The sequence below is a fragment of the Marivita sp. NO-S04 genome (genome assembly GCF_059070475.1).
On record NZ_CM180980.1, the window covers coordinates 1,667,786 to 1,724,732 of the forward strand.

At 59.6% G+C, this 56,947-nt stretch carries 55 protein-coding genes (2 of these 55 cut by a window edge); 36 read left to right on the forward strand and 19 right to left on the reverse strand.

Going from position 1 to position 56,947, the window contains the following annotated elements; genetic code table 11:
- The 7 genes from gmk to tsf all read left to right on the forward strand — a co-directional run.
- Window positions 1–606, forward strand: the 3' portion of a protein-coding gene (gmk, locus tag ACK3EW_RS08775; protein ID WP_493809260.1) for a guanylate kinase. 36 nt of this gene lie to the left of the window's left edge; the window shows 606 of its 642 coding nt (coding positions 37–642); its start codon lies off the left edge, out of view; the stop codon is at window positions 604–606.
- Entirely contained in the window at window positions 603–1,124 is a 522-nt protein-coding gene (locus ACK3EW_RS08780; RefSeq protein WP_493809261.1) for a gamma carbonic anhydrase family protein, read from the forward strand. Before gmk ends, ACK3EW_RS08780 begins: the two co-directional genes overlap by 4 nt.
- 89 nt (window positions 1,125–1,213) lie before the next feature.
- On the forward strand, window positions 1,214–2,515 hold the full coding sequence (locus ACK3EW_RS08785) for a HupE/UreJ family protein (RefSeq protein WP_493809262.1): 1,302 nt from the start codon (window positions 1,214–1,216) through the stop codon (window positions 2,513–2,515).
- 130 nt (window positions 2,516–2,645) lie between these two features.
- On the forward strand, window positions 2,646–2,927 hold the full coding sequence (locus ACK3EW_RS08790; protein WP_493809263.1) for a glycosyltransferase family 2 protein: 282 nt from the start codon (window positions 2,646–2,648) through the stop codon (window positions 2,925–2,927).
- A gap of 33 nt (window positions 2,928–2,960) precedes the next feature.
- The gene (locus ACK3EW_RS08795; protein ID WP_493809264.1) at window positions 2,961–3,638 is read left to right on the forward strand and encodes a hypothetical protein; all 678 of its coding nucleotides are present in this window, start codon (window positions 2,961–2,963) and stop codon (window positions 3,636–3,638) included.
- A gap of 170 nt (window positions 3,639–3,808) precedes the next feature.
- On the forward strand, window positions 3,809–4,588 hold the full coding sequence (gene rpsB / locus ACK3EW_RS08800) for a 30S ribosomal protein S2 (protein WP_493809265.1): 780 nt from the start codon (window positions 3,809–3,811) through the stop codon (window positions 4,586–4,588).
- A gap of 93 nt (window positions 4,589–4,681) precedes the next feature.
- A complete protein-coding gene (tsf, locus tag ACK3EW_RS08805; RefSeq protein ID WP_493809266.1) occupies window positions 4,682–5,557 on the forward strand; it encodes a translation elongation factor Ts in 876 nt (291 codons plus the stop codon).
- Between the two features lie 318 nt (window positions 5,558–5,875).
- Here tsf and ACK3EW_RS08810 read toward each other — a convergent pair whose 3' ends face one another.
- Window positions 5,876–6,658, reverse strand: a complete 783-nt coding sequence (locus ACK3EW_RS08810; RefSeq protein WP_439121484.1) for a LuxR family transcriptional regulator — start codon at window positions 6,656–6,658, stop codon at window positions 5,876–5,878.
- A gap of 168 nt (window positions 6,659–6,826) precedes the next feature.
- Here ACK3EW_RS08810 and ACK3EW_RS08815 point away from each other — a divergent pair, with 168 nt between their 5' ends.
- The 8 genes from ACK3EW_RS08815 (at window position 6,827) to phoB (ending at window position 15,193) form a co-directional block, all read left to right on the forward strand.
- Window positions 6,827–8,176, forward strand: a complete 1,350-nt coding sequence (locus ACK3EW_RS08815; protein ID WP_493809267.1) for an ISNCY family transposase — start codon at window positions 6,827–6,829, stop codon at window positions 8,174–8,176.
- A 13-nt stretch (window positions 8,177–8,189) separates the two neighbouring features.
- Complete coding sequence (locus tag ACK3EW_RS08820; RefSeq protein ID WP_493807331.1) at window positions 8,190–8,459, forward strand: hypothetical protein; 270 nt, start codon at window positions 8,190–8,192, stop codon at window positions 8,457–8,459.
- Between the two features lie 566 nt (window positions 8,460–9,025).
- Entirely contained in the window at window positions 9,026–10,066 is a 1,041-nt protein-coding gene (locus ACK3EW_RS08825) for a substrate-binding domain-containing protein (RefSeq protein WP_493809712.1), read from the forward strand.
- Between the two features lie 87 nt (window positions 10,067–10,153).
- Window positions 10,154–11,626 (forward strand): phosphate ABC transporter permease subunit PstC, encoded by a 1,473-nt coding sequence (gene pstC, locus ACK3EW_RS08830; RefSeq protein WP_493809268.1) that lies wholly within the window; start codon window positions 10,154–10,156, stop codon window positions 11,624–11,626.
- On the forward strand, window positions 11,623–12,945 hold the full coding sequence (gene pstA / locus ACK3EW_RS08835) for a phosphate ABC transporter permease PstA (RefSeq protein WP_493809269.1): 1,323 nt from the start codon (window positions 11,623–11,625) through the stop codon (window positions 12,943–12,945). Before pstC ends, pstA begins: the two co-directional genes overlap by 4 nt.
- Window positions 12,946–12,960: 15 nt before the next feature.
- On the forward strand, window positions 12,961–13,758 hold the full coding sequence (pstB, locus tag ACK3EW_RS08840) for a phosphate ABC transporter ATP-binding protein PstB (protein WP_439120706.1): 798 nt from the start codon (window positions 12,961–12,963) through the stop codon (window positions 13,756–13,758).
- A 4-nt stretch (window positions 13,759–13,762) separates the two neighbouring features.
- The gene (phoU, locus tag ACK3EW_RS08845) at window positions 13,763–14,500 is read left to right on the forward strand and encodes a phosphate signaling complex protein PhoU (RefSeq protein ID WP_244897914.1); all 738 of its coding nucleotides are present in this window, start codon (window positions 13,763–13,765) and stop codon (window positions 14,498–14,500) included.
- A gap of 3 nt (window positions 14,501–14,503) precedes the next feature.
- The gene (gene phoB, locus ACK3EW_RS08850; protein WP_493809270.1) at window positions 14,504–15,193 is read left to right on the forward strand and encodes a phosphate regulon transcriptional regulator PhoB; all 690 of its coding nucleotides are present in this window, start codon (window positions 14,504–14,506) and stop codon (window positions 15,191–15,193) included.
- A gap of 74 nt (window positions 15,194–15,267) precedes the next feature.
- Here the strand turns inward: phoB and ACK3EW_RS08855 are convergent, their stop codons facing one another.
- Both ACK3EW_RS08855 and ACK3EW_RS08860 read right to left on the reverse strand, forming a co-directional pair.
- Window positions 15,268–16,317, reverse strand: coding sequence for an ATP-binding protein (locus tag ACK3EW_RS08855; RefSeq protein ID WP_493809271.1), 1,050 nt, complete (start codon window positions 16,315–16,317; stop codon window positions 15,268–15,270).
- Complete coding sequence (locus ACK3EW_RS08860; RefSeq protein ID WP_493809713.1) at window positions 16,314–17,495, reverse strand: trans-sulfuration enzyme family protein; 1,182 nt, start codon at window positions 17,493–17,495, stop codon at window positions 16,314–16,316. The genes ACK3EW_RS08855 and ACK3EW_RS08860 overlap by 4 nt, the downstream gene beginning before the upstream one ends.
- A 134-nt stretch (window positions 17,496–17,629) precedes the next feature.
- Here ACK3EW_RS08860 and ACK3EW_RS08865 point away from each other — a divergent pair, with 134 nt between their 5' ends.
- The 4 genes from ACK3EW_RS08865 (at window position 17,630) to ACK3EW_RS08880 (ending at window position 21,213) form a co-directional block, all read left to right on the forward strand.
- Window positions 17,630–18,517, forward strand: a complete 888-nt coding sequence (locus ACK3EW_RS08865; protein WP_493809272.1) for a PfkB family carbohydrate kinase — start codon at window positions 17,630–17,632, stop codon at window positions 18,515–18,517.
- A 1-nt stretch (window position 18,518) separates the two neighbouring features.
- Window positions 18,519–19,436 (forward strand): pseudouridine-5'-phosphate glycosidase, encoded by a 918-nt coding sequence (locus ACK3EW_RS08870; protein ID WP_493809273.1) that lies wholly within the window; start codon window positions 18,519–18,521, stop codon window positions 19,434–19,436.
- Between the two features lie 82 nt (window positions 19,437–19,518).
- Window positions 19,519–20,199: a DUF502 domain-containing protein gene (locus ACK3EW_RS08875; protein WP_493809274.1), complete on the forward strand. Its 681-nt coding sequence runs from the start codon at window positions 19,519–19,521 to the stop codon at window positions 20,197–20,199.
- Between the two features lie 96 nt (window positions 20,200–20,295).
- The gene (locus tag ACK3EW_RS08880; protein WP_493809275.1) at window positions 20,296–21,213 is read left to right on the forward strand and encodes a calcium/sodium antiporter; all 918 of its coding nucleotides are present in this window, start codon (window positions 20,296–20,298) and stop codon (window positions 21,211–21,213) included.
- On the opposite strand, the gene ACK3EW_RS08885 is transcribed toward ACK3EW_RS08880, so the two are convergent.
- The 3 genes from ACK3EW_RS08885 to ACK3EW_RS08895 all read right to left on the reverse strand — a co-directional run bounded on the left by ACK3EW_RS08885 (window position 21,197) and on the right by ACK3EW_RS08895 (window position 23,539).
- Window positions 21,197–22,228 carry a patatin-like phospholipase family protein gene (locus tag ACK3EW_RS08885; RefSeq protein WP_439120698.1) on the reverse strand — a complete coding sequence of 344 codons (1,032 nt, stop codon included), beginning with the start codon at window positions 22,226–22,228 and terminating at the stop codon, window positions 21,197–21,199. The two genes, ACK3EW_RS08880 and ACK3EW_RS08885, sit on opposite strands and share 17 nt — an antisense overlap.
- Window positions 22,229–22,318: 90 nt before the next feature.
- Window positions 22,319–23,092, reverse strand: coding sequence for a 3-hydroxybutyrate dehydrogenase (locus ACK3EW_RS08890; protein ID WP_493809276.1), 774 nt, complete (start codon window positions 23,090–23,092; stop codon window positions 22,319–22,321).
- 78 nt (window positions 23,093–23,170) lie between these two features.
- Window positions 23,171–23,539 (reverse strand): nuclear transport factor 2 family protein, encoded by a 369-nt coding sequence (locus ACK3EW_RS08895; protein ID WP_493809277.1) that lies wholly within the window; start codon window positions 23,537–23,539, stop codon window positions 23,171–23,173.
- A 242-nt stretch (window positions 23,540–23,781) separates the two neighbouring features.
- Here ACK3EW_RS08895 and ACK3EW_RS08900 point away from each other — a divergent pair, with 242 nt between their 5' ends.
- The 3 genes from ACK3EW_RS08900 (at window position 23,782) to ACK3EW_RS08910 (ending at window position 26,069) form a co-directional block, all read left to right on the forward strand.
- Complete coding sequence (locus ACK3EW_RS08900; protein WP_493809278.1) at window positions 23,782–25,599, forward strand: extracellular solute-binding protein; 1,818 nt, start codon at window positions 23,782–23,784, stop codon at window positions 25,597–25,599.
- A 3-nt stretch (window positions 25,600–25,602) separates the two neighbouring features.
- On the forward strand, window positions 25,603–25,719 hold the full coding sequence (locus ACK3EW_RS08905; protein ID WP_085630777.1) for an entericidin EcnA/B family protein: 117 nt from the start codon (window positions 25,603–25,605) through the stop codon (window positions 25,717–25,719).
- 116 nt (window positions 25,720–25,835) lie between these two features.
- Window positions 25,836–26,069, forward strand: a complete 234-nt coding sequence (locus tag ACK3EW_RS08910; protein ID WP_493809279.1) for a hypothetical protein — start codon at window positions 25,836–25,838, stop codon at window positions 26,067–26,069.
- 3 nt (window positions 26,070–26,072) lie between these two features.
- Here the strand turns inward: ACK3EW_RS08910 and ACK3EW_RS08915 are convergent, their stop codons facing one another.
- Window positions 26,073–26,699 (reverse strand): helix-turn-helix domain-containing protein, encoded by a 627-nt coding sequence (locus ACK3EW_RS08915; protein ID WP_493809280.1) that lies wholly within the window; start codon window positions 26,697–26,699, stop codon window positions 26,073–26,075.
- 78 nt (window positions 26,700–26,777) lie between these two features.
- Here ACK3EW_RS08915 and ACK3EW_RS08920 point away from each other — a divergent pair, with 78 nt between their 5' ends.
- The 9 genes from ACK3EW_RS08920 (at window position 26,778) to ACK3EW_RS08960 (ending at window position 35,554) form a co-directional block, all read left to right on the forward strand.
- The gene (locus ACK3EW_RS08920) at window positions 26,778–28,271 is read left to right on the forward strand and encodes a class I adenylate-forming enzyme family protein (protein ID WP_493809281.1); all 1,494 of its coding nucleotides are present in this window, start codon (window positions 26,778–26,780) and stop codon (window positions 28,269–28,271) included.
- 64 nt (window positions 28,272–28,335) lie between these two features.
- Complete coding sequence (locus ACK3EW_RS08925; protein ID WP_493809282.1) at window positions 28,336–28,980, forward strand: DsbA family oxidoreductase; 645 nt, start codon at window positions 28,336–28,338, stop codon at window positions 28,978–28,980.
- Window positions 28,981–28,988: 8 nt separating this feature from the next.
- Window positions 28,989–29,348 carry a potassium channel family protein gene (locus ACK3EW_RS08930; protein ID WP_493809283.1) on the forward strand — a complete coding sequence of 120 codons (360 nt, stop codon included), beginning with the start codon at window positions 28,989–28,991 and terminating at the stop codon, window positions 29,346–29,348.
- A gap of 66 nt (window positions 29,349–29,414) precedes the next feature.
- Window positions 29,415–30,635 (forward strand): multidrug effflux MFS transporter, encoded by a 1,221-nt coding sequence (locus ACK3EW_RS08935; protein WP_493809284.1) that lies wholly within the window; start codon window positions 29,415–29,417, stop codon window positions 30,633–30,635.
- A gap of 38 nt (window positions 30,636–30,673) precedes the next feature.
- Window positions 30,674–31,888, forward strand: a complete 1,215-nt coding sequence (locus ACK3EW_RS08940; protein WP_439120688.1) for an NADP-dependent isocitrate dehydrogenase — start codon at window positions 30,674–30,676, stop codon at window positions 31,886–31,888.
- A gap of 5 nt (window positions 31,889–31,893) precedes the next feature.
- Window positions 31,894–32,715, forward strand: coding sequence for a TPM domain-containing protein (locus ACK3EW_RS08945; RefSeq protein ID WP_493809285.1), 822 nt, complete (start codon window positions 31,894–31,896; stop codon window positions 32,713–32,715).
- 39 nt (window positions 32,716–32,754) lie between these two features.
- On the forward strand, window positions 32,755–33,375 hold the full coding sequence (locus tag ACK3EW_RS08950; RefSeq protein WP_439121302.1) for a YitT family protein: 621 nt from the start codon (window positions 32,755–32,757) through the stop codon (window positions 33,373–33,375).
- A 237-nt stretch (window positions 33,376–33,612) separates the two neighbouring features.
- Window positions 33,613–35,148 carry a trimethylamine methyltransferase family protein gene (locus ACK3EW_RS08955; protein ID WP_493809286.1) on the forward strand — a complete coding sequence of 512 codons (1,536 nt, stop codon included), beginning with the start codon at window positions 33,613–33,615 and terminating at the stop codon, window positions 35,146–35,148.
- A 76-nt stretch (window positions 35,149–35,224) separates the two neighbouring features.
- Window positions 35,225–35,554 (forward strand): DMT family transporter, encoded by a 330-nt coding sequence (locus tag ACK3EW_RS08960; protein WP_439121304.1) that lies wholly within the window; start codon window positions 35,225–35,227, stop codon window positions 35,552–35,554.
- 66 nt (window positions 35,555–35,620) lie between these two features.
- Here ACK3EW_RS08960 and ACK3EW_RS08965 read toward each other — a convergent pair whose 3' ends face one another.
- On the reverse strand, window positions 35,621–36,205 hold the full coding sequence (locus tag ACK3EW_RS08965) for an outer membrane protein (protein ID WP_493809287.1): 585 nt from the start codon (window positions 36,203–36,205) through the stop codon (window positions 35,621–35,623).
- Between the two features lie 322 nt (window positions 36,206–36,527).
- On the opposite strand from ACK3EW_RS08965, the gene typA reads away from it, so the two are divergent.
- The gene (gene typA, locus ACK3EW_RS08970; RefSeq protein ID WP_439121306.1) at window positions 36,528–38,348 is read left to right on the forward strand and encodes a translational GTPase TypA; all 1,821 of its coding nucleotides are present in this window, start codon (window positions 36,528–36,530) and stop codon (window positions 38,346–38,348) included.
- A 50-nt stretch (window positions 38,349–38,398) separates the two neighbouring features.
- On the opposite strand, the gene ACK3EW_RS08975 is transcribed toward typA, so the two are convergent.
- The 3 genes from ACK3EW_RS08975 to recA form a co-directional block, all read right to left on the reverse strand.
- On the reverse strand, window positions 38,399–38,686 hold the full coding sequence (locus tag ACK3EW_RS08975) for a DUF1330 domain-containing protein (protein ID WP_493809288.1): 288 nt from the start codon (window positions 38,684–38,686) through the stop codon (window positions 38,399–38,401).
- Between the two features lie 3 nt (window positions 38,687–38,689).
- A complete protein-coding gene (gene alaS, locus ACK3EW_RS08980) occupies window positions 38,690–41,365 on the reverse strand; it encodes an alanine--tRNA ligase (protein ID WP_493809289.1) in 2,676 nt (891 codons plus the stop codon).
- Window positions 41,366–41,560: 195 nt separating this feature from the next.
- Entirely contained in the window at window positions 41,561–42,643 is a 1,083-nt protein-coding gene (gene recA / locus ACK3EW_RS08985) for a recombinase RecA (RefSeq protein ID WP_493809290.1), read from the reverse strand.
- Window positions 42,644–42,824: 181 nt separating this feature from the next.
- Between recA and ACK3EW_RS08990 the strand changes: the two genes are divergently transcribed.
- Entirely contained in the window at window positions 42,825–43,430 is a 606-nt protein-coding gene (locus ACK3EW_RS08990; RefSeq protein WP_493809291.1) for a gamma-glutamyl kinase, read from the forward strand.
- A gap of 9 nt (window positions 43,431–43,439) precedes the next feature.
- On the opposite strand, the gene ACK3EW_RS08995 is transcribed toward ACK3EW_RS08990, so the two are convergent.
- The 3 genes from ACK3EW_RS08995 to guaB all read right to left on the reverse strand — a co-directional run bounded on the left by ACK3EW_RS08995 (window position 43,440) and on the right by guaB (window position 48,480).
- The gene (locus ACK3EW_RS08995) at window positions 43,440–45,503 is read right to left on the reverse strand and encodes a hybrid sensor histidine kinase/response regulator (protein WP_493809292.1); all 2,064 of its coding nucleotides are present in this window, start codon (window positions 45,501–45,503) and stop codon (window positions 43,440–43,442) included.
- Window positions 45,504–45,861: 358 nt separating this feature from the next.
- Entirely contained in the window at window positions 45,862–47,013 is a 1,152-nt protein-coding gene (locus ACK3EW_RS09000) for an RsmB/NOP family class I SAM-dependent RNA methyltransferase (protein ID WP_493809293.1), read from the reverse strand.
- An 18-nt stretch (window positions 47,014–47,031) separates the two neighbouring features.
- Window positions 47,032–48,480 carry an IMP dehydrogenase gene (gene guaB, locus ACK3EW_RS09005; RefSeq protein WP_493809294.1) on the reverse strand — a complete coding sequence of 483 codons (1,449 nt, stop codon included), beginning with the start codon at window positions 48,478–48,480 and terminating at the stop codon, window positions 47,032–47,034.
- 137 nt (window positions 48,481–48,617) lie between these two features.
- On the opposite strand from guaB, the gene ACK3EW_RS09010 reads away from it, so the two are divergent.
- Window positions 48,618–49,577 carry an agmatinase gene (locus tag ACK3EW_RS09010; protein ID WP_493809295.1) on the forward strand — a complete coding sequence of 320 codons (960 nt, stop codon included), beginning with the start codon at window positions 48,618–48,620 and terminating at the stop codon, window positions 49,575–49,577.
- A 99-nt stretch (window positions 49,578–49,676) separates the two neighbouring features.
- Window positions 49,677–50,828, forward strand: coding sequence for a CaiB/BaiF CoA transferase family protein (locus ACK3EW_RS09015; RefSeq protein WP_493809296.1), 1,152 nt, complete (start codon window positions 49,677–49,679; stop codon window positions 50,826–50,828).
- A 352-nt stretch (window positions 50,829–51,180) separates the two neighbouring features.
- Here the strand turns inward: ACK3EW_RS09015 and ACK3EW_RS09020 are convergent, their stop codons facing one another.
- On the reverse strand, window positions 51,181–51,648 hold the full coding sequence (locus ACK3EW_RS09020) for a DM13 domain-containing protein (RefSeq protein WP_493809297.1): 468 nt from the start codon (window positions 51,646–51,648) through the stop codon (window positions 51,181–51,183).
- Window positions 51,649–51,808: 160 nt separating this feature from the next.
- Here ACK3EW_RS09020 and ACK3EW_RS09025 point away from each other — a divergent pair, with 160 nt between their 5' ends.
- Window positions 51,809–53,857: an ASKHA domain-containing protein gene (locus ACK3EW_RS09025; RefSeq protein ID WP_493809298.1), complete on the forward strand. Its 2,049-nt coding sequence runs from the start codon at window positions 51,809–51,811 to the stop codon at window positions 53,855–53,857.
- A 43-nt stretch (window positions 53,858–53,900) separates the two neighbouring features.
- Here the strand turns inward: ACK3EW_RS09025 and ACK3EW_RS09030 are convergent, their stop codons facing one another.
- The 4 genes from ACK3EW_RS09030 to ACK3EW_RS09045 form a co-directional block, all read right to left on the reverse strand.
- The gene (locus tag ACK3EW_RS09030; protein WP_493809299.1) at window positions 53,901–54,485 is read right to left on the reverse strand and encodes a hypothetical protein; all 585 of its coding nucleotides are present in this window, start codon (window positions 54,483–54,485) and stop codon (window positions 53,901–53,903) included.
- Window positions 54,485–54,937 carry a hypothetical protein gene (locus tag ACK3EW_RS09035; RefSeq protein WP_493809300.1) on the reverse strand — a complete coding sequence of 151 codons (453 nt, stop codon included), beginning with the start codon at window positions 54,935–54,937 and terminating at the stop codon, window positions 54,485–54,487. Before ACK3EW_RS09035 ends, ACK3EW_RS09030 begins: the two co-directional genes overlap by 1 nt.
- Window positions 54,938–55,221: 284 nt before the next feature.
- Entirely contained in the window at window positions 55,222–55,818 is a 597-nt protein-coding gene (locus ACK3EW_RS09040; protein WP_493809301.1) for an SDR family oxidoreductase, read from the reverse strand.
- Between the two features lie 30 nt (window positions 55,819–55,848).
- On the reverse strand, window positions 55,849–56,947 hold the 3' portion of the coding sequence (locus tag ACK3EW_RS09045) for an NAD-dependent succinate-semialdehyde dehydrogenase (RefSeq protein ID WP_493809302.1). It continues 278 nt past the right edge of the window; the window shows 1,099 of its 1,377 coding nt (coding positions 279–1,377); its start codon lies off the right edge, out of view — the gene reads right to left on this strand; its stop codon occupies window positions 55,849–55,851.

The window sequence follows — 56,947 nt, forward strand, 5'->3', positions numbered from 1 at the left end:
TCGCCTTCGGGCGCAGGAAAATCGACCCTGTCGCGGCGTCTGCTGGATTGGGACGAAAGCCTCAGTTTTTCGGTCTCGGTCACCACCCGCGCACCGCGTCCCGGCGAAGTGGACGGTGAGCATTACCATTTCCTGAGCGAAGACGCCTTCAAACGCGACGTGAACAACGGTGACATGCTTGAACATGCACATGTGTTCGGCAATTTCTACGGCAGCCCGCGCAAACCCGTTCAGACCGCGATCGACGCGGGCAACGACGTGTTATTCGACATCGACTGGCAAGGCGCGCAGCAGATCGTGAATTCGTCCCTTGGCCCACATACCCTGTCGATCTTCATTCTCCCGCCGTCGATCGAGGAACTGCGCCGCCGTCTGGAAAGCCGTGGGCAGGACAGTGCCGAGACTATCGGCAAACGGATGCTCAAAAGCTGGGACGAAATCAGCCACTGGGGCAGCTACGACTATGTGCTGATCAATGATGATCTGGACCAGACCTTCGAGCGCCTAAAGACCATTGTCACAGCCACTCGCTTGCGGCGCTTGCAGCAGCCGGGCTTGGTGGATCACGTTCGCAAGCTCCAACAGGAATTCGAGGACCTGACATGACGCTCTACGTTTTGGACGGCATCGCGCCGAAAATCGCTGAAGACACTTGGGTCGCACCGGATGCAAACCTGATCGGGCGCATTGTCGTCGAAAGCGCAGCCAGCGTCTGGTTCTGTGCAACGTTGCGCGGCGACAACGAGGTGATCACCGTGGGCGAAGGCAGCAACATTCAGGAAAACTGCGTGCTTCACACCGATTTAGGCTATCCGCTGACCATCGGCAAAGGCTGCACTATCGGTCACAAGGTCATGCTGCATGGCTGCACGATTGGCGACAATTCCCTGATTGGGATGGGGGCCACGGTGCTCAATGGTGCCAAGATCGGCAACAACTGCCTGATCGGGGCAGGGGCCTTGATCACCGAAGGCAAAGAAATTCCCGATGGGTCTTTGGTTATGGGGGTCCCCGGCAAGGTGGTGCGCGCGCTTGATGCAGCGGCCATCGAAGGCCTGCGTAAAAGCGCAACTGGTTATCAGGCCAATATGCGCCGCTTCCGCGATGGGATGACTGCGCTTTAAGCGCCGATTTTTGTTCGGTTTCTTGAAACTTTTCTTGAAGCCACGCGTGGATGCATCAACTTCATCGGTTGGTCAAAAGGATGTGTGTCATGAAAGCGATTTGGGTCAGTCTGTGTTTGATGATGGCGGCCGCCATGGTGTCCGCCCACGAGGTGCGCCCGGCGATTGGTGATCTTGAAGTGGCCGAAGGTCAGGTGGACATCACTCTCACCCTGAACGGCGAAGCCTTGGTCGCTGATGTCAGCCTTGAAGGGATCGACAACACCGACGCATTGGACGCATCCGAAGAGGTGGATCGCCTCCGCGCGCTCGAGCCTGAAGCCTTGAGAGGCGAACTCGAGCCGCGCATGTCGGACTTCATCCAAAGCCTCAGCGTGACCGCTGGAGGCGTGCCGGTGGATCTGACCACAACTCAGATCGACGTGGATGTTGTGGGCAACACGGAACTGCCACGTGACACCGTTTTGTCCTTGAGCGGCCCACTGCCGGATGGGGCAAACGCCATCAGCCTCACTTGGCCCGCGGCCTATGGCGCGCTGGTGCTGCGCCAGCAAGGGGTCGAAGAACCCTACACCGGCTATCTCGAAGGCGGTCAAAGCAGCGGTGACATCCAGTTGAGCGGCGGTGACGAAGCAAGCGGTTGGGCCACGTTCGCAACCTATATCCCGGTCGGGTTCGACCACATCCTCCCCAAAGGCTTGGATCACATTCTGTTTGTTCTGGGCCTTTTCTTCCTGTCCACACGCTTTGCGCCGCTCTTGTGGCAGGTGACCTCCTTCACACTGGCGCACACGGTGACCCTGGCGATGGCAGTCCTTGGTATCGTATCGGTGCCTGGCAGTATCGTAGAGCCCCTGATTGCGGCCTCTATCGTCTATGTCGCGGTTGAAAACATCGTGTCCGACAAACTGAACCGCTGGCGACCGTTCATCATTTTTGGCTTTGGCTTGCTGCACGGTTTGGGCTTTGCCAGTGTCCTTGGGGAATTTGGGTTGCCTGAAGGGCAGGTTGTTCCGGCGCTGATCGGCTTCAACGTCGGTGTCGAACTGGGCCAACTGACGGTGATCGCCATCGCGTTCATCCTTGTCTGGTATGCGATCCGGGTAGATCGCGGCGAGGCCGATGTCGCCCCGGCCCAAGGTTTGTACGGTGTGCTCGCTGTGATCTTTGTGGGGCTGGGCTTTGCGATGAACACGCCCGGTTTCCAAGAAATCATGGGCGCATCTGCGATGGTGTTCTTCTGGCCGCTTGCTGCACTTTCCGTGCTTTGCGCGGTATCGGCCACTCTGGTCGATCAGCTTGACGCCTACCGCCGCTACGTCGCTGTGCCGGCGTCGGCGGCCATTGCGCTGGTGGGTGCATATTGGTTTGTGGAACGGGTGTTTCTCTAAGTCCGATCATCGCTTGACGGGTCGGCCCAAAGGTCACAGGCCGACCCGTGGCGGTGAACGCCCGTTGTGTCACGTGGGCGACCTGCGCTAGCGTTGACGCAACGAGCAGTCGAATAACGGCAGTCACACCATGACAGGCGGTTCCACCATGCCCACCTCTGGGCTTGTCAGTTGTATGCGCAACGAAGCGCCGTTCATTCTGGAATGGGTGGCGTATCACAGTGTGCTGGGGTTCGACCGTATCTTTGTCTACACCAATGCGTGCACGGACGGCACCGATATGATGCTGGAACGGTTACAGCAGATGGGCGTCCTGACCCATGTGCACAATCCCATGTCCGAGGGGCTTGGTCCGCAGGAATCGGCGATGCAGCACTTCCTGTCGCTGGACGATGTGCAGAAGCTTGACTAGGTTCTGCATATTGACGCGGACGAGTTTCTGAACGTGCAGGCCGGGCAGGGCAGGGTTGCCGACCTGCTGTCCGTAGCGGGAACTGCGGATGTGATGGCGCTCATGTGGCGGCCTTTTGGGAACAACGGGTTGACGCGCTGGACCGGGGGCAGCGTACTTGAGACATTTACCGCGACACAAGCCCGACCTCGCGCGCCGAACGCGCAGCACAAAAGCCTGTTTCGGCCGCGCAGTTTTGGTGCCGCAATCGACCATATGCCGAAAGAACCGCTGTCCGGGTACGTGTGCCTTGTCAACAGTGCGGGCGTCACGTGTGACCCGCGCGCCTTGTTCGTTCGCCATCAGGCGCGCTACCGGATGCCGGTCGAGAACCTGAGCTGGGACAACGCCTATATCAACCACTATGCCATCCGCTCTGACGACGTCTTTCTGATGAAGAACGTTCGAGGTGATGGCATGGGGCGCGTCAGTGAAAAGTATTTCCTCAATTCCAAATTCTATCGCCGCCAGAACAAGAATGGCGGACAGGACACCTCGATCCTACGGCACCGAGATGCCCTGAACGCGCGGTTGGCCGAGTTCAGGGCTGATCCTGTCCTCGACTTCCTGCAGACACAGGCACTCAGCGCGTTCATCCGAATGCGTGACAGGGTGCTGACGCCGGAACGCATCGCCGAATGGACGGCACCGGAACCCGTCGCCCAAGGCTGATCCCGAGTCCGGTCCCTGAGGGCTTGCGCACCGCGGAAACCCCCGCTATACGCGCGCCACTGACACCACAGGCGGGGTCGGGCCTTTGGGGGAGACATCCTCAAACGTCCACCGGTTGGCCAACAGGCTGATACCCCCGCTGAGGACTGAAACCGGAAAGGATAACGACAATGGCTCTTCCAGAGTTCACATTGCGCCAACTGCTTGAAGCAGGCGTACACTTCGGCCACCAGACGCAGCGTTGGAACCCCCGCATGGGCGAGTTCATCTATGGCGCGCGCAACGGCATCCACATCATGGACCTCACGCAGACCGTTCCGATGCTCGACGCAGCACTGAACGTGATCCGTGAAACCGTCGCGAAGAACGGTCGTATTCTCTTCGTCGGCACCAAGCGTCAGGCACAGATGCCGATCGCGGAAGCCGCTGAAAAGTGCGCACAATACTATATGAACCACCGCTGGCTGGGCGGCACGCTCACCAACTGGCAGACCGTTTCCAAGTCGATTCAGCGTCTCAAGCAGATTGACGAGCAAATGGCGAATGGCGCTGAAGGCCTGACCAAGAAAGAGCGTTTGGGCATGGAGCGCGAGCAAGGCAAACTGCAAGCGTCGCTCGGCGGTATCCGCGAAATGGGCGGTGTGCCGGATCTGCTGTTCGTCATCGACGTCAAGAAAGAAGCACTGGCCGTGGCCGAAGCCAACAAGCTGGGTATCCCGGTTGTGGCAATCGTCGACACCAACTGCTCGCCTGCTGGCGTAGACTACATCATCCCGGGCAACGACGACGCCGCCCGCGCGATCAGCCTCTACTGTGACCTCGTGTCCCGTGCAGCGCTTGACGGCATGACCGCCCAGATGGGTGCTGCCGGTGTTGACCTTGGCGCGCTCGAAGAGGCACCGGTCGAAGAAACGCTGGCCGAAGCCGCAGCAGAAGACGCGACCGCGTAAACGCGCGTTACCGCGCCGTTACATCGATATGACAGGGCAGGGCCGTTGAACAAACGGCCCACCACGCCTGAATTTGAAATGAGGAGAGCCAAGATGGCGATCACAGCAGCACTCGTGAAGGAACTGCGCGAACTGACCAGCGCAGGCATGATGGACGCCAAGAAGGCGCTTGTCGAAACCAACGGTGACATGGAAGCCGCAGCAGACTGGCTGCGCACCAAGGGTCTGGCCAAAGCCGCCAAGAAATCCGACCGCACTGCGGCCGAAGGTCTTGTCGCGGTCAAGGTTGACGGCGGCAAAGGCGTTGCCGTCGAAGTGAACTCGGAAACCGATTTCGTCGGCAAGAACGCGGAATTCCAGGCGATGGTCGATGCCATTTCCGGCGCCGCGCTGACTGCAAGCGATATTGAAGACCTCAAAACCACAACCGTTGGTGGCAAAACCGTTCAGGACATGATCACCGACAAGATCGCCACAATCGGCGAGAACATGTCGCTGCGTCGCATGTCCACGCTCGAAGGTGGTCAGGTCGTGTCTTACGTGCACAACGCTGCGGCGGACGGCATGGGCAAGATCGGCGTTCTGGTTGCGCTGTCGGCTGAAAACGAAGCGTTCGGCAAGCAGGTTGCGATGCACATCGCGGCTGTGAACCCGGCGTCGCTGTCCTCGGCTGACCTTGATCCGTCGGTTATCGAGAAAGAGCGTCAGATCCAGATCGACATCGCGCGCGAGTCAGGCAAGCCCGAGCAGGTTATCGAAAAGATGATCGAAGGCCGCATGAAGAAGTTCCTCAGCGAAGTCACGCTGCTGGGTCAGGCTTTTGTGGTTAACCCGGATCTGACCGTCGAAGATGCGGCCAAAGAAGCTGGTGTTGAAATCACTGGTTTTGTTCGCCTCGAAGTTGGTGAAGGCATCGAGAAAAAGGTCGAAGACTTCGCAGCCGAGGTTGCAAAGGCCGCTCAGGGCTAAGTCTCTGATCTAAGACTGAAATAAGTAAGCGGCGCTGTTGAAATGAACAGCGCCGCTTTTTTGCGGGAGCAATGGACACACATCATTTTGGGGATGATGTGGCCCCTCGGTGGGTGAAAGCAATCAACCGGGACAGGTCTTTGCCACAACACACCAAGTGACTTTCGAATGAGACCCGCAGAGCCAAAGCAATATCATGGGTGCGGGTCCCGCGTTCCTTGGCTAAAATTGCCACCACTCACGGAACATCACCACTGTGCCAATTTACGCTGGGTCAAGGAAGTCAGGATTTCCTGACCTCACAGTTTTTTCACGCCTCTAGCGATCGGTGATAAACATCTGATTTTGCAGCGCTGCTTTCAGAACCGCCTGTGCCGTGGTGTCAACGTTCAACGCTTCACGCGCAAGGCGCAGATGCTTTTCCACGGTCGCTGGCGTTAGCCCCATGATGGTCGCGATGTCCTGCGTGGTCTTTCCGCCGCCGACCCATTCCAGCGCTTCACGCTGCCGCTTTGTGAGCGATTGATTCGGCGGAGTATAGGGCAGGGTGAGGATCTTCAGATGCACGATGTTGTTCATCAGTTGGATCAGTTCACCGGATTGATCCCACAGCGCGTCCACATCCTTTTGCGACAGACCGTCCCGCGCAATCAGCGCAATAGCACCTTTGGCGCGATCCGACAGGCTGCGAAAACTGATCGAATAGCCTGCCGTGATCTTGTGCTGTGCATTGAAGTTCAGAATACGCTTTTCGTCCTCGGTGACGGTTCCGCTCTGCATCATCATCTGCAGCACCGACCAGCTTGCTGCGCCGTCATTGTCCAAAGCCCAGCGCACCATTGGCGCCGAGCGGTACATGCCTTCGTTGACAAACGCATTCACATAGGCTGTGTCGATATTCGACAAGACGATGAAATCATCCGGGTCGCCAAGCGAAGTTGCGGTGCGAAACCGTGTGAAGCCATAGAGCAAGCGATCAAAGCCACATTCGGCCATGCGACGGCAGTGAAGGTCCCACAGCTCTTCGATGCTGTTGGAATGCGTCAGATCCAAAAGGGCTGCGTTTTGTTCCGGTGTCATGAGGTTTTGCCGAAGGTTCATCCGTATGCTCTAAGTTGCAAAACTGGGGTTTGTCCAGAAACAGATTTATATCTTTATTACATAATACTGATTATACGAATTTTAGATGTACGCGCAAAGCGATAATGTCACCCATGAGCAATTCAGGAATGTCACTCTCCTCGCAAACTGATGAGAGGATGAGCGGACATGGGATGGGTATTGATGAGCGAGCGCGAGTTGAACCGGGTTGAGGTTTTGGCGCAGGTCGATGACGGTCGGCTGAGCGTCGACAATGCGGCGAACATGTTGGACCTGACGCGTCGGCAGATATTCCGACTGTTGAAGCGGTATCGTCAGGACGGAGCTTCAGCGCTCCGGCACAAGTCGCGGGGGCGTTCGCCAAACAATCAAATCCACGCGGCTAAACGCGACTATGCTTTGAGCGTCATCAAAGAACAGTATCCTGACTTCGGACCGACGCTTGCGGCTGAGATGCTGTCCGAACATCACGGGCTCACAGTCTCGCGCGAGACTGTGCGCAAGTGGATGGTTGAGGATGGCCTTTGGCTGTCCCGCAAACAGCGCCGCCAGTTTCATCGACCGCGCCTGCGCCGGGAATGCTATGGCGAGTTGATTCAGATCGATGGCTCGGATCATCGTTGGTTTGAAGACCGCGCGCCGCCTTGCACTCTACTGGTTTTTATTGACGACGCGACCAGCACCTTGATGGAGCTGCGGTTCGTGAAGTCGGAAAGTACATTCAGCTATTTCGAGGCTTTGGAGCGCTATCTGCAAACCCATGGGCGCCCTGTTGCATTCTATTCCGACAAGCACACGGTATTTCGCGTGGCCAAGGAAGACGCTAAGGGCGGCGCGCGAATGACCCAGTTTGGGCGCGCCTTGAGCGAGTTGAACATTGAGATTCTGTGCGCCAATTCGAGCCAAGCCAAAGGTCGTGTCGAGCGCGCGAACCGAACATTGCAGGACAGGTTGGTCAAGGAGCTCCGCCTGGCGGATATTTCTGACATGGAGGCTGGAAACGCCTATCTGCAGGGGTTCAAAGAGCGTCACAACGCCAAATTCGCCAAAGCTCCGGCCAAATCAGACAATCTGCACCGTGCTCTTAACGTAGAACCGGATCGTCTTGCGGACGTTTTGTGCTGGCGTGAGAACCGCTATGTCGGCAAGCAGTTGACGTTTTCCTATGAGCGCAAGCGCATCATGCTCGAAGAGAACGACCTCACGCGCGGTCTGGTCGGCAAATATGTGGACACCTATGCCTTTGTGGACGGTCGGTTTGAGGTCCGCTGGAAAGGCTATTCCCTACCCTACAGGTTTTTTGACATGGACCAACGCGTTACTCATGCGGCGATCACCAGCAACAAGAACCTGAGCGCCGTGCTTGAGCATATCAAAGAGATGCAGGATGCGGCGCCCCCAAAGCCCAAGGTCCGTACGAACTCTGAGAAGATGGGATATAAGTCAAACGGCCGACGGCCAGGACGTCCATCAGATGCGCGAGTGAAGAAGACAACTGCGCAAGCGGCGCAACGGTAAGAAGGATGTGACCATGGATACCGATGACGATGTCGACGTGATCTTCTCTGAACTATGCGCCGACGTGGAGATCGATGGACGATTTTTGACGGTTGAGATCTACAAAACGACCATTGATCCAAGCTGGTATTTGGAGGTCATCAACGAGTTCGGCACGACGACGTTGTATGATGAGCCTTTCCTTGCAGATGGTCTTGCCTGGCAGCAATTCGAAAAGACCGTGAAGGAGGAAGGGCTAGCCGCCTTCTTCACAAAGGTAGAGAAACAGAATCTCTTTCACTGATCGCCGCAAGGCTTTTCAGCCCTGCGATAGTTGAAGTCTCCGGGCTCAAAAGCCTTGCTCCCCTCAGCGCATTTGGTGACATTTCTACTTTGCAAAACCGGTGACATTTCTACTTGGTTGCAACATGAGATGCGGATATTGCGCTCCATATTTTCATGTTAACAGAGCGTTAAATGGCAAACTTAATGTTCAAAGCGCTGCTCTGGTTTTGACCAACCTCCTGATAAGTCCTGCGTTCAGCCCCCTCCGATCAAACACATGTGTTTTGGGAATCGCCCCGGAACCGAGTCGCACCGGATGTTACACAAACGGCGGTTATCCTGCGTTCGCCAACCTCCGATTGACCTTATTTCAGTCCCAGGCTTCGCCTTCCGCTGCGTAAGGGTGAGAATTTTAAACGCTTTAAAACAATGTGTTGCGATGCACATCTGCCATTTATGCTGATGCAGTGACCTGTGTCATAAAACCGTTACGTAACTGTCACAAAAGCATGGCCGAACATGAATAGACCCACCGCCAACGGTCATCAGGGGGATGGCCGAGAGATATCCAACCAAGGAGCTGACATCATGTCCGTGAAACTCTCTGTATCGGCGCTTGCTATCGCTGCCGTTTCCGCAACTGCAGCCGCAGCGCGTGACAACGTGCAGGTCGCAGGGTCGTCCACCGTCCTGCCCTACGCGTCCATCGTGGCCGAGGCATTTGGCGACAATACCGACTTCCCAACACCTGTTGTTGAATCCGGCGGTTCGTCCTCGGGCCTCAAGCGCTTCTGCGAAGGCGTTGGCGAAAACACCATCGACGTTGCAAACGCATCCCGCGCGATCCGCGAAAGCGAAGTCGCTGTGTGTGCCGAGAACGGCGTGACCGACATCATCGAAGTGCGCATCGGCTATGACGGCATCGTGTTTGCCTCGCAGCAGTCCGGTCCTGCCTTCACCGCGTTCGAACCCTCCGACATCTTCAACGCTATCGGCGCGAAGGTTCTGAAAGACGGCGCGATCGTAGACAACACGCACACCTCATGGTCCGAATTCAACGCCGACCTGCCGGATGCGGAAATCGCGATGTTCATTCCGGGCACCAAGCACGGCACACGCGAAGTGTTCGAAGAAAAAGTTCTGCTGATCGGCTGTGAAGCAACTGGTGCAATGGAAGCCATGATCGCTGGTGGCATGTCCGAAGACGACGCTGAAGACGCCTGCCTTGACGTGCGTCAGGACGGCAAGTCGGTCGACATCGATGGCGACTACACCGAAACCCTCGCCCGTATCGACGCCAACACAAACGGCATCGGTGTGTTTGGCCTCGCTTTCTACGAGAACAACACAGACAAGCTGAAAGTGGCCACCATGTCCGGCATCGAGCCGACAACCGCCACCATCGCATCCGGTGAATACCCTGTGTCCCGCCCGCTGTTCTTCTACGTGAAGAAAGCCCATATCGGCGTGATCCCGGGCCTCAAGGAATACGCACAGTTCTTCATCTCCGACGATCTGGCAGGCCCGTCCGGCCCGCTCGCCAACTACGGCCTCGTGTCCGACCCCGAGCTGGCAAAGACCCAGCAGATGGTTGCTGACGAAAAGGTCATGGGCGCAGACATGTGATCGTTTGACGATCTGAAACGACGGGAGGCGGCACATAACGCCGCCTCCCTTTTCTTATGACGACCGACTGACGACACTGGGGGCTCCATGCCATTACTTTGGCTTTTCCTGCTCGTACTCGCAATTGCAGCCGGGGCGTTTGTCCTTGCCCGCGCGCGCGTTATGGCACTGGCCGGACAGGACCGGCGCACCCTGCATTCTCTTCCAATCTATTACGGCAGCAATGCCGCGATGAAATCCGCAATCCCTGCCCTGTTGGTGCTGGTTCTGTGGCTTCTCGCGCAGCCGTTTTACGTGAACAACGCGGTCTCGGACATGATCCCCGAAAGCGCCATCGCTGACAGCTCATCGCGCGGACTTATCCTTGCCGAAGTGCGTCGCGCGGCGGACGGGCTGGATCTTGCAGTGTCCACCGGCGGCATGACCGAGGACGAAGCGCGCAACGCACGGGCGGATATCTCGGACGTCACAGCGCGTCTGTCCGACGCTGGTGCCATTGTCACATCGCAGATCACACAGCCAGTGCTGCGTGCCGCACAGCAGTTCCGCGTGCTCAACAGTGCCGGATATCAGATTATGTCTGCCGTGGTGTTGCTGATTGCCGCCGCTGGCGCGCTCTGGGGCTTTCGGGAAACCAAACCTGATTTCCGCGCGCGCAACGTGGTCGAACAGGGTGTCCGCGCCCTGCTCATCGCCGCGGCTTCCATCGCCATTCTGACCACGTTGGGCATCGTTCTGTCGCTGGTGTTCAACACCATCGAATTCTTCCGCCTCTACCCTGCCTCTGACTTTTTCTTCGGCACCAGTTGGGCACCCAGTTTTTCGGGGCGTGGCGGTGCATCTGATCTCGGCATTCTGCCGCTGCTTTGGGGTACATTCTACATCTCTATTGTGGCCTTGGTCGTGGCAGTTCCAATTGGTCTCTTCGCGGCGATCTACCTGTCTGAATACGCAAGCCCGAGAGTCCGCGCGTTTGCCAAGCCCATGCTCGAAGTGCTGGCCGGTATTCCGACCATCGTATACGGCCTCTTCGCCCTGCTTACCGTTGGTCCGCTTCTGGTGCAGGTTTTCGGTGATGACGGTCTGGGTTGGATGCAGGCAGGCACTGCCGTTATGACCGCCGGTCTGGTCATGGGGATTATGCTGATCCCATTCGTGTCGTCCCTTTCGGACGACATCATCAACGCTGTGCCCCAGTCGATGCGCGACGGGTCGTATGGGTTGGGCGCCACACAATCGGAAACCATCCGCCAGGTCGTCATTCCAGCCGCCCTGCCCGGCATCGTCGGCGCGATCCTGCTGGCCGCCAGCCGCGCCATTGGGGAAACCATGATCGTCGTTCTGGGCGCAGGTGCCGCCGCGCGTCTGTCGCTCAACCCGTTCGATGCGATGACCACCGTGACCGCCAAGATCGTGTCGCAGTTGACGGGTGACTCTGATTTCGCATCGCCCGAAGCACTGGTGGCCTTCGCCCTCGGGATGACGCTCTTTGTCATCACCCTCGGGCTCAATGTCTTCGCGCTCTACATCGTGCGCAAATATCGGGAGCAGTACGAATGACCGACGCAAGCATGGACAGCGCTCCCGTCAAGGGCCGCCTCACAACTGTCGACGCCCGCACCAAAAAGCGAAATGCAGCCGAAAAGCGGTTCAAGGCATATGGCTTGGTCGCGATCATGATCGGCCTGTTCTTTCTGGTCGTGCTGGCCGTGTCTATCCTGCGCTCCGGCCTGCCGGCCTTCACACAGGCGGAAGTGCGCGTCGAATTCACGCTGACCCAAGCGCAGTTCGACGAAGCCGAAAGTCAGATGCTCAAGACCAAGGCGTATGAGAACCTCTTTATCGCCGCGCTGCAAAGCCAGCTTGAAGAGCGCGGTCTGGACGTGAGCTTTGATCCTGCCGCGATCGAACGTCTGCTCGGAAAGAGCGGCAGCACGATCCGCGAGTATTTCCGCGAGAACCCGGACCAGATCGGCACTCCCGTCACGTTCAACCTCGCTGCGTCCTCGCGCGTGGACGGCTATTTCAAAGGCCGCGTCACCCGCGACACCGTGGTTGACAGCCGCTTTCTCGAAGTGACGGACCTTGATCTGGTGGATGCCTTGGCCGACGCCGGGATCATTATCACTGCGTTCAACTGGAACTTCATCACCGGATCGGATTCCGGTGTGGACAACCCCGGTGGCGCAGGCATCGGCGTTTCGGTGATCGGTTCGTTCTTCATGATGCTTGTGGTGCTGGCGCTCTCGCTGCCCATCGGGGTGGCTGCGTCGATCTACCTTGAGGAATTCGCGCCACAAAACTGGTTCACCGACTTGATCGAAGTGAACATTTCCAACCTCGCCGCGGTGCCCTCCATCGTGTTTGGCATCCTTGGCCTTGCCGTGTTCATCCAGTTCATGCACCTGCCCCAATCCGCGCCGCTGGTGGGCGGTCTGGTGCTGACACTGATGACCCTGCCAACCATCATCATCTCGACCCGGGCGTCACTGAAATCAGTGCCGCCGTCGATCCGCGAAGCCGCATTAGGCGTCGGCGCATCCAAGATGCAAACCGTGTTCCACCACGTTCTGCCGCTCGCCGCACCGGGCATCCTGACAGGCACCATCATCGGTCTGGCACAAGCGCTTGGCGAAACTGCCCCGCTCTTGCTGATCGGCATGGTCGGCTTCATCGCCCGCGCCTATCCCGAAGGCGTTGTATCCGGCTTTATCGACCCCAACTCTGCGATGCCCGCGCAGATCTACACATGGGCGGCGCGCGCCGATGCGGGCTTCTACGAAAAAGCCTGGGGCGGGATCATCATCCTGCTCATCTTCCTGCTGACGATGAACATCATCGCCATCATTCTGCGCCGTCGCTTTGAGCGTCGCTGGTAAACTGGACCCTGCCCCATGTACGATATACCACACCACACACAGGAGACCGCCGTGACGGACGTCAAAATCAAAGCCAAAGACGTACAGGTCTATTACGGTGACAACCACGCGATCAAAGACGTGTCGGTCGAGATCGAGAACAACACGGTGACCGCATTCATCGGCCCGTCGGGCTGCGGCAAGTCGACTTTCCTGCGCTGCCTCAACCGGATGAACGACACGATCGACATCTGCCGCGTCGAAGGCGATATCCTGATCGATGGCGACGACATCTACGACAAGCGTGTCGATCCGGTGCAGCTTCGCGCCAAGGTCGGAATGGTGTTCCAGAAGCCCAATCCGTTCCCCAAGTCGATCTACGACAACATCGCCTATGGTCCGCGCATCCACGGGATGGCGCGCAATAAGGCCGAACTGGACGATATCGTGGAACGCGCTCTGCGCCGGGGTGCGATCTGGGAAGAGGTCAAAGACCGTCTGCAGGCGCCGGGCACCGGCCTGTCCGGCGGTCAGCAGCAGCGCCTCTGCATCGCCCGCGCCGTGGCGACCGAACCCGAAGTGCTGTTGATGGACGAACCCTGCTCGGCGCTCGACCCAATCGCGACAGCGCAGGTCGAAGAACTGATCGACGAGTTGCGTCAGAATTACGCCGTGGTGATCGTGACCCACTCCATGCAGCAAGCCGCACGGGTCAGTCAGAAGACCGCTTTCTTTCACCTCGGCAATCTCGTGGAATATGACGACACGTCGAAGATTTTCACGAACCCCGAAGACAGCCGCACCGAAAGCTACATCACCGGACGGATTGGATAAGATCGTGACACCAACCAAAGACCATATCTCAAGCGCCTTTGATCGCGATCTTGAAGGCATTCAGGCCCGCATCATGAAAATGGGCGGTCTGGTCGAACAGGCGATCCTTGACGCTGCTCAGGCGCTGGAAACCCGCGATCAGGAGTTGGCCGAACAGGTCCGCGCCAATGACCGGGTGATCGACGAGCTGGAAGAACTGCTCAACGAAGAAGCCGCCCGCGTCATCGCCCTGCGCGCCCCGACCGCCATTGACCTGCGGGTGATCCTGTCGGTGATGCGCATGAGCGCTAACCTGGAACGGATCGGGGATCTGGCCAAGAACCTGGCCAAGCGCAATGCGGTGCTGATGAGCATGCCTGCGATCAACGGCTCGGCCGCCCAGTTGCGGCGTATGTCGCGCGACGTACAGATCATGCTGAAGGATGCGCTTGATGCCTACATCCAACGCGATGATGCGCTGGCCCGCGACGTGATCGAACGCGATGTGGACATCGACCAGATGTACAACACGCTGTTTCGCGAATTCCTTACCTTCATGCTGGAAGACCCGCGCAACATCACACCCTGCATGCACCTGCATTTCATCGCCAAGAACGTGGAACGTATGGGCGACCACGTGACCTCCATTGCCGAACAGGTCGTGTTTCTTGTGACTGGCGAGAAGCCGGAAGAACCGCGCCAGAAGGAAGACCTGACGTCTACCGATGTTGACCTGTCTCCGGCAACGAACCGAGGGGCATAAGACATGAACAGCGTCCAGCCGACAGTTCTGGTCGTCGAAGATGAACCCGCGCAGCGCGAGGTTCTGGGCTACAATCTTGAAGCTGAGGGCTTCCGCGTCGCAAAGGCCGAGAATGGTGAAGAAGCGCTGATCCTCGTTGACGAGGAACAACCCGATATCATCGTGCTGGATTGGATGCTTCCGAATGTTTCGGGCATCGAAGTCTGTCGCCAACTCAAGACCCGTGCCGACACGCGCAACGTGCCGATCATCATGCTGTCGGCTCGGTCCGAAGAGGTCGACCGCGTGCGGGGGCTTGAAACCGGGGCGGATGATTATGTGATCAAGCCTTACTCTATCGTAGAACTGATGGCTCGGGTGCGGGCGCAGCTTCGGCGCACCCGTCCGGCAGCGGCTGGCTTGCGCCTCGAATACGAAGACATCGTGCTCGATGCTGAAACCCACCGGGTGTTGCGGGACGGCACAGAGGTCAAACTGGGTCCCACGGAATTCCGCCTGTTGTCCACCTTGATGGAAAAGCCGGGGCGCGTGTGGTCTCGGGAACAGTTGCTCGACCGGGTCTGGGGGCGTGACATCTATGTCGATACGCGTACGGTGGATGTGCATATCGGGCGCCTGCGGAAATCCCTGACCGGTGCCGGTGGCGCAGACCCGCTGCGGACGGTTCGCGGTGCGGGATATTCACTGGGCTAAGCCACATGCGGGAATGATGCGTCAACGCATCACCCGTTTCCGGTGCCGGAAACGATCCGGCGCTCATCCCCACCTTAGTCTTGGTGGCCCTGCAGTGGCAGGATCACCGTAAAGGTTGTGCCCTTGCCTTGCTGGCTTTCGACCTGCAAGCGCCCGCGATGGCGGTTTACGATGTGTTTGACGATCGCCAAACCAAGACCGGTCCCTCCAAGTTCCCGCGACCGGTGGCTGTCGACTCGGTAGAACCGTTCGGTCAATCGCGGCAAATGCACCGCCTCGATGCCAGGCCCCGTGTCGCTGACCTCGATCCGAACGCCCTGCCCGCGCAGACGGCTTTCGTAATCCGGTGTGCCCAAACTGATCCGCACACACGTGCCGCGACCGGAATACTTGATCGCGTTCTCGATCAGATTGGTCAGAACCTGCCGCAATTGATCGGAATCGCCCGGCACCGTCACAGGTGTCTCCGGGAGGTGCAGCGACATCTCGATTCCCGCATCTTCTGCCAGTTGTGCAAGGCTGTGGCGCGTCTGTTGCAGCACCGTCGACAGATCAACCGGATCGACCGGGCGCACCCGTTCATCCGCCTCGACGCGGCTGAGAGACAAAAGGTCCGACACCAGCCGGTTCATCCGCTCGGCCTCGGCCCCCATGATCCCAAGAAACCGTTCCTGCGCCTTGGTGTCGTTGCGCGCCGGGCCTTGCAGCGTTTCGATAAACCCCAACAACGCGGTCAACGGCGTCCGCAACTCGTGGCTCACATTGGCCACAAAATCGCGCCGCATCTGGCCGGCCTGTTCCATCGGCGTTATGTCTTCAAAAGACACCAGAACACCCTGACGCCCCTGCATGGGCACAGCGCCACAGGTCACGCGATAGGTGATGTCATGTTGCCCGTCATTGGTCAGGTACCGGGTTTCACGCATCGTTCCTTCGCGCTGCACCTGCTCGATTGTGTCCAGCAGGGTCGGTTGGCGTAGCGCGGTGATAAAGTGCCGCCCCTCGATATTCTTGCCAAGCAGCTTTTCGGCAGCGGCGTTAACGGCGAAAATCCGGTCATCCGGCGCGATCAGAACCGCCGGAATGCCCAGAACCATCAGAATATCGCGGGGAGCGGCTGTCATTTTGCAGCAGCCACCGCAGCAAGCCCCGCATCGAAGGCGGCCGTCAGGGCGTCCGGATCTTCAAGACCGACAGACACACGGAAGAACCCCTCGGTCATGCCCTGTGCAGCGCGGGCTTCAGGTGTAAGGCCCCGATGCGATGAACTGGCCGGATGTGACAGAGTCGTGCCGACATCGCCCAAGGTCGGGGCAAAGGCGACCTGATGTGCCCCTTGGGTAAAGGCATTGGCCTCGGCCCGTCCGCCGTGCAGTTCGAAGCTGACCATATTGCAGCCACGTCCCTGCAAAAGCCCCTGTGCGCGGGCGCGGTCGGGGTGATCGGGACGCGTCGGATACAGCACGCGCTTCACCAAAGGCTGGGACGCCAGATGATCGGCCAAACGCGATGCGTTTGATTCTGCCCGGTCAAAGCGCAGATCGAACGACATCAGCCCTCTTTCTGCCAGCCAGCAATCGAACGGGCTTGGCGTCATGCCTGTGGTGACGGCGAAATCGTAGATCGCCTTGGCATCCGCCGCTTCGCGCGTGGCCACCCAACCCAGCGTCACATCGGAATGACCAGCAAGCAGCTTGGTCACCGAATGCAGCACCACATCTGCGCCCAGTTCGAACGGTTTGAGAGCGCGCGGCGTGGTGAACGTGTTGTCTACCACCAATAGCACACCCTTTTCGTGACACAGATCCGCAATCCCCTGCACATCCGCGATCCGCAGTGTCGGGTTCGACACCACCTCGATCAGCACCAACCGCGTGTTGGGGCGCAGCGCTGCCGCGACCGCCGCCGCGTCCGTCGGGTCGGCCAGCGATGTCTCGATCCCAAGCCGGGGAAGATCGTCCCGCATCATCCGCAAGCTGCGTCCATAAAGCTGGTCACCGCCCACCACATGATCGCCCGCCTTGCACAGACCAAGCAGAACCGCCGTCACCGCAGCCATCCCCGAGCCCAGCACGATGCCGGGAACCGGGGCACCTTCCATGGCGTCGATGCGGCGCGCCAAGACATCCGCATTGGGATGTCCCTCGCGCGCATAGGTGTACCCCTTGGTACGGCCCTCGTACTGATCGTCCAGCTGATCCGGGGTTGTGCTGGCGTACACCACAGACGGCATCAGCGGCGTCACTACAGGTGTGGAGGCGGTAAAGGGAAGGCCGCCGGGGCGCATCAGGGTCGGTTTCATCATTGTCGCAAAACTCCGTTTAATTCTTGTGCGCAGGCCTGCCACAAAGCGCGGGCGGCAACAATGGGCGGCGCGACGGCACGTTCTGCAATCCCGCTCTTGCGCTGGCATATCACTCGGGCGATGACGGGCACATGACACAGCGTCTTGATATCCTTTGCATCGGCTCCGTCCTGTGGGACGTGATCGGCAGGTCCGACCGCCATATGAAACACGGCGCGGATGTGCCCGGCCACATCACCCGCTTGCCCGGTGGCGTGGCGCTGAACATTGCGATGACCCTGGCGCGCTTCGACCTGTTGCCCGCCTTGCTGAGCGTTGTTGGACGTGATCCCGAAGGCCAGGAACTTGTCGCGGCCTGTGACCGGCTTGGCTTGATCACCGATCATCTCTACCGCTCGGATGACTTGCCGACCGATCAATACATGGCGGTCGAAGGCAAGAACGGCCTGATTGCCGCCATCGCGGATGCGCATTCGCTGGAACAGGCGGGGGACAAGATCCTGCGCCCGTTGATCACCGGGCCTGTGGGTTTTGTCGAAGCCCCCTTCCCCGGTCCCATCGCGCTGGATGGCAACCTGACGGAAGCGCTGCTGGACCAGATCGTGCACCACCCGGCCTTTGCCGCCGCCGATCTGCGTATCGCCCCCGCGTCGCCGGGCAAGGCAGAACGGCTTTTGCCCTTCATTCGTGCGGGCAAAGGGGTGCTGTATGTGAACCTTGAAGAGGCTGGGCTGCTTTGCCAGACCGAATTTGTAAGCGCCCCGCAGGCCGGTGCTGCGTTGGTGGAACGCGGTGCAGCCCGTGCGCTGGTCACCGATGGTGGCAACGTCACATGCGACGCAACCAAGGACGGCATCCTTGCTGAACGCCCACCCGAAGTGATGGTGACCCGCGTAACCGGCGCAGGCGACACCTTCATGGCCGCCCATATTGCATCCGAACTGCGCGGTGCCGACCGCCCCACAGCTTTGCACCGCGCGCTTGCCACTGCCGCTGCCTATGTCGCCGGAGGAACCTGACATGACCGCCCTGCCCCTTGATATCTCTCCCGCTGTTCAGGCTGCGCTTGACGCGGGCAAGCCTGTCGTCGCGCTGGAATCGACGATCATCACCCACGGGATGCCTTGGCCGCAGAACCTCGAAACCGCGCGTGCGATTGAAGACACGGTGCGCGAAGCGGGCGCGGAACCCGCCACGATCGCAGTTATCGAAGGCCGCCTTTGCGTGGGCCTGAGCGCGGGTCAGCTAGAAGCGCTGGCGCAGGCCAAACAGGTCGCCAAGCTCAGTCGCGCCGACATGGCGGTCTGCATGGCCAAGGGTGCCACAGGCGCCACAACCGTGGCCGCAACCATGATCGCGGCGCATATCGCGGGGATCGACGTGTTCGCCACCGGAGGCATCGGCGGCGTGCATCGTGGCGCAGACCAAAGCTTCGACATCTCCGCCGACCTTCAGGAATTGTCCCAAACCCCCGTCACCGTTGTGGCCGCGGGTGCAAAGGCCATCCTAGACCTGCCAAAAACCTTGGAGGTTCTGGAAACCCTTGGTGTTCCGGTCATGGCTTACGGTCAAGACGTGCTGCCCGCCTTCTGGTCGCGCGGCTCTACTCTCACGGCACCGCTGCGCGCCGACACACCTGCCGAGATCGCCAAGGCCCATACCATGCGCGCCGCCCTTGGTCTGCCGGGTGGGCAATTGATCGCCAATCCGATCCCCCCCGAGGCCGAAATCCCGCACGCCGAGATCCACCCGATCATCGCCCGCGCCACGCAAGATGCCGAGGCGCATGGCATCTCGGGCAAGGCGCTCACCCCGTACCTGCTGCAACGCATTTTCGAGCTGACCGAAGGCCGTTCGCTCGATGCCAATATCGCACTGGTGCTGAACAATGCCCGTTTGGGGGCGCAAATTGCACAGGAATTGATGTCTCTGCGTTGAAAAACAGGATCTTGCCGCCTGACCCCATTGTAGACAGCAGTCCGACCTCCTAGGTTTTCCCAGAACCAGTGACGGACCCACCATGACCACCCCCTTTGATCCTGAGCGGCGCAAACCCGGACTGATTACGGGCCTGCGATCAAGCTTCCTGACAGGCATCGTCGTCATTGCCCCGGTGGCTCTGACGATCTGGCTGATCTGGACGATCATGGGTTGGATCGACGGGTTCGTGCTTCCGTTGGTGCCCGGTCGCTTCAACCCCGAACAATATATCGGCATCAACCTGCGCGGCGTGGGCGTCATTTTTTTCCTGGTGTTCACGATTGCCGTCGGCTGGGTCGCCAAGGGTCTGATCGGACGGTCGTTGATCCGCTTTGCCGAAAGCTTTGTCGAACGCATGCCGGTGGTCCGGTCGATCTACAGCGGGGTCAAACAGATCGCTGAGACGATCTTTGCCCAATCCGAACGCAATTTCGAAAAGGCCTGCCTGATCCAGTATCCGCGCAAGGGCATCTGGGCGATCGGCTTTATCTCGACCGACGCACGCGGCGAGGTGTCCAACAAGGCCGAAACCATGGGCAAACTGATCTCGGTCTTTGTGCCCACCACGCCGAATCCCACATCGGGTTTTCTGCTGTTCTTTCCGGAAGAAGACGTGGTCGAGCTTGAGATGTCGATCGAGGATGCAGCGAAACTCGTGATCTCGGCGGGGCTTGTCTATCCCAATGCCAAAGACCCGACCCAGCCCGCCAAGGCGGCATAATTCTTTTTGCCCTCCGCTTGAACGGCCCCGTGTCCTTGCACACCTACCCGCTACGGTCCGACGCAGTTTCGCGCGTGACACGCTGAGGTCTTCCCCTTGAACCTGATCCTTGTGGCCTTTGGCCTTGTCGCGCTGCTGGCGGGCGGCGATCTCTTGGTGCGCGGTGCGGTCGGTGTGGCACGCCGGTTCGGTGTATCGCCTTTGGTGATCGGGCTCACGCTGGTGGGCTTCGGCACCTCCGCCCCCGAGCTTGTGACCTCTCTCAGCGCCGCCCTTGCCGGAGCACCGGCAATTGCCCTTGGCAACGTGGTGGGCAGCAACATCGCCAACATCCTGCTGATCCTAGGCGTCGCGGCACTGATCCGTCCGGTGGCCGCGCAGATGGCAGGCCTGCCACGCGAGGCGGCATGGGTGGGAGGCAGCGCCCTCGCATTTGCGGCCCTTGCGGTCAGCGGTCAGATTTCCACATGGTCTGGTGTCTGCCTGATTGGGTTTCTGGGCTTCTACCTCTGGGGCGCCTTCCGCAGCAGTTCTGTGCCTTCAGATGATCTGAGCATCCCCACCGATCCCCTTCCCAAGGCCGCGACCTTGCTTGTCATCGGTCTGGCCCTCACCATCGGAGGCGCGATTGCGCTGGTCGACGGCGCGACAGGCATCGCGCGGGCCTATGGCGTACCCGAAGCGGTGATCGGTCTGACGCTGGTCGCTGTCGGCACCTCGCTGCCAGAGCTTGCCACCACCGTGATGGCCGCCCGGCGCGGCCAATCGGATGTGGCGCTTGGCAACATCCTCGGATCGGGCATTTTCAACATCCTCGGAATTCTTGGCACCACCGCGCTGGTCGCCCCCCTGCCCGTAGATGAGAGCCTGTTGCCCGATATCGGCGTGATGTTGACCTCCACGGCCCTACTGATCGGCCTGCTCTTCTGGAAAAAGTGCATTGGCCGCAAGTCAGGCGGTACGTTTCTGCTGCTTTATGCCGGATATATGGCGTGGCTCAGCCAAACATTCTGACAAGATCGGCCGTCTGCCGCTGCCCCAGATCATCCTTGTGATGCGCAAGGAACGACCCTGCGGCACGGCGGCCGGCTGCTTTCAACTCGGCGATAACCGACGGCACCGGGATCATCTTGGTCGCAACCGAAAGATCGTTCATGAGGTCGTCATCGGCGATCATGTGCACCCGGACATTCTTCATTGCCCCTTCCTGAATCTTGCCATCGGCAATCAGGCGCTGCACGAATTCGATGGCGCGCAGCTCCCGCAGCAGCGACGAATTGAAACTGATCTCGTTGATCCGGTTCTGAATCTCGTTCGGCATCACCGGCACGGTATCGCGCTTCAGCGGATTGATGTTCACGATCACCACATCATCGGGCAATTCCGCATCGTAGAGCGGAAACAACGCCGGGTTCCCGGTATAGCCCCCGTCCCAGAACGCCTCCATGTTGCCGGTCTCCGGGTCTTCCACCTCTACAGCTTGAAACAGCGTTGGCAGACAGGCCGAGGCCAAAATGCTTTGGGTACTGATCGCATCACCCTCGAACACCCGCACTTTGCCATCGCGGACCTGCGTGGCGCAAACGTAAAGCCGGGGCCCTTCCATTGCGCAGACCCGTCCAAAATCGAACTGGTCGACGATCTTCTCCAACGGGTTCTCGTAAAGCGGCCCCCAGGCATACGGCGACATCATCCGCCCCAGCGTATCACCCAGCATGTAGATCGGCGAAAACTCCAAACCGGTGCTGATCGCCGCCGGAGTCGGCAGCCACGCCTGCATCCATTTCGGCACCGCCAGATCATCCAGTCGCGCCACCTGCGCCCAAAGCCATTCCAGATTGTCCCGCGCGCCCTGCCGCCCGTTCTCCAGCCACCCGGATTTCAGCGCGGCCCCGTTCAGCGCCCCGGCAGAGGTGCCGGTGATCGCCGCGATCTCCAGATCGTCCTCTTCCAAAAGACGGTCCAGTACACCCCATGTAAACGCGCCATGCGCACCGCCGCCCTGAAGGGCAAGATTGATCTTAACCATACTGTCCCCTGCACCTTCATCTTGCCCAATAAACTCCGGGGAGCACGAGGGGCTGGCCCCTCGCAAACCGCGGTCGCATTCGGAACCTGCTCAGGCGGCGGTCCAGCCGCCGTCTACAGCCAGGGAAGTCCCGGTGATCTGGTCAGCCGCAGGGCTGCATAAGAACAACACTGTTCCTGCCAGTTGTTCCACCGTCACGAACTCCTTGGAGGGCTGCTTGGCGAGGATGACCTTCTCGATGGCCTCGTCTTCTGAGATATCATACTGCTTGGCCGTGTCGGGAATCTGCGCCTCGACCAACGGGGTCAGCACATAGCCCGGACAGACCGCATTACAGGTGATCGGCTCTTTCGCGGTTTCCAAACCGACCGTCTTGGTAAGGCCAAGAACGCCGTGTTTTGCCGTGACATATGCGGCCTTGTAGGGCGAGGCGCGCAAACCGTGTCCCGACGCGATGTTCACGATCCGACCCCATCCCGCCTTGCGCATCAAGGGCAAAGCGGCCGCCGTGGTGTGAAATGCTGATGACATATTGATCGCGATAATCGCATCCCATTTCTCGGTCGGGAATTCGTCAATCGGGGCGACATGCTGGATGCCTGCGTTGTTCACAAGGATGTCGCAGGCACCGGCCTGTTCGATCAGTGCACGGCATTGATCAGGCTTCGACATATCGGCCTGGATATAGCGCACCGTGACGTCATGCTCCTTGGCGATCTCTGCAGCAAGCGCATGATCCTCGTCCCGGTCGGTAAACGAATTGATCACCACATCCGCGCCTGCACGGGCCAGTTCATGCGCCACACCCAAGCCAATCCCAGAATTCGATCCGGTGATGACAGCAGTTTTCCCTTTCAGCGACATGATCGCTCCTTCCTTGGTCTTTTGCTTGTGCAGCATGCTACATGCTGCAACTGCATAACACAAAGAAAGGATGTTGGTTCACGCCTCTGGCGGCTGTGCGCCGAAAAAGCCGATGATCTCACTCAGACGGCCATCGGCACCGACGCGCCCACAGTCGATCCCCTGTACCGGAACCGTGCCATCCGTCATGACCATACGCCACGCAAAACGGATACGGTCGTGATGCGCATCCACCCCCGAGGTCAGCTCGATTCGAGCGCCCGGAAACTGCGCATGAACATGACCGATATGCGCATGCAGCGAATCGCGCCCCTGCGCCTCGCCGCCGGGGTCTTGGTAAAAGCCATCATCCGACCACGCGATCTCAAGAAGGGCGCGCCGTTTGTCCGAGTCGGCTTCGCTCCATGCATCGCCATAGGCCTTTAGAACTTGGGTCAAGCTGCCCATCTCACCTCACCTGCTGTTGCGTCACTCTTGCAGAACGGCTGATATACAGACAAAAAAAAACCCCGGCACGAAGCCGGGGTTAAGTTATTGAGGCAGGTTTCATACAGGCAAGAAACCTATCGAGCAGTAAGTCCGTTATAGGCAATTCTTCGCAGCGTTCCAAGCTAAAAGTTTGAAAAGCCACGAAAGCCCAGTTACCGTCAGGCACAACAAAACAAGGGCAGACAGGGATTGTTGCGAAAATGAGATCGGTTTTTTTCCTAAAACGTCACATCAGCATCGCTGCTTTGACACTCGCGCTTAGCGCGCAATTCGCAACGGCAGACCCGCAACACGGCATAGCTATGTATGGCGACCCGGAACTACCACCGGATTTTGTGTCCCTCCCCTATGCCAACCCAGAGGCACCCAAGGGCGGACGCATCGTGACAGGCGAGGTTGGCGGCTTCGACAGCCTTAATCCGCACATCGCCAAAGGCTCGACCCCGTGGCAGCTTCGGTTCCTCGCTTATGAAAGCCTGATGGGTCGAAACTGGGACGAACCGTTCACACTTTACGGCCTTCTCGCCGAATCAATCGAGGTTGGCGAAAATCGCAATTGGGTCGAATTCGTCCTGCGTGAAGAGGCGGCGTTCTCGGATGGCACGCCGCTCACCGTGGAAGACGTGATGTGGTCCTACGAGACCCTCGGCACCATCGGGCACCCCCGCTACCACGGCGCGTGGAAGAAAGTGGCGTCGATGGAACAGACCGGACCGCGCAGCATCCGCTTTACCTTCAACGAAGACGATCCCGAAATGGCGCTGCTGATCGGCATGCGTCCGATCCTGAAAAAGGCCCAGTGGGACGGCAAGGAATTCGACGCGTCCGGCATCGACGAGGTGCCGATTTCGACCGCCCCTTACGTGATCGACGATTTCGAGGCGGGCCGCTTTGTCAGCCTCAAGCGCAACCCAGACTATTGGGGCCGCGACGTCAATTTCATGCGCGGTCAGGCGAACCTTGATGAGATCCGCATGGAATTCTACGGCGACGGCACCGCCATGTTCGAGGCGTTCAAAGCCGGTGCGCTGAATTCAAGCCGCGAATTCAATGTCGAGAAATGGGACACGCAATACGACTTCCCAGCCATCGATAGCGGTGATGTGGTCAAGTCGGTGATCCCGCATGAACGCCCGTCGGGCATGACCGGGTTCGTGATGAACACCCGCCGCGAGCAATTCAAGGACTGGCGCGTGCGCGATGCGATGCTGCATGCGTTCAATTTTGAATTCATCAACGAAACCATGACCGGCTCCAAACAGCCGCGCATCACCTCGTATCTGTCGAACTCGGTTCTGGGCATGCAGGACGGTCCGGCAGAGGGCCGCGTGCGCGACCTTCTCGAACCATTTGCAGCCGACCTGCTGCCCGGCGCACTGGATGGCTACGCCCTGCCCGTTTCAGACGGGACCGAACGCAACCGTGGCAACATCCGCGCTGCCATCGACCTGATGGAACAGGCGGGATACACGATCACCGATGGTAAGATGGTCGGCCCAGACGGCGCGCCCTTCACCTTTGAAATCCTGCTCCAGCAAGGCAGCACCGAGGAACAGTCGATCATCGACCTCTATACGCAATCGCTGGATCGGGTCGGCATCACACCGACGATCACAACGATCGACTCGGCGCAGTTCAAGGAACGGACCACCAATTACGACTTCGACATGAGCTACAATCGTTGGGGCATGTCTCTCAGTCCCGGCAACGAACAAAAGCTCTATTGGGGTTGTGACGGTGTCGAAAATCAGGGCACACGCAATTGGATGGGCATGTGTTCCCCCGCCGCCGAGGCGATGGTGGACGCGATCCTGCAATCGGACTCGCGCGATGACTTAGTTGCCGCCACCCGCGCGCTGGACCGGGTGTTGACCACGGGCCGCTATGTTATCCCGATCTACCAGTGGAACATCAGTCGCATCGCGCATGCGAAAGAGCTCAAATACCCGACCGAAATCCCGATCTACGGCGATTGGATCGGCTGGCAGCCTGATGTCTGGTGGTGGGAAGAGGAGTGATCCATGCGTGCATGGGTACTTTTCATACTGGTTTCAGGCGCGCTGAGCGCCTGTGCCACTGTTGACGGCATCGGTCAGGATATTTCGACCACGTCCCGCACTGTCCAAAGCTGGTTCTAAAACTCCGACCAACCAACGTCTGCGGCGCGCTGCCCCATGCGACCGCGCGCCGCTTTTTAGCGACTCGCTCTGCATGCCATCGTAGACAGTGCGAGGGGCGTTTGGAGGAGCGTCTGATGACTTGGACTGACATCACTGAAAACTGGACAACCGCGTTGGCCCATTTTGAGGCCCGCTTTCAGCTTCTCAGCCGCGAGGCTTTGGAACAGCCGCCACAGGATCTGACCGGCCTGACCCAGCACATTGCAGTGACACATGATCTGACCGATCTGGAAGCCAGCGAGGAATTGGCGGATTGGCTGTTCTTTCAATCGCTGGCCAGACAGGTGCAAGACGTCAGTCTGCACTGACCTTTACGTCGTACTAAGTGACGTAACCCATAGGATGCTGGCATCGTCATCCGAGACCGAGATCACGTTATGCCCCATCGTGGCGTCGTAATAGGCGCTGTCCCCCCGGCGCATTTCGACCGGCTCGTAGAACTCGGTATACAAACGGATCACGCCGGTCAGCACGTACAGGAACTCTTCGCCGTCGTGACGTACCCAACCGTCGAATTCATCAACCGTGCGCGCCCGCACCCGCGCCCGATACGGAAGCATCTGTTTTTTCGTCAGGTTTTCTGCCAAAAGCTCGTGTTCGTAAGTGGTTGTGGCGTGTTGTTGACCTTGCCCATTGGGCGTGACCACCATTCTGCCATTGACCTTTTCCCGCTGCGGCGGCGTGAAAAGCTGCGGCACGCCGATCTGCAATCCGATGGCCAGCTTCTTCAGCGCGTCATACGTGGGCGACATTTGCCCGTTCTCGATCTTCGACAGCGTCGACCGCGCCAACCCCGCCTGCTGCGCGGCTTGCTCCAACGTCCAGTTCCGTGCCTTGCGCAAGTCACGCACGCGCTCGCCCAGGTTCAGCGGCTCGGGCTGGTCTTGGGCACCGGTGTCGCGCGCGATACGGATCAGGTTTTTCGGATCATGAGTCATGGGTGCATCTATAGTGCCAGCTTACCTCTCCGGCAACCTGCGCTTGCGGCGCTTTCGTTTGCGGCCTACGGCTGTGGCATGACCTCGATATCCGACACTGGCCCTTGGCCGCCCTGCCCGCAGGACTTTAATCTGACAGCCCATGTTCTGGCCGCCAGCGACCGCGCGCCGGACAAGATCGCTTTGGCTGTAGTGAAACCCACCGGCGCCCAACGCTGGAGCTATGATCGCCTGCGCAGCGCCATCCTTGGCAGCGCCACCGGGCTTTTACAAAGTGGTCTTGTTCCGGGCGACAGGCTGTTGATGCGGGTGGGCAATTCCGTCGAATTTCCGGTGGCCTATCTCGCCGCCATCGCGGTCGGGATTGTGCCGATCCCCACATCGTCGCAACTCACCGAACCTGAAGTTCAGGTGCTGATCGACATGACGGAACCGACAGCGATCCTGCATGACGGTCAGACCACCTGCCCGGCATCCGTACGGGTGATCCGTACGGATCAGATGTCTGAATGGTACGGCCTGTCACCTGCCCCCTTTGCTTTCGGTGATCCGAACCGTCTGGCCTATATCATCTTCACCTCTGGCACTTCAGGCAAACCCCGCGCCGTCTGCCACGCCCATCGCGCCATCTGGGCACGCGGGATGATGATGGACGGCTGGTACGGCTTGACTGGGTCTGATCGCCTCATGCACGCAGGCGCGTTCAACTGGACCTATACATTGGGTACGGGCCTGTTGGACCCGTGGACCAAAGGTGCCACCGCCCTCATCCCGGCGCAGGGCGTCGAACATGCGCAGATCCCGCTCCTGCTCAAGCGTCATGAAGCAACGATTTTTGCTGCAGCCCCGGGTGTTTACCGGAGCATCCTAAAGTCAGGCAGTCTTGATCTGCCAAAACTGCGACATGGCCTGTCTGCCGGGGAAAAGCTGCCCGCGTCGATACGCGACACGTGGTATGCGGCGACGGGCACCCGTGTTCACGAGGCGTTCGGCATGTCTGAATGTTCGACCTTCATTTCCGCGGCTCCCGGATCACCCGACTTGCCGCCAGAAAGCCTTGGCTGGCCACAACAGGGCCGCCGCATCGCGATCATGGGCGATCAAGGCCCAGTCCCCATCGGGACTCCCGGCATCATTGCCGTACACCGAGACGATCCAGGCCTGATGCTGGAATACTTAAACCAGCCCGAGGAAACTGCTGCCCGGTATCAGGGCGATTGGTTTCTGACCGGAGACATGGGCGAAATGACAGAAAACAAAGACATTTTATACCACGGCCGCGCCGACGACATGATGAATGCAGGCGGGTTTCGTGTCAGCCCGCTAGAGGTTGAAGCTGCCTTGCTGGCCCATCCCGACATCCACGAGGTCGGTGTCACCGATATCGACATCAAAGCCGACACCCGCGTGATCGCGGCGTATTACGTGTCGGACCGCCCGCTGGACCACATCGCAGCTGAACGTTTGGCCCGCTACAAACAACCGCGACTTTATACCCGCGTCGCGTCCCTGCCCCGTAATGCCAACAACAAACTTCTGCGCCGCGCGCTCCCGGACCATCCGCCGCTCTGACCCATGCTTACCAATCGCGGCACAGTCTGCTAGACCGATCCCAACGTCTGGAAAGGAATACCTCATGGTCAAGCTCGACATCATGTCCGACCCGATTTGCCCTTGGTGCTACATTGGCAAAACGCATCTCGACCGCGCGTTGGCGCAACGCCCCGACCATCCCTTTCTGATCACGTGGCACCCATTCCAGCTGAATCCGGAAATGCCAAAAGAAGGCGTGGATCGTCGCGCGTATCTCGAGGGCAAGTTTGGCGGCAAGGAAGGTGCGATCAAAGCGTATGCGCCCGTGGTGGAGCATGCCGAGAAAGCAGGTTTGAGCATCAATTTCGAAGGCATCCAGAAAACGCCGAACACCCTTGATGCGCACCGACTGATCCACTGGGCCGGGATCGAAGGCCACCAAAATGCAGTGGTCGATGCTTTGTTCACAGCATATTTCGTCGACGGCCGCGATATTGGTGACACTGACGTTCTGGCTGATATCGCGGATTCGTGCGGCATGGATGCCAGTGTTGTGCTGCGGCTCTTGGGCACAGACGAAGACCGTCGTGATATCGTCGACCGGGATGCAGCGGCGCGCGGTATGGGGATCACATCGGTGCCCACGTTCATTGTCGCCAGCCAACACGCCGTCCCCGGCGCGCAACCGACCGAATTGTGGCTGAAGGTGCTGGACGATCTGGCACAAGGTGCCACGCTCGACGCATGAACACGCCGGTGCGTATCATAACTCTGATTGTCACACTGGTGGCGATCATCATCGGTGGTACAGTTTTCTTTCGCTGGGCAGAAGGCTGGAGCTGGCTGGACTCGTATTTCTTCACCGTGGTGACATTGTCCACGGTGGGTTACGGCAATCTTGTTCCAGTGACCGACATCGGCAAGGTCGGCACAACCGTCTTTATCCTGTTGGGGCTGGGCATCTTTGCCGTGACAATTCAGCAATTCGGAATGTTTGCCATGCGGAAACGCGAAGAACACACCGAATGGCTGATCGCGCGGTTTCAAGAACCCGAACGGACCGCCAACACTGACGACGATCCGGTGATGCCGTCCGACTTAGCTGACAAGACCTGATCACGTTCCCCACTGTTCCCTCAAGCCACATGGTGGTACGGCTCCCGCAGGTTTTCCGGAGTCCCCATGCCCACTGCCATGTCGCGTACAGAGTTCGTCGCCCTGATGGCCATGCTGGCAGCAACGGTCGCCCTGTCCATCGACGCGATGCTTCCTGCGCTGCCGCAAATCGCCGAGACACTCTCGCCCGACAACATCAATAAAGCGCAGCTGATCGTCACAAGTTTTGTGCTGGGAATGGGGCTCGGCACCTTTGTGACCGGTCCATTGTCTGACACGTTTGGGCGCAAACCGGTGATGCTCTGGGGGTCGGTGCTCTACATTATCGGTGCCGTGGTCGCCTCTTGGGCGCAATCACTCGAAGTGCTGTTGGCCGCGAGGGTCGTGCAGGGACTGGGTGCTGCTGGGCCGCGTGTCGTGGCGATGGCAGTGATCCGCGATCTATACGCCGGGCGCGGCATGGCGCAGATCGTGTCCTTCGTGATGATCGTCTTCTCTTTGGTGCCCGCAATCGCGCCACTGCTTGGCTCTATCGTGATCGACATCTGGGATTGGCGCGCGGTGTTTTACGGCTTTGTCGGGTTCTCGGCGATTTCTGCTATGTGGGTTGCCATCCGCTTGCCGGAAACCCTTGCCCCGGAAAACCGCAGGTCCCTGCGCCTCCACGCGCTGCGCGCTGCCTTTGTGGAAATGTTCGTCCATCCCGTTGTCCGCATTTCGATCGCCGTGCAAGCGTTGTCCTTTGGGATGCTGTTCGGGTTGCTATCGTCGATCCAGCAAATCTTCGACATTACCTTTGACCGGGCCGAGTCCTTTCCGCTCTGGTTCGGCGCTGTGGCCATCGTCGCCGCATCTTCGGGCTTTCTGAATGCCCGTTTGGTTATGCGGCTGGGCATGATGTACCTCGTCCGGGTGATGCTGCTGGCGCAGGTGGTGCTGTCGGCTGCGATGATCTTTGTCGCAACCGCTGCTGCTGCAGGCCACGTATCGAACGACCTGTATTTCGGGGCCTTCGTGATCTGGCAGGTGTCGCTGTTCTTTCAGGCGGGTATGACCATTGGCAACCTGAACGCCATCGCGCAGGAACCGATGGGTCATATCGCGGGTATGGCCGCCAGCGTCATCAGTTCCGTGGCGACCGTTTTTGGTGTGGCGCTTGCCGTGCCAGTGGGGCTGCTCTTTGATGGCACCCCCCTGCCTTTGTCGGTCGCGATCTTTTTTCAAGCCGCACTCGGGCTTGCGCTCATGCGCCTCATGGTGCGGGTCGATGCGCGGATGACAACCTGATACGGTTACGCCCAAGACGTTGGAAAGGACCCTCCCCCATGTCGAAAATCAAAGTCGATAACCCCATCGTCGAAATGGACGGCGATGAAATGACCCGCATCATGTGGGATTTCATCAAGCAAAAGCTGATCCTGCCCTATCTCGACATCGACCTGCTTTATTACGATCTGGGCATCGAGGAACGGGATCGCACCAACGACCAGATCACCATCGACGCCGCCGAAAAGACCAAAGAGGTCGGCGTTGCCGTCAAATGCGCGACCATCACCCCCGATGAAGCGCGGGTCGAAGAGTTTGGTCTCAAGCAGATGTGGCGCAGCCCAAACGGCACGATCCGCAACATCCTTGGCGGCGTGATCTTCCGCCAGCCGATCATTTGCCGCAACGTGCCGCGCCTTGTGCCGGGTTGGACCAAACCCATCGTCGTTGGCCGTCATGCCTTTGGGGATCAATACAAAGCGTCCGATTTCAAATTCCCCGGACCGGGCAAGCTCACCATGAAGTTCGAAGGCGCCGACGGCGAAGTGATCGAACGCGATGTCTATGACGCGCCCTCTGCGGGTGTCTTCATGTCGATGTATAACCTTGATGCGTCGATCACCGATTTCGCACGGGCGTCGTTCAACTACGGGCTAAACATCGGTTGGCCAGTATATCTTTCGACTAAGAATACCATTCTGAAACAATATGATGGCCGCTTCATTGAGATTTTCGCCGAGATTTTTGAGGCCGAATTCAAAGACGCGTTCGAGGCCAAGGGCATCGAATATCAGCACCGCCTGATCGACGACATGGTCGCCTCTGCATTGAAATGGTCTGGCGGCTTTGTCTGGGCCTGCAAGAACTACGATGGCGATGTTCAGTCCGACACCGTGGCGCAGGGGTTCGGGTCGCTGGGCATGATGTCGTCCGTCCTCATGACCCCCGATGGCAAGATCGTCGAGGCCGAGGCCGCGCACGGCACCGTCACGCGCCATTACCGCCAGCATCAGGCGGGCGAACAGACCTCCACAAACTCCATCGCGTCGATCTATGCATGGACTGGCGCGCTCAAGCACCGGGCCAAGCTGGACGAGAACATCAGTCTGCGTGCTTTTGCCGAAACGCTGGAGCGGGTTGTGGTGGAAACGGTCGAGGCCGGGTACATGACCAAGGATCTTGCGTTGCTGGTTGGCCCGCAGCAAAGCTGGTTGACCACAATGGGCTTTCTGGAAAAGCTGGATGAACGGTTGAACGCGGCTTTAACGGGGTAAGAACGATGCGGTGGATTGCGGTATTTCTGTTTCTCGCAACACCGATTTGGGCGCAGGTTTTCCCCGATTATGACAGCACCACGATCACCGATCGTGCCGACCTTCTGACCGATGCGCAGGAAGCGGCGCTGGATGCTAGGCTGGCAGGTTTGCGGCGCGATACGGGGATCGAATTTGCGGTGCTCACCCTGCGGTCGCAAGCGCCCTATTCTGCTGGGCAGTCGCTGGAAGACTTTGCGACAGGGCTGTTCAATCATTGGGGCATCGGCGACGCCACCCGAAACGACGGCATTCTTGTGCTGGTCCTTTCCGAGGACCGTGCCATGCGGATCGAACTGGGTGCGGGATACGCCCGCGACTGGGATCGGGTGTCGCAGAACGTGGTCAACCGCTCGTTCCTGCCCGCGTTCGAAACCGGGGATTACGCCACCGGGATCAGTGACGGGGTCGAAGACGTAATCGCCTCCATCGCCCTGCCATTTTCGGAAGGATCAGACGCGCCCTCGGCTGACGGAGAGTTGCCCCCGTGGATGGCGTTCGTGGCCATTCTCGGCGCGCTGCTGATCGTGGCGCGGCGATTCCTGGGGGATCTTCTCACACGGTTTCAGCGTTGTCCGAATTGCGGCAGCCGCGCGCTCAGCCGAGTGCGCACGACCCTGCGCAGACCGACCCGCACCAGTCAGGGCAGCGGCGAAGTCACCACGCGGTGCAGCCAATGCAGCTATAGGGATGTGCGATCCTACACAATTTCGCGCCTTTCGTCGTCATCCAGCAGCGGTTTCGGCGGCGGCCGATCCGGTGGCGGTGGCGCGTCGGGGCGGTGGTAGCCACTTGACTTCACCAAAATATGTCATAATTGCTGACCTATGTTTCTGCTCAGCAAACCACCCGCCGACCGTCACACGGTTCTGGAAGACATCCAAGGTATCCTGATCGGTGCCACACTCGTGGCGCTCGCCATCCAGTTCCTGTCCCAAAGCAATTTGCTGACCGGGCAGATCGCGGGTCTGGCGCTGGTGACGCGCTATGTGACCGATTGGTCCTTCGGGCTGGTTTTCTTTGTACTGAACCTGCCCTTCTACATCCTTGCGGTGCATCAGCTTGGCTGGACCTTCACGCTCAAGACCTTTGCCGCAGTGGCGCTTATGTCCACGATATCCGAGCTGTTTCCGCATGTGCTGACCCTCGACATGGTGCATCCGGCTCTGGGCGCTGTGCTTGGCGGTGTGCTTGCGGGGATCGGTCTGCTGTCGCTTTTCCGGCACGGTGCGACACTGGGCGGTGTCGGGATCGTGGCGCTCTGGTTGCAGGACACGCGTGGCATTCAGGCGGGCAACACGCAACTGATGTTCGATGTCTTTGTGTTCGGCTTGGCCTTTTGGGTTCTGCCTGCACCCGTGGTGATCTGGTCGCTTCTGGGCGCGGTGATTCTGAATATGATCGTCACGGTGAACCACCGCCGCGACCGCTATGTGGCGCGTTCCTGACTCTGCTCTGCTTGGAAAACAGTCAAAAACGACACTTTGTCGCAATCAGCACAGATTGCGCGCATCGCTGAAGGCAGCATTTCCGTAGCATTACGGAGAAGCAGATGCGCGGTGATCGTTCCGCCCTGACACTTGTTCTGCGCACCATCGGGGCGCGGCGCGGACGCGCGGCACGCGGACGTCCCTGATCGGGGTCTTTGCTGTCACCGTCCCTATCCCCTTCAAAAGAGTTTTCACATGACCGATCTGTCCCCTCGTCGCGCCGGTGGCCGTGCTGCCCGGCGTCATGCGCGTGCCAACCCGCTGGCCGACAATCTGCGCCCGATCCGCCCCGGCATGTCCGGTGGCCGTTATGATCCGCTTGATGTGTCGGATCTTGACCGCATTCACAAAGCAGCCCTGACCGCACTGGAAGAAATCGGCCTGTCCGAAGCACCTCCCTCCGGCATCAAGATCATGACCGACGCGGGTGCGATCCTTGGTGACGATGGTCGCATCCGGTTCCCGCGTGCGCTGGTTGAAGATATGCTGGCCATTGCCAACCGCTCGGTCACGCTGTGCGGCCGCGATCCGCTTTATGACCTCGATCTGTCAGGCACCCGTGTGCACTACGGCACGGCCGGCGCTGCGGTACATATGGTCGATGTGGAGAGTGGCAATTACCGCGAAAGCACGGTGCAGGATCTGCACGACGCGGCCCGCATCGCGGACCAGCTTGAAAACATCCATTTCGTGCAGCGCCCAATGGTCGCGCGCGACATTCCCGACAACAAGGAAATGGATCTCAACACCATTTATGCCTGCTGTTCGGGCACCTACAAACATGTCGGTGTATCCTTTACCGAACCGTCTTTCGTGCCGGATGCGTTTGAACTTCTGCACCTGATCGCGGGCGGCGAGGACGCATGGCGCGCGCGACCTTTCGTGTCGAATTCGAATTGTTTCGTCGTCCCGCCCATGAAATTCGCAACCGAGTCCTGTCAGGTCATGGAAGCCTGTATCCGTGGCGGCATGCCTGTGCTCTTGCTCAGCGCGGGGCAAGCCGGGGCCACCGCCCCTGCGTCAATTGCCGGTGCCATTGTGCAGGCGGTTGCCGAATGTCTGGCAGGCGTCGTCTATGTCAACGCCATGGCGTCGGGTCATCCTGTGATCTTTGGAACGTGGCCGTTTGTCTCGGACCTGCGCACCGGGGCCATGTCTGGCGGTTCGGGCGAACAGGCGCTGCTGACTGCGGGTTGTGCGCAGATGCACCGCTACTACGGCCTGTGCGGCGGTGCTGCGGCCGGGATCGCTGACGCCAAGCTGCCCGACATGCAGGCGGGCTGGGAACAGATGTGTTCCAACGTCATGGCGGGGCTGTCGGGCCTGAATATGGTCTACGAGGCCGCCGGGATGCACGCCTCGCTTTTGGGCTTCTGCCACGAAAGCCTGATCTTGGGGGACGACCTGATTGGTCAGGCGCTGCGCTGCGTACGCGGCATCGAAGTGACCGAGGACGATCTTAGCCTCGAAGTCATGCGCAAGACCTGCATCGGCGGGCCGGGGCATTATCTGGGCAGTGATGATACACTGAACCGGATGCAGCGCGACTATGTCTACCCTGTGTTGGGCAATCGCGCCTCGCCCAAGGAATGGGTCGAACAGGGGCAGCCGATCCTTGTGAACAAGGCGACCGAGCGCAAAGAGATGATCCTGTCGAAACCGTCGCGCGCCCGGATGGCACCCGAGGTCGATGCAGCAATCCGCAATCGCTTCAACATTCACCTGAATTGATCGCGACATGTGGTGCGGGGGGCTGGTCCCCCCGTCCGCAATCGGCCATGAAGATCGCACCGTTCAGGAGATCGCCATGCCCTATCTCGTCCTCATGCTTGCCGTTCTGGCCGAAACCATCGGCACCACCGCTTTGCAGGCCAGCCAACAGTTCAGCCGCCCCCTGCCTTCGGCCATCGTGGTCGTGGCCTATGGGGCCGCGTTCTACCTTCTCGCCATCGCGCTCAAGACATTTCCGGTGGGCATTGCCTATGCCATGTGGTCCGGCATGGGGATCGTGTTCATCGCGATCATCGGTTTTGCCGTGTTCGGACAACGGCTCGATTGGCCCGCGATTTTTGGCATTGCCATGATCATGGCGGGTATCTTGGTGATCAACCTGTTCTCGAACACCGCAACACACTGACCCGCACAAAAAAACGCACACCGGAGGGACCGATGCGCGTTATGTGCCTTACGACAAGCGGCTGCCTTAGAAGCGGAAGCTGCCGCGGATCGACACGGTGTCCGCCTCGACATCGATACCAGTGTCGTCGAAATCGTCAAAGCGATGGGCCAGGTATTCGCCACCCACGGTGAACTGTTCGGTCACCTTGTATTCGACGCCCAGACCGCCGACGAGGCCGGTGTCGTCACCAATATTGGTGCCCATCTGGGCTGCGCCGACCGTGGCGTAGACCAAAGTGCGACCAAGATCATAACCACCACGCACTTTAGCGCGCAGGATATCGTCGACCTCGATACCACCCAATTGAATGTCTTCGCCCGTCTGGTAATCGAGTTCGCCGCCGAGGACGAACTGACCGAAATCATAATCGTACCCGCCGTAGATACCGTAGACGCCTTCGCTGTCATCAAGGCCGCCATCGGCATCTGCCGACAGATTACCAAAGCTGAGACCACCATAGGCCCCTGTCCAGTCACCACCCATAGGTGCGGGTGCCACGGCCATCGGTTCAATCATCATCGGCTCGGCAGGTGCAGGATCTGCGCTGCCCGCGTAGGACGCGGAGGCTACGGTTGCCAGAACAGCGGTGCTCAATAGAAATCGTTTCATGAGAAGTCCTTTCTCTCAGGTTTGTCTCTTGCTGCGACGGCAGAGCACGTCTGTGCGCTGCGCCTCATGCGATCAACTTCGGATGTCATGGACTGGTTTCAAGCATGGCGCCCTAACATAAGGCAGGGTGCTTGAATTCAGGCTATTCGCCGCCGAAAAACGTCTTGGCATCAGTGCTTTATTGCCGGTTCCCTGTCACAGAGTTGTGAGGCACCTGTGGTCTCTTTGCGGCAACACGAAAAGGGGCGGGCTTTTTTGCTGGCCTTCTTTGGCGGTCCCTTGTAACCCCCGGCCAACTCTTCCCTGTACGAGACAAAGATTCATGGACCTTCGCAACATTGCGATCATCGCCCACGTTGACCACGGTAAAACGACCTTGGTTGACGAACTGCTGAAACAATCAGGCGCATTCCGCGCAAATCAAGCCGTCGCTGAACGCGCAATGGACAGCAACGACCTCGAACGCGAGCGCGGCATCACCATTCTGGCCAAGGCCACATCGGTCGAATGGAAAGGCAAGCGCATCAATATCGTCGATACGCCCGGCCACGCCGATTTCGGTGGCGAGGTGGAGCGCATCCTGTCGATGGTGGACGGTGTTGTCCTGTTGGTCGACGCCGCCGAAGGCCCGATGCCGCAGACCAAGTTCGTGACCTCCAAGGCGCTGGCACTTGGCCTGCGCCCCATCGTCGTGCTGAACAAGGTCGACAAGACCGACGCCGAACCTGACCGCGCATTGGACGAATGCTTTGACCTTTTCGCCAATCTCGGTGCCAACGAGGACCAGCTCGATTTCCCGCATATGTACGCCTCGGGCCGGTCTGGCTGGGCGGACATGTCTCTGGACGGACCGCGCAAGAACCTCGATGCGCTGTTCAAGCTGATCGTCGATCATGTGCCTGCCCCCAAGCAGGTCAAGCACCAGGACGAAGACTTCACAATGCTGGCCACCACATTGGGCGCGGACCCCTTTGTCGGCCGCATCCTGACAGGCCGCGTCGAAACCGGCCGCCTCAAGGTCGGTGCCACCGTGCAGGCTCTGAGCCGTGTCGGTCAGAAGATCGAACAGTTCCGCGTCTCCAAAATCCAAGCCTTCCGCGGCCTTGGTCCACAAGACATCGACGAAGCGCTGGCAGGCGACATCGTCAGCATCGCAGGCATGTCCAAGGCCACAGTGGCCGACACGATTTGCGCACTGGCGGTTGACGTGCCTCTCGAGGCGCAGCCCATCGACCCGCCCACGATCACCGTAACCTTCGGCATCAACGACAGCCCGCTGGCAGGTCGTGACGGCAAGAAGGTGCAATCGCGCGTGATCCGCGACCGTCTGATGAAAGAGGCGGAATCCAACGTCGCCATCAAGATCAAGGACACTCCCGGCGGCGAAGCCTTCGAGGTGTCGGGGCGCGGCGAACTCCAGATGGGCGTCCTGATCGAAAACATGCGCCGCGAAGGCTTTGAGTTGTCGATCTCGCGCCCTCGCGTCATCCTGAAGGAAGGCGATGACGGCAAGATGCTGGAGCCCGTCGAGGAAGCCACGATTGACGTGGATGACGAGTATTCCGGCGCTGTGATCGAAAAGTTGACCGGCGCCCGCAAAGGTGAACTGGTCGAGATGCGCCCCGCCGGTGTCGGCAAAACCCGCATCATCGCACATGTCCCGTCGCGTGGCCTCATCGGCTACCATGGTGAATTCCTGACCGACACGCGGGGCACAGGTGTGCTGAACCGTGTGTTCCACGGCTGGACTCCGCACAAGGGGCCGATTCCGGGCCGTCGCGCGGGTGTTTTGATCTCGATGGAAAACGGTGTCTCCGTGGCCTACGCCCTGTGGAACCTCGAAGATCGGGGACGCATGTTCATCGGTGCGCAGGAAGCGATTTACACGGGTATGATCATCGGCGAACACAGCCGCGAGAACGATCTCGAGGTGAACCCGCTGAAGGGCAAAAAGCTCACCAACGTCCGGGCCTCGGGCACCGACGACGCAGTACGCTTGACCACGCCGATCACGCTCTCGCTGGAAGAAGCGATTGCCTATATCAATGATGACGAACTGGTCGAAGTGACACCAAACGCAATCCGGCTGCGCAAGCGCTATCTTGACCCGCACGAGCGCAAGCGGATGTCAAAGTCGGCATAAGCCTTTTCAAAAAGGCTTGGGAAGGGCTTTCGAAAGCCCTTCCCGGCACCCTACTCTGTCGTCTCGACGATGAGCAATTCGCGCTCGGACGCGCCACGTGCATGGTCCAGCGCGCGCTGGTATTCAGGGCTGTTGTAGCAGGCTTCCGCTGCCTCGACCGAAGGGAACTTGGCCACCACATTGCGCGGCCTTTCCTGCCCCTCAAGCTGCACAAAACGACCGCCACGGGCAATGAAATGCCCGCCATGTTTGGCAATCGCAGGGCCAGCAAGCTCGGCGTATTTCGAATACGCCTCGGGGTCCATCACGGTGACATGGGCGATCCAGAGTGCAGGCATGGTTTATCCTCCCAAAACGGCTTCGGCGGCCTTGATGGCGGCTTCGGCATTCTCAGCCGACGCACCACCGCCCTGCGCCATGTCCGGACGGCCACCGCCGCCTTTACCGCCCAATTCTGGCACGGCAGCTTTGACCAGATCAACCGCAGAGATGGTGTTCGTGAGGTCTGAGGTCACGCCCGCAGCCACAGCCGCTTTGCCACCTGTGTCGGCAATCAATAGCACCGCGCCCGACCCGATCCGCGATTTGTGTTCGTCAATGAGTGGCGGCAGGTCTTTGCCCGAAACTCCCGAGAGCACCTGAGCAAGGAATTTCACCCCGTTGATCTCTCGCGGTTCGGCCCCGCCACCCTGCCCGGCACCACCCGCCATGGCCAGTTCGCGGCGCAATTGCGCGACTTCGTTCGACAGCGCCTTGCGCTCATCCAACAACGCACGGACACGGGCCGGCACGTCGGTTGCTTGCGCTTTCAGGTCCAGCGCCACTTCGCCAAGGCGATGATCCTGCTCAGACAGGTAGCGGAACGCATCAGCGCCTGTCAGCGCTTCGATCCGGCGCACACCCGCGCTTGAAGCGGAATCGCCGAGCGTTACAAAGACACCGATGTCACCGGTGCGCCGAACATGGGTGCCACCGCACAGTTCCAGTGAATAGGTGCTGCCATTGGTGCCTTTCCCAGATCCGGACTGTTCGCCCATCGACACAACCCGCACTTCGTCACCGTACTTTTCGCCAAACAACGCCTGCGCACCGATGGAGCGTGCGTCATCCGGAGTCATGATCCGCGTCTCGACCGGAGCGTTCTGACGGATGTATTCGTTCACTTCCGCTTCGACTTGTCTCAATTCGGCCATGCTCAACGCTTTGCCGTGGCTGAAATCGAACCGCAGACGATCCGGCGCATTCAGCGACCCGCGCTGTGCGACGTGATCGCCCAATGCGCGGCGCAGCGCCTCGTGCAGCAGGTGTGTCGCGGAATGGTTCGCCCGAATCGCCGTGCGGCGGCTGTGATCCACCTCAAGCTGCACCGCTTCGCCCTTCTTGAATGTCCCACTTTTGATCGTGACGTGATGCGCGAACACCTTGCCGCCACCCATCCGCTGGGTGTCGGTCACTTCGGCCTGATCGTCCTCGTTCTCAAGTCGGCGCAGCCAGCCGGTATCGGCCACCTGACCACCGGATTCGCCATAGAACGGCGTCTGGTTCAGCACGATCCAACCGGACTCGCCTTCCGCCAACCTATCCACAACGGTGCCATCCTTGATCAGCGCCAGCATCTGGCCTTCGGCGGTTTCCGTGTCATAGCCAAGGAAATCGGTCGCGCCGTGGGTTTCAGCCAGATCGAACCAGATCGCCAGATCCGCAGACTCGCCCGTACCAGACCATGCAGCCCGCGCTTTGGCCTTCTGTTCGGCCATCGCTACATCGAAGCCCTCGGTGTCGACCTTACGACCTTTTTCGCGCAGCGCATCCTGCGTCAGATCAAGCGGGAAACCATAGGTGTCATAAAGCTTGAATGCCGCAGCGCCGGGCAGCGGCGCATCCTCGGCCAATCCGCCCAGTTCTTCGTCCAGCAACTTCAGCCCGCGATCCAGTGTCTGCTTGAACCGCGTCTCTTCCAACCGCAGCGTTTCTTCGATCAACGCCTGCGCGCGCGGCAATTCCGGATAGGCCGCCCCCATCTGGCGCACCAACGCCGGCACCAAGCGGTGCATCACCGGATCTTGGGAGCCCAGCAAATGCGCGTGGCGCATCGCACGGCGCATGATCCGGCGCAGCACATAGCCGCGTCCGTCGTTCGATGGCATCACCCCATCCGCAATCAGGAATGAGGTCGAGCGCAGGTGATCCGCGATCACCCGGTGATGCGTCTTGCCCGGGCCGTCAGGGTCGGACGAGGTCACATCCGCCGACGCCTCGATCAGCGCGCGCATCGTGTCTGTATTGTAATTGTCATGGCTGCCCTGCAACAGCGCGCCGATCCGCTCCAGCCCCATGCCAGTGTCGATCGACTGCATGTCGAGCGCTTTCATGGAGCCGTCTTCGAACTGCTCGTTCTGCATGAAAACGATGTTCCAGATCTCGATGAAGCGGTCGCCATCTTCGTCGGGGCTGCCCGGAGGGCCACCCCAGATGTGATCGCCGTGATCATAGAAGATTTCGGTGCACGGGCCGCAGGGACCGGTCGGGCCCATCTGCCAGAAATTGTCGGATGTGGCGATGCGGATGATCCGGCTTTCCGGCACGCCGACCTTTTTCCAGATCTCGAACGCCTCGTCATCGGTGTGATAGATCGTGACATAGAGGCGCTCGGCCGGAATGCCGAAATGCTTGGTGATCAGTTCCCACGCAAACGGGATCGCCTCTTCCTTGAAATAGTCGCCAAAGCTGAAATTTCCCAGCATTTCAAAGAACGTATGGTGCCGCGCGGTATAGCCGACATTGTCGAGGTCATTGTGCTTGCCACCGGCGCGCACGCATTTCTGTGCAGTCGTCGCACGTTTGTAATCGCGGTGTTCGACCCCGGTGAACAGGTTCTTGAACTGCACCATGCCCGAGTTGGCGAACATCAGTGTCGGGTCGTTGCGCGGCACCAGCGGGCTGGAGGCCACAACTTCGTGTCCCTGTTTCTCAAAGTAGCTCAGAAAGGTGGAGCGGATATCGTTCAACGTGGGCATGTGTGACCTGACCTGCATGGTATTCGGGGTCCGGGCGTTCCGGGTTCGGCCTGAAATAGCCCTTGGCACGGGGGCTGTCCACCGCAGAGGTCATGCCAAAACGGAAACAGGGTGGCGCATCCGCCACCCTGTTCCAGGTATTCTCGAACTCAAGTCTGACTTCGGGGCGTTTCTGCAGTCGCCGTCTGCGTTTGTTCAGGACTCGACGATGTCGTCGGTGGCGTCGTCGTCATCCGATGCGGACATGTCGAAATCCAGCCCGTGTGCGGCGCGGATCTTGTCTTCGATCTCAAGCGCGATGGCCGTGTTTTCCTTGAGGAAGTTCTTGACGTTTTCCCGGCCCTGCCCAATCCGCTCGTCCCCGTAGGAATACCATGCACCCGATTTCTCGACCACACCGGCCTTGACGCCAAGGTCGATCAATTCTCCGGTTTTGGAGATGCCTTCGCCATACATGATGTCGAATTCCACCTGCTTGAACGGCGGTGCAACCTTGTTTTTGACCACTTTCACGCGGGTGGCGTTGCCCACCACTTCGTCGCGGTCCTTGATTGCACCAATGCGGCGGATGTCCAAACGCACCGAGCTGTAGAATTTGAGAGCATTGCCGCCTGTGGTCGTTTCGGGGCTGCCGAACATCACGCCAATCTTCATGCGGATCTGGTTGATGAAGATCACCATGCAGTTGGACCGCGAAATCGAGCTGGTGAGTTTCCGCATCGCTTGGCTCATCAGGCGTGCATGTACGCCGACACTGCTGTCGCCCATGTCGCCCTCAAGCTCCGATTTCGGCGTGAGTGCAGCAACCGAGTCGATAACGACAAGGCTAACCGCGCCAGATCGGACAAGCGTATCCACGATCTCGAGCGCTTGTTCGCCAGTGTCGGGCTGCGAGATCAGAAGCTCGTCAAGATCGACACCCAGTTTCTTGGCGTATTGCGGATCAAGCGCATGTTCCGCGTCAACAAAAGCACAAACGCCGCCTTTTTTCTGTTCTTCGGCTACGGAATGCAGGGTCAGCGTCGTCTTGCCCGAGCTTTCCGGCCCGTAGATTTCGATGATCCGACCCTTCGGCAGGCCCCCGATACCAAGCGCGATGTCGAGCCCGAGTGATCCTGTCGAGGTCGATTCAATGTCGCGCATGGCGTTTTCGCCACCCAGCTTCATGATCGAGCCCTTGCCGAACTGGCGTTCGATCTGCGCAAGCGCCGAATCGAGGGCTTTTTGTTTGTTCGCGTCCCGCTTGCTGTCCATGGTAAGAAGATCTGCCGTTGCCATTGCTTTTGATCCTTATTCCACACCCCGTCCGGGGCGGCAATTGCTGCTTTTGTTCGCCCCTTGTTCTCATGCTTTATGAGATCAAAACGCGAACATTTCAATGTTTATTTTCACCTCCACTGTTGCGCGCTTTGGTTAAGGAGTGGTTTATGAAACCTCAAAAGGGAACGGAGCAGCGCATATGATGGTGTTTTGGAACGAACGGCTTGTGCTGCTCTCGGTGCCCAAGACGGGCACTCATGCCTATACACAGGCACTGGGGCCGCGCGCGTCGATGGTCGTCACCGATCCACCTGATCTGAAGCACGCGCCGGTCTATCGCTACAACCGATTCTTCCGCCCGATGTTCGAGAAGATGGGCGCCGAGGACATGGAACTTGTTGCGGTGATCCGCGAGCCGCTCAGTTGGCTGGGCAGTTGGTATCGGTATCGACAGCGCCCGGCGCTTGATGGACGTCCGGCCTCGACCAAGGGGCAGAGCTTTAACGCTTTTCTGACCGCCTGCTGCGCCGAAACACCACCGGCTTTTGCAAATGTCGGCAATCAGGCGAAATTCGTCGAAGCGCGGCCCAATGGCACTGCGGTACGCCATTTTTTCCGCTATGAAGATCAAGCTGGTTTGCGGGCCTTCCTGACTGAGCGCTTGGGGCCTTTGCCTGACATTCCAGCCGCCAATGTCTCTCCGAAGCTGCCACTCGACATTTCTGCCTCGGTGGCGGCAGAGGTGCGCCGTGCGCGGGCTGCGGAGTTTGCATTGTGGGATTCGATCCCGCTGCGCAAAACCTGATAGAAGGCTCTACTGCACCGGTGTCTGCCTTTCTATCGCGCTCTGTATGGCGAGTTGCTGGTTTACGATTGTGGTCAATTCAGTGAGTGAAAACGGCTTGGCCAGAAAGGCCGAGGCTTCGATCCGCGCGCCCTGTGACTTGAACACGTCTTCGGCATAACCGGACATGAACACCACCGGCACCTCGGGGCGCATTTGCCGGGCTTTGCGCACCCAGCTTGGCCCGTCGAGGCCCGGCATCACAACGTCTGTGACGAACACATCCACTTTCAGTTCGGCGTCCTTCAACAATTCCAGCGCGTCTTCAGCGGTGCTGGCCTCGATCACGCGAAACCCACGATGGGCCAACGCGCGCGAGGCAAAGGCCCGAACCGGCGCTTCGTCCTCGACCAAAAGGACAACGCCGTCGCCATGACGCACCGGAATCGGGCGTGGCGGTTCCGGTGCGATGATGGGTTCGACCACAGGGTCATCACAAACCGGGAACATGAGCGTAAAGACGCTACCGCGGCCCGGCGTGCTGTCGACAAAGATGAAGCCACCCGTCTGTTTGACGATGCCGTACACTGTCGAAAGCCCCAATCCGGTGCCTTCGCCCGTGCGCTTGGTTGTGTAGAACGGCTCGAACACCTTTTCGAGCTTGTCCGCCGCGATCCCGGAGCCATCGTCCTGCACCCGCACCACGACATATGCGCCCGCCGGCACATGTGCCCGGCCTTGGTTCAAGGGCGTATTCAGAATGCGATGATCGGTCTCGATTAGAATTGTGCCGCCCTTGGACATTGCGTCGCGTGCGTTGACGACAAGGTTCATGATCACCTGTTCCAATTGCCGCTTGTCGGCGCGAATGGGCGGCAGCGCCGGATGCTGACGCAGATCAAGCGCGATCTTTTCGCCCACGAGCCGGTTCAACAGATGTGTCAGGTCCGACAGGATGTCGCGCAGTTCAAGTCGTTCCGGGCGCAGGGTCTGCTTGCGGGAAAAGGCCAACAATTGCCCCACGAGCGCTGCTGCGCGGTTGGCGTTCTGGTGGATCTGGACGAGATCACCATATTCCGGATCCCCGGGGTCATGCCGCAGCAGCAACAGGTCGCAATGGCCTGATATCGCTGTCAGAAGATTGTTGAAATCATGCGCCACCCCACCTGCAAGCTGACCGATGGCCTGCATTTTCTGGCTTTGCACGAACTGCGCCTCAAGGCTTTTGAGCTCGGTCGCATCGTTCAGAACCGCGACCAGCAAAACCTTGCCGTCCTCCACCACGCGAGTCAGGGTCACCTGAACGAAAATCTCACGCTCGGGGCGGGTCAGGCGGAGGAATTCGGATCGCCCAAGCCCCTTGCCCGCCGCCGCATCGGCCAGCCAATCCGGGATCGACCGGCCCAACCCTTCCATCAGGTCCGAAAGGCTTCGGTCGCGTTCGGCATCGGCATGCAGCAAATCCCGTGCACAGCGGTTTGCGTTCGTGACATCACCCTGTGGCGAGACCTTGAGCAATGGAACGGGCAGTGTTTCGAAACCCATATCCTCGGGAAGGGACGGCACTGGTGTTGGCTTGGGAACAAAAACCACCTCTTCCCGCCCGGCCCCTGCTGGGTGGACATTGATGACAAAGTCCTGTGCCGTACCATCGGTGCCGACACGGTGGGTCTGCCCTGGTCGAAGCGGTGGATCGGTGATCAGATCTTCCAACGACCGGACCCTACCGCCCGCAAGTTCCCGCGCAGCCGCGTTCATCCAGAGCACTGTCCCCCCACGTCCGATGGTCAGCGTCGGGTAGACCGTTGCCGGCCCGGCGGCATCACTGTCGGCGGTGCGGGCAACGTCCAGCCGCCACAAAAGCGCCGTTGGACCCACCTGATGCGCCGACACGTCAAACCGCCGATCCGGAAGCACAACTGTTTCTGACGCGGTTCCCTGTCGCAAAGCCGCAGTCTGCACCCGGTGAATCAAGCCCGCGGCATCGACGATCTGCATCTCGATCAAAGCGCGGAGCATCTGGCCAGTCTGCGCCCGCAATTTCTTGACGCCCGCCCGGTTGGTTTGCAGCACAAGACCCTGCAGATCGGTCATGACGCAGGGCACGACATCATGTTCGACAAGCAAGGCTATGTGATTCAATGATCTTTTCTGCCGCCAGAGACTAAGGTTGCGCAGCGTTACAAGCCATAAGAACGCGCAGCCGAAGGCAATTGAGGCAAACACCAGCAGGCTGCGTACGCCATTGGCCGGTGCTGTTATGGCCAAACCTGCGGAAACGCAGGCGCAGATAAGCATCCACGTGGGTGCCGATACACCATAGCGGGAAACGGTTGGGCTTGGGTCGATGACGGTCACAGCAGGGTCCCCGGAACACTGGTTCCCTGCCATTAGACCGCATGACACTTAAGCGACGCTTAACAAGGATGCGCGTATAAGTTGTATCTTAGACTCATAATCTCGTCAAGATGGCAGAGAAGAAGCCGTCACCACCTGACTGAAGCCCAAACCGCGTCTGCTGCACACATGTCCAATCGGGATGGCGGGTCAGAAAGCTGTCGATCTGATCCTCGTTTTCCGATTTGAGAACCGAGCAGGTCACATAGGCCAGACTGCCGTTCGGCGCGACAAGCCCGGTGACCGTATCGAGGATATGAGCCTGTGTCTGGTGCAGGCCAGCAAGGCTGTCCGGGGTCAGCCGCCATTTGCCCTCCGGGGCTCTGCGCCATGATCCGCTGCCGGAACAGGGCACATCACACAGTACAAGATCGTAGGGGCCTTTGGGTTTGTCGGTGCGCATCACACGGGCGTCCGCCCTTTCCGCACGTTCGGGCAGGTCCGTCATGCGGCGCGGGTCGGCGTCATGTGCATCAACGGGGCCATCAATACGCGCCGCAAGCGCAAGTGTCTTGCCACCACCGCCGGCGCAATAATCAAGACACCGCATCCCTTTGAAAACAGGCAAGGTTTCGATCACAGCTTGGCTCGACACGTCCTGCAATTCGACAAGCCCTGTACGGTAGGCCGTGCTTTGGGCGATACGCCGTGCACCGTCGGTAACCTCCAGCGCTGTGGCGCACAGAGGATGCGGCGTGGTCTCTATGCCATCATTGCGCAATGCGTCCTGTGCTCTGGCCAAACTGGCCTTGAGCAGGTTGACCCGAAGAAACACCGAGGCACGATGCCTCAAGGCTTCTGCCGTTACATCAGTATCACCTGACAAATCATTGAGAAATATTGCATAAAGCCAATCGGGAAGATCGACAGCTTCGGCCCCAACGGGATTTTGCCCTGCCTGTCGCTCTGCGTCGGTGCAAGCGGCTAGCGCATAGCCTTCGCCGGTGAACACCGTTTCCGGGTCATCGCCTGTCTGACGCAATCGACCAAGCACGCGCGCGCGCCCAGTCTCGCCCCCACCAAGGGCTGCGGTGCTACGCCAGCAGCGCAGGATGTCATAAACGTGATCCCGGATCGCTGCGCGGTCCTTGGACCCGGCAAAACGCGACTTGCGCGCCCATGTGGTCAGCGCCTTTTCCGCCGGTTCTCCCGCTTCGATCTGGTCCAGAACGGTGGCGGCAGCGGCCCATCGTGCGGCAGGTGTCATGCGGGCAGGCTCACGTGATCAGCCAAGGCGATAATTCGGCGACTCGCGGGTGATCTGCACGTCGTGCACGTGGCTTTCCTTGAGGCCCGCGCCGGTGATCTTGACGAACTGGCAGTTGCTCCGCATTTCTTCGATGGTCGCGCACCCGGTATAGCCCATGGCCGCGCGCAGGCCGCCAACCAACTGGTGCAGCACGGTGCCCGCCGAGCCTTTGTAGGGCACCTGCCCCTCGATGCCTTCCGGCACCAGCTTGTCGCTGGCCGCGTCCTTCTGGAAATAGCGGTCCGCAGATCCCCGCGCCATCGCTCCGATCGACCCCATGCCGCGATAGGCTTTGAAGCTACGGCCTTGGTACAGGATCACCTCACCGGGGGATTCGTCGGTGCCCGCAATCATGCTGCCGACCATCGCGCAGGACGCGCCCGCGGCAATCGCTTTGGCGAAATCACCCGAGAACTTGATACCACCGTCTGCGATCACCGGAGTGTCGCCTGCTTCTTTCGCGCAATCCATGATGGCAGTCAGCTGCGGCACGCCCACACCCGCGACCATGCGCGTGGTGCAAATCGACCCCGGACCGATGCCGACCTTGACCGCATCGGCCCCTGCATCGATCAGCGCGCGGGTGGCCTCTGCCGTAGCGACGTTGCCCGCGATCACCTGCACCTCGTTCGACAGGGTCTTGGCGCGGGTCACCGCTTCGATCACGCCGCGAGAATGACCATGCGCGGTGTCGATGACCACGATGTCTACACCTGCCGCAATGAGTTCCTGTGTACGCTCGAAACCGGCATCACCGACCGATGTGGCAGCAGCGACCCGCAGGCGGCCCAGATCGTCTTTGCAGGCGGTCGGGTTCAGCACAGCCTGTTGCGTGTCCTTGAGCGTGAGAAGGCCTGTCAGCTTGTCGCTGCCATCCACGACCAACAGCTTTTCAATGCGGCGCGATTTCATCAGGCTGATCGCCTCTTCGCGGTCGGCGGGTTCGCGCAGGATCGCCAGATTGCTCGAGGTCATCATCACGCTGACCGGCGTGTCGTCGGATGTGGCAAAGCGCATGTCACGATTGGTCACGATGCCAACCACGCGGCCCTGCTCGTCCACCACGGGAAAGCCGGTGAAGTTATAGCGTTCAATCAACGCCTTGGCGTCTGCCAGCGTCTGGTTGGGCCGCAATGTGACCGGGCTGTAGACAGTACCAGATTCGAACCGCTTGACGCGTCGCACTTCGCGGGCCTGCTGTTCAACGCTGAGGTTCTTGTGGATCACCCCCATGCCACCCGCCTGCGCCATTGTGATCGCCATGCGACCTTCGGTGACCGTGTCCATGGCAGAACTGAGCAAAGGGATGTTCAAAGCGATGGTTTTCGTCACCCATGTGCGGGTGTCGGCGGTCGACGGAAGAACTTCTGACGCCCCCGGCACCAGCAGAACATCATCAAAGGTGAGAGCCTCGCGAATCTCCATCGGAATCCCTTTCCACGGACAGCATCGTTAGGCACGTCCCTATCGCATGGGTTGCCGGTGGTTGAAAGCCCCAATCCGCCCTTTACCGCAGCAAAGCGCTGCCGCAGTCTGGCGCCAGATCAACAGGAGCATCATCCATGTCCCACGGATACGAAGCAGGCCGCCTGAACCTGCCTTTCACCGGCATCTGCACCTTTGGCCGCAACCCTTATGTTGCAGACTGGTCCACCATCGACGCCGATGTGGCGATCCTGGGCGCACCGTTCGATGCAGGCACACAATGGCGAGCAGGCGCACGGTTCGGACCACGTGGCGTGCGCGAGGCCTCTACGCTGTTCAGCTTTGGTCATGCCGGGGCGTATGACCACGAAGACGACGTGACCTACCTGGCCGATACGCGCATCGTCGATCTGGGCGATGCCGATATCGTTCACACCGACACGGTCCAAAGCCATGCCAATATCCGCAAGGGCGTCGAGGCTATCCGGGCGGCAGGTGCCTTGCCTGTGGTGATCGGCGGCGATCATTCGATCAACATCCCCTGTGTCGATGCGTTCGAAGGGGCAAAGCCGTTCCATATTCTGCAAATCGACGCGCATCTTGATTTCGTCGATGAACGTCACGGGGTGCGCAATGGCCACGGCAATCCGATGCGTCGTGCTTCTGAGAAAGCATGGGTCAGTGGCATGACACAGGTCGGTATCCGCAATGTAAGCTCGACCGCGCGCGAAGGCTATGAGGCTGCCCGCGCCTGCGTGTCGGACATCCTGTCGGTGCGGCAGGCCCGAGCGCTTGGCCCGGACGGTGTGGCAAACCGCCTGCCCCAAGGCGCGCCGGTTTACATCACGATCGACATCGACGCGTTCTGCCCGTCCATCGCGCCCGGAACAGGCACCCCCAGCCATGGCGGGTTTCTGTATTACGACGTGCTGGAACTGCTGCAACAAGTGGCAAACCGACACGAGATCGTCGGCATCGACCTTGTTGAAGTGGCGCCCGATTACGATGCGACAGGGTCTACCTCGATCCTCGCGGCGCAGGTGCTGATGAACCTGCTGGGCTTCATTTTCCACGCCCGCGCGCAGCGCGACGGATGAGCACAGCAGTCGGGTTTTCGCCGACCCGACACCGCCTTGTTGCACTTATGTGCTGGGCTGCGTTCACTTGACCGAAACCACGACTCGACAGGGACACCCATGACCAAACCGCTTGCAGGTATCACCATACTTGACCTCACCCACGTGCTGGCGGGGCCGTTCTGTTCGATGACGCTGTGTGACTTGGGGGCGCATGTGATCAAGGTGGAACGCCCGGTGATCGGCGATGACACCCGCACCTTCCCGCCCTTCACCAAGGGCAAGTCTGCCTATTTCGCCACCATCAACCACGGCAAGAAATCCATCGCGCTTGACCTCAAGGCCGATGGCGATCGGGCGATTTTCGAGCGTCTTTTGGCGCGGGCCGATGTGATCCTTGAAAACTACCGCCCCGGCGTGATGGAGCGATTGGGCTATGGTTGGGACGACCTGCACGCACAATACCCCGGCCTGATTTACGGTGCGGTCTCGGGGTTCGGCCACACCGGACCCGAGGCCAAGCGCCCCGCCTATGACATGGTGGTACAGGCGCGCGGCGGCGTGATGTCGATCACCGGCGAGAAGGACCGCGAGCCGGTGCGCGTGGGGGCCTCTGTTGGGGATATCGTCGCGGGCATGTTCCTGTGCCAGGGCGTGCTGGCGGCCCTCGTGGACCGGGAACGGACAGGACAGGGGCGTAAGGTCGATGTGGCGATGCTGGATTCGCAACTGGCGATTCTCGAACACGCTATTGCCATCACCTCGGTGACGGGGACACCGCCGGGCCCCACCGGGGCGCGGCATCCGTCGATTGCCCCGTTTGAGACCTTCCATGCCTCGGACGGACTTTTTGTGATTGCTGCCGGCAATGATGTCTTGTTCGAAAAGCTGTGTGTCGCGCTGAACCTTCCGCTTGCTGATGATGCCCGCTTTGCCACCAACCCGGCACGGGTGGAAAACGCGCGCCTGCTCAAACGGTTGATCGAGGCGGTGACGCTCGACAAGACCCGCGCGCATTGGATCGCCAAACTGGGCGCCGCAGGCATCCCCAGCGGTCCGATCCAGAACGTGGCTCAGGCAATGCGCGACCCGCAGATTCTGGCGCGCAATATGGTGGTGGATGTGCTGGACCGAAACGGTCGGCCGGCGTTCAAAGCGGCGGGGAACCCGATCAAAATGAGCGGGCTGGGTGATCCGACCGTGCGCGCCGCCGCGCCCGATCTCGACGGTGACCGGGGTGAAATCCTGCGTTGGCTGGAGGACAAGGGCTAAGCCCCTAAGAATGGGCTTGGATCACGGCCTTTCGAAAGGCTTTCTCCGCAACGGACGCCAGCTTTCCACATCCTTAACGCCTGTGTTGCACCTTTCGCCTCACAAAAGCTTTTGAGCGGGAAGGGTCACTCCCATGCCGCGACACGTGAACTGACATCGCTCTCAAACGCCCCATTATGGGGACGACCATGAGAGACCGGTCACAACAGGCCTCCGATCTGGAGGTACAGGTCCAAAGCCACGGCTTTGCCAGCATGAGAGACGGTCAGGCCTAAGGGGCGGCGCCGCTTCCACATGAAAATCGATTGCCACGACCCCTGCCCGCATGTGCGTGGCGGGGCCGTCGTGCCTGTTATTTGTATTGTCCTGCTGTGATGAACTCGCCGAACGCTTCGCACCACACCACCACGGTATTGTATTCGGCCAGGTCGACGCCCTCCGGCACCTCTAGCAGGAAGCCCGAGAAGGATTTGACGTCACCGATCAGCACCGCATCCGTCTTGATCGGCTCGAATGCGTCTTCGTGATCGACAAACTCCTTGGTCAGGTACAGCTTGTAATCCGGCCCCGGTGCCAGCTTGCCCTCGTGCACGATCTCGTCGGCTGTGACGCTGATCATGCCTTCCCCCCAATGCAGGAAATCACTGCCGCGCAACTCGCGTGTCAGCTCCACCGAATAAAGCGCCCGTGATGCTTTTTCCTCCAGCATTGCGGCGTCTGGTGCAGGGGCCGCGGTCAGGATTGGCAGGATATAGATGCCAAGCGCCAAACCGGCGGCAAACGCCGCACCGTGAGTGATCAGGCGAAAGAGGTTGCGCATGGTGTGTCCTTTGCTCGGGCGTGTGTCACCATGCGCCTGACATGGCGACTGGTCAACGGCAGCAACGATGACGCTCTGCATAAAGATTATGACGCAATTCACCTTTTTCCCCGCGCGCGGAACGCTATGGTCCGGAACAACCAAGGCCAGAGAGATTCCCATGTCCCAACAAGACCCGCTCGTCGTCTTCACCCCGTCCGGCAAACGCGGCCGGTTTCCCGTCGGCACCCCGGTGCTGACTGCTGCGCGGCAATTGGGTGTGGACCTCGACAGCGTCTGCGGCGGGCGGGGCATCTGTTCGAAATGCCAGATCACGCCCGGCTATGGTGAGTTCTCCAAACACGGCGTCACCGCACGCGACGGCGCGCTGTCCGATTGGAACGCGGTCGAGGCGCGGTACGACGAAAAGCGCGGGTTGAAGCAGGGACGCCGTCTGGGCTGTCAGGCGAAGGTGCAGGGCGATATCGTGATCGACGTACCGCCCGAATCCCAGGTCCACCGTCAGGTCGTACGCAAGGCCGCCAGTGCGCGGGTGATCGAAATGGATCCGGCCACCCGGCTTTACTACATCGAGGTGGACGAGCCCGACATGCACACGCCCACAGGTGATCTGGAACGCGTCGCCCGGGCGCTCAAGGACCAGTGGGAGATTGACAAGATCACCTGCGAATTCCCGGTCCTCACGCAGCTGCAAACCACCCTGCGCAAAGGCAAATGGGCGATCACCGTCGCACTGCACAAAACCGGTGCAACCGCCACACCCAGCATCATCGCCGCGTGGCCGGGGCTGCATGAAAAAGGCCTCTACGGCCTTGCCATCGACCTTGGCTCCACCACTGTTGCAGCCCACCTGACCAATCTCGACACAGGCGAAGTGGTGGCGTCCTCGGGCATCATGAACCCACAGATCCGCTTTGGCGAAGACTTGATGAGCCGCGTCAGCTATGCCATGATGAACCCCGGCGGCGATGCCGAGATGACCCGAGCCGTGCGCGACGCGATCAACACGCTGGCCGAGGAGATCGCCAAAGAGGCCGAAATCGACCCCTCCCTCATTCTGGAAACCGTGTTCGTCTGCAACCCGGTGATGCATCACCTCCTGCTGGGCATCGACCCCGTTGAACTCGGCCAAGCCCCCTTTGCGCTCGCCACGTCGAACCACCTCAACCTGACCGCCCGCGATCTGGACCTGACCACCCTGCCCGCCTCAGCGCAGATCTACCTCCTGCCCTGCATAGCAGGCCATGTGGGGGCCGATGCCGCCGCTGTGGCGCTGTCGGAACAGCCGGGCAAGTCCGACGACCTCGTGCTGATCGTCGATGTGGGCACCAATGCGGAGATCCTCTTGGGCAACACCACCCGCGTGCTGGCCTGTTCGTCGCCCACCGGACCTGCCTTCGAGGGCGCACAGATCTCTTCCGGCCAGCGCGCTGCCCCCGGTGCGATCGAGGCGATCCGCATCGACCCCGAAACCCGCGAACCGCGCTTCCGCGTCATCGGCTGTGACAAGTGGTCAGACGAGGACGGTTTTTGGGACGAAACCGCCGCCTCCGGGATCACCGGTATCTGCGGCTCTGGCATCATCGAGGCGGTGGCCGAGTTGCGCATCGCGGGGCTGCTTGACCCCTCGGGCCTGATCGGATCGGCGGCGCAGACAGGCACCGACCGCTGCTTTGCCGAAGGCCGCACCAACGCCTACCTGATCCATGACGCCACAGCCGAGGGTGGCCCGCGCATCACCGTCACCCAAGGCGACATCCGCGCGATCCAGCTGGCCAAATCCGCGCTCTACGCGGGCGCGCGGTTGTTGATGGACGAGATGGGTGTGGACGTGGTGGACCGCGTGGTGCTGGCAGGCGCGTTCGGTGCGCATATCAGCGCCAAACACGCGATGGTGCTGGGGATGATCCCGGACGTGCCGCTCGACAAGGTCTCAAGCGCAGGCAACGCCGCTGGCACGGGCGCGCGCATCGCGCTCTGCAATCTGGCGGCACGGGCCGAGATCGAACGCACCGTGCGCCAGATCACCAAGGTCGAAACCGCCATCGAGCCGCGCTTTCAGGAACATTTCGTCGCCGCCAACGCCATCCCCCACGCCACCGACCCGTTCCCGGAACTGGGCAAGGTGGTGACGCTGCCCGTCGTCGGGTTCAACACGCAGGGGGACGGGAGTGATGGCGGTCGGGTCAGGAGAAGGAAGCGGGGGTGAAGGGCGAAGTTACGGCTTTGCGTCGGACCTCATTCGCTGAGTACTAAGGCTCTCCGCAGAATGGCCATATCCACGTCACAGAGTCGAAAAAAGAAGCCCCTCCTTCTGAGATTACGAGTTCTTGATTCCTGCTAGCATACTGCATCGCGAAGAGTGCTTGTGATGCTATGAGATCGTTGAAGAAATCACTCTCTGGTGAAATGCCAATATCTGAACACCAATTAGCAAACTCCGCCTGATTTGCTTCGTATCTTTCCAAGATCTCAAAAACAAAGGACTGTCCAAAGTCGCTACTTGGAAAAGGCTCAAGGTTTGCAATTGACTGCTGAACGAATTCAAAATAGCTGACCCTAACAGGAGGTGCAAACGCTAAATCCCATGCTCGCAAAGCTTGAACCCGCCACTCAGCATTCTCATATCTGTTTGGGCCTTGATATATATATCTCAAATTTATCAAAGCCCTACTTAAAGAACTTAGCTTTTGAAAATCATCAAATGATACCTGAAGACCTTTTAGAATTGTCTCAAAACTTGGTAAGGCTTGTGCGCTTGCACGACTTAGATAGATTGAACCTTGACTAAACGCTAAGCTAAAAAGGCCCAATGTGATAAATTCGCGTCGTTTCATTAGTCACCACTTTTTTCGGAGGTTTGGAAATCTTTGTTGACCCGACCAACGTTTAGCATGATAAAAAGTGCTCCTAATACTATTGACAGTAGGAAGGAAAAGAATTGTACCGTAGAAATTTTTTGCAAGGTTTTCATTGGTGCAACTCCAAAATTTTGTGATGAGAATGGGCGTGTAATGTCATAATCTGTTGAGAATATTTGCGGTGACATTTCGACAAGCATTCCAGATACAATATAACTAAGCGCGATAGTTACCATTGCTAGAAATATCGATAACCACATCAGAAATCTAAAACGAAGCTTAATTGTGCGCACATTGTCAGAGACTTGTAAGTGTATTTGAACAAGAATGGCTAACACTCCACCAATTACTGCGATTGAAAGAGTTGTCAGAAGTTCGTTTTGGCCTGAGATACTGCGATCTGCGGCTAGAGCGATTTCACCATTCATGAAAAATTTCCAGTACCAGACAATAATTTCGCACAACATTAGGTTGAATTTAAGCAAATTCTTCTGTCTTTGCCAAGCTTAGATTCGTGCGCCCTGAAAAGTTTTTTCCCGCCGTCGCGCAGCGGCGGCGACGCGTCCGCCCGCCCCATGGCGGGCGCGTTCCGCGCCCACCCGGTCGGACGCTTGCTCTTTGATCCAATGTGGTAACATGGCGTAGGGTGCGTGATGTCACGCACCTGCCCAACGAAAAAGGTGCGTGCCAAGCACGCACCTTACAGGATGGTTTAAGCCGACGCCATCAGCAGCGTCTTGCCGCGCCAGTCCGGGTCATCCACCGCTTGCGCCAGCACATAGGCCACGTCGCCCCGGGCGGCCTCGCCCTTTACGTCCACGGCATCGCCAAAGACGATGTCGCGCGTGCCGTCCTCATCCGTCAGAGCCACGGGCCGCAGGATGGCAAAGTCCAGCCCCGACGCCTTGAGGTGTTCGTCCGCCTCGTGTTTGGCCATCAGGTAATGCCCCAGCTTGCTGTCGGGGTCCGGGTCGCCCGCCCCCACGGTGCTGAGCATGACAAATCGCGAAACGCCCGCGTCCTTGGCCAGATCGACCAGCCGCTTGGCCCCATCACGGTCAACCTTATCGGTCATCTCTGGCCCGGTGCTGCTGCCCGACCCGGCGGCAAAGACCACCACGTCGCAGCCTTCACATACGCCCGGTTGCAGGTCGGTCAGATCGCCGTGGCGCGTCTCGGTTCCATTGGGCAGATCCGAGGTGTCCGAGCTATCGCGCACCAGCGCAATCGGGTGGTGGCCATTGGCCAAGAGGGTTTGGGTTAGGCGCAGGCCTGTTTTGCCGGTGGCCCCGGCGACGAGAATATTCATGGTCTTTCCTTTCAGATGGGAGGGGTCGGTTCAGGGACGGAAGATCGCCTTGATGTTCACGAACTCCTTCATCCCGAACCCGCCATGTTCGCGGCCGTAGCCTGAGTCCTTCACACCGCCGAACGGCATGTTCGGGTCCGCCGCACCAAAGCTGTTGATCCGCACCATGCCGGTGTCAAAGTGGTCGCGGGCGAGTTTCATCGCGTGCTCTTCGTCCTGACAGAAGATACCACCGCCCAGCCCGTAACGGCTGTCATTGGCGATGCGCATCGCGTCCTCGTCATCCTTGGCGCGGATGACGGCGGCCACGGGGCCGAAGATTTCGTCATCATAGGCGGGCATTCCCGGTGTGACATCCGCCAGCACGGTGGCCGGATAATAGTGCCCGGTGTCGTCTTTCGGATCACCACCGCAGAGCAGTTTCGCACCCTTGGTGACGCTTTTGGTCACCTGCTCGGCCACGGTGTCAAACTGCTCCTGACTGGACAGGGGTCCAAGCTGGGTTTCCTCGTCCATCGGATCGCCCAGCTTGATCGCCTTCATCTGATCGACAAAGGCATCAACAAAGGCGTCATACACCGCGTCGGTCACCACAAAGCGCTTGGCCGAGACACAGGTCTCCCCGTTGTTGAACAGCCGTCCCATGACACTGGTTTTGACCGCCAGTTCGAGGTCGGCCTTTTCCAGTACAAGGTAGGCGTCGTTCGACCCCAGTTCGAGAACCGTCTTCTTGAGATGCTTGCTCGCCAGTGCGCCAATGTGACGACCCGCGCCATCGCTGCCGGTCATTGTCACGCCGCGCACAAGGTCGTGGGCGATCAGGTCGTCCGAGGTGTCGTGGTCGATGATCACCACTTGGAACAGGTCTTCGGGCAGTCCTGCCTCGATACAGATCTCGCGCAGTTTGAGGCCACTGCCCGTGCAGATCGACGCGTGTTTCAGCACCACACCATTGCCCGCCATCAGGTTCGCCGCCAGCACGCGCACCGGCTGGTAGAGCGGGAAGTTCCACGGCTGGACGCTATAGATCACACCGATGGGGCTGAACGTGACGATCCCAGACTTTTCGCCCCCGCCATGGGTGCGGGTTTCATCGGCGAGTTCGGCGGGGCCGTGTTCAGCGGTGTAT

Coding starts and splice junctions, on each gene's coding strand:
- ACK3EW_RS09000 (WP_493809293.1), bottom strand. CDS start 47,013: ATGACACCTGCCGCACGATGGGCCGCTGCCGCCACCGTTCTGGACCAG.
- ACK3EW_RS08900 (WP_493809278.1), top strand. CDS start 23,782: ATGAGATCGGTTTTTTTCCTAAAACGTCACATCAGCATCGCTGCTTTG.
- ACK3EW_RS08865 (WP_493809272.1), top strand. CDS start 17,630: ATGACACAGCGTCTTGATATCCTTTGCATCGGCTCCGTCCTGTGGGAC.
- typA (WP_439121306.1), top strand. CDS start 36,528: ATGGACCTTCGCAACATTGCGATCATCGCCCACGTTGACCACGGTAAA.
- ACK3EW_RS08965 (WP_493809287.1), bottom strand. CDS start 36,205: ATGAAACGATTTCTATTGAGCACCGCTGTTCTGGCAACCGTAGCCTCC.
- pstA (WP_493809269.1), top strand. CDS start 11,623: ATGACCGACGCAAGCATGGACAGCGCTCCCGTCAAGGGCCGCCTCACA.
- guaB (WP_493809294.1), bottom strand. CDS start 48,480: ATGGAGATTCGCGAGGCTCTCACCTTTGATGATGTTCTGCTGGTGCCG.
- ACK3EW_RS08950 (WP_439121302.1), top strand. CDS start 32,755: ATGTTTCTGCTCAGCAAACCACCCGCCGACCGTCACACGGTTCTGGAA.
- ACK3EW_RS08815 (WP_493809267.1), top strand. CDS start 6,827: ATGGGATGGGTATTGATGAGCGAGCGCGAGTTGAACCGGGTTGAGGTT.
- ACK3EW_RS08810 (WP_439121484.1), bottom strand. CDS start 6,658: ATGAACCTTCGGCAAAACCTCATGACACCGGAACAAAACGCAGCCCTT.
- ACK3EW_RS08925 (WP_493809282.1), top strand. CDS start 28,336: ATGGTCAAGCTCGACATCATGTCCGACCCGATTTGCCCTTGGTGCTAC.
- phoB (WP_493809270.1), top strand. CDS start 14,504: ATGAACAGCGTCCAGCCGACAGTTCTGGTCGTCGAAGATGAACCCGCG.
- ACK3EW_RS08820 (WP_493807331.1), top strand. CDS start 8,190: ATGGATACCGATGACGATGTCGACGTGATCTTCTCTGAACTATGCGCC.
- ACK3EW_RS09015 (WP_493809296.1), top strand. CDS start 49,677: ATGACCAAACCGCTTGCAGGTATCACCATACTTGACCTCACCCACGTG.
- rpsB (WP_493809265.1), top strand. CDS start 3,809: ATGGCTCTTCCAGAGTTCACATTGCGCCAACTGCTTGAAGCAGGCGTA.
- ACK3EW_RS08890 (WP_493809276.1), bottom strand. CDS start 23,092: ATGTCGCTGAAAGGGAAAACTGCTGTCATCACCGGATCGAATTCTGGG.
- recA (WP_493809290.1), bottom strand. CDS start 42,643: ATGGCAACGGCAGATCTTCTTACCATGGACAGCAAGCGGGACGCGAAC.
- ACK3EW_RS08785 (WP_493809262.1), top strand. CDS start 1,214: ATGAAAGCGATTTGGGTCAGTCTGTGTTTGATGATGGCGGCCGCCATG.
- ACK3EW_RS08920 (WP_493809281.1), top strand. CDS start 26,778: ATGACCTCGATATCCGACACTGGCCCTTGGCCGCCCTGCCCGCAGGAC.
- ACK3EW_RS08940 (WP_439120688.1), top strand. CDS start 30,674: ATGTCGAAAATCAAAGTCGATAACCCCATCGTCGAAATGGACGGCGAT.
- ACK3EW_RS08895 (WP_493809277.1), bottom strand. CDS start 23,539: ATGGGCAGCTTGACCCAAGTTCTAAAGGCCTATGGCGATGCATGGAGC.
- ACK3EW_RS08945 (WP_493809285.1), top strand. CDS start 31,894: ATGCGGTGGATTGCGGTATTTCTGTTTCTCGCAACACCGATTTGGGCG.
- ACK3EW_RS08790 (WP_493809263.1), top strand. CDS start 2,646: ATGACAGGCGGTTCCACCATGCCCACCTCTGGGCTTGTCAGTTGTATG.
- ACK3EW_RS08915 (WP_493809280.1), bottom strand. CDS start 26,699: ATGACTCATGATCCGAAAAACCTGATCCGTATCGCGCGCGACACCGGT.
- ACK3EW_RS08885 (WP_439120698.1), bottom strand. CDS start 22,228: ATGGTTAAGATCAATCTTGCCCTTCAGGGCGGCGGTGCGCATGGCGCG.
- pstC (WP_493809268.1), top strand. CDS start 10,154: ATGCCATTACTTTGGCTTTTCCTGCTCGTACTCGCAATTGCAGCCGGG.
- ACK3EW_RS08935 (WP_493809284.1), top strand. CDS start 29,415: ATGCCCACTGCCATGTCGCGTACAGAGTTCGTCGCCCTGATGGCCATG.
- ACK3EW_RS08955 (WP_493809286.1), top strand. CDS start 33,613: ATGACCGATCTGTCCCCTCGTCGCGCCGGTGGCCGTGCTGCCCGGCGT.
- ACK3EW_RS08975 (WP_493809288.1), bottom strand. CDS start 38,686: ATGCCTGCACTCTGGATCGCCCATGTCACCGTGATGGACCCCGAGGCG.
- ACK3EW_RS08870 (WP_493809273.1), top strand. CDS start 18,519: ATGACCGCCCTGCCCCTTGATATCTCTCCCGCTGTTCAGGCTGCGCTT.
- ACK3EW_RS08960 (WP_439121304.1), top strand. CDS start 35,225: ATGCCCTATCTCGTCCTCATGCTTGCCGTTCTGGCCGAAACCATCGGC.
- ACK3EW_RS08995 (WP_493809292.1), bottom strand. CDS start 45,503: ATGACCGATCTGCAGGGTCTTGTGCTGCAAACCAACCGGGCGGGCGTC.
- ACK3EW_RS09010 (WP_493809295.1), top strand. CDS start 48,618: ATGTCCCACGGATACGAAGCAGGCCGCCTGAACCTGCCTTTCACCGGC.
- ACK3EW_RS09030 (WP_493809299.1), bottom strand. CDS start 54,485: ATGAAACGACGCGAATTTATCACATTGGGCCTTTTTAGCTTAGCGTTT.
- ACK3EW_RS09025 (WP_493809298.1), top strand. CDS start 51,809: ATGTCCCAACAAGACCCGCTCGTCGTCTTCACCCCGTCCGGCAAACGC.
- ACK3EW_RS08860 (WP_493809713.1), bottom strand. CDS start 17,495: ATGAAACCGACCCTGATGCGCCCCGGCGGCCTTCCCTTTACCGCCTCC.
- ACK3EW_RS08780 (WP_493809261.1), top strand. CDS start 603: ATGACGCTCTACGTTTTGGACGGCATCGCGCCGAAAATCGCTGAAGAC.
- tsf (WP_493809266.1), top strand. CDS start 4,682: ATGGCGATCACAGCAGCACTCGTGAAGGAACTGCGCGAACTGACCAGC.
- ACK3EW_RS09035 (WP_493809300.1), bottom strand. CDS start 54,937: ATGAATGGTGAAATCGCTCTAGCCGCAGATCGCAGTATCTCAGGCCAA.
- ACK3EW_RS09040 (WP_493809301.1), bottom strand. CDS start 55,818: ATGAATATTCTCGTCGCCGGGGCCACCGGCAAAACAGGCCTGCGCCTA.
- ACK3EW_RS08905 (WP_085630777.1), top strand. CDS start 25,603: ATGCGTGCATGGGTACTTTTCATACTGGTTTCAGGCGCGCTGAGCGCC.
- ACK3EW_RS08855 (WP_493809271.1), bottom strand. CDS start 16,317: ATGACAGCCGCTCCCCGCGATATTCTGATGGTTCTGGGCATTCCGGCG.
- pstB (WP_439120706.1), top strand. CDS start 12,961: ATGTACGATATACCACACCACACACAGGAGACCGCCGTGACGGACGTC.
- ACK3EW_RS08875 (WP_493809274.1), top strand. CDS start 19,519: ATGACCACCCCCTTTGATCCTGAGCGGCGCAAACCCGGACTGATTACG.
- ACK3EW_RS08910 (WP_493809279.1), top strand. CDS start 25,836: ATGACTTGGACTGACATCACTGAAAACTGGACAACCGCGTTGGCCCAT.
- ACK3EW_RS08990 (WP_493809291.1), top strand. CDS start 42,825: ATGATGGTGTTTTGGAACGAACGGCTTGTGCTGCTCTCGGTGCCCAAG.
- alaS (WP_493809289.1), bottom strand. CDS start 41,365: ATGCCCACGTTGAACGATATCCGCTCCACCTTTCTGAGCTACTTTGAG.
- ACK3EW_RS09020 (WP_493809297.1), bottom strand. CDS start 51,648: ATGCGCAACCTCTTTCGCCTGATCACTCACGGTGCGGCGTTTGCCGCC.